Source organism: Amycolatopsis sp. NPDC004378, assembly GCF_053602455.1.
On sequence record NZ_JBSGDR010000001.1, the window covers coordinates 1 to 57,531 of the forward strand.

The 57,531-nt window shown below is 72.7% G+C and carries 48 protein-coding genes (1 of these 48 only partly in view); 15 read left to right on the forward strand and 33 right to left on the reverse strand.

Going from position 1 to position 57,531, the window contains the following annotated elements; genetic code table 11:
- Window positions 1-77: 77 nt before the first annotated feature.
- From ACWEN0_RS00005 to ACWEN0_RS00025, 5 genes are read right to left on the reverse strand one after another with little or no spacing between them, the layout of a single operon-like run.
- Entirely contained in the window at window positions 78-485 is a 408-nt protein-coding gene (locus ACWEN0_RS00005; protein WP_451967437.1) for an ATP-binding protein, read from the reverse strand.
- Between the two features lie 8 nt (window positions 486-493).
- Window positions 494-853, reverse strand: coding sequence for an STAS domain-containing protein (locus tag ACWEN0_RS00010; protein WP_451967438.1), 360 nt, complete (start codon window positions 851-853; stop codon window positions 494-496).
- A gap of 47 nt (window positions 854-900) precedes the next feature.
- Window positions 901-1,341: a response regulator gene (locus ACWEN0_RS00015; RefSeq protein ID WP_451967439.1), complete on the reverse strand. Its 441-nt coding sequence runs from the start codon at window positions 1,339-1,341 to the stop codon at window positions 901-903.
- Window positions 1,338-2,858 (reverse strand): sensor histidine kinase, encoded by a 1,521-nt coding sequence (locus tag ACWEN0_RS00020; RefSeq protein WP_451967440.1) that lies wholly within the window; start codon window positions 2,856-2,858, stop codon window positions 1,338-1,340. Before ACWEN0_RS00020 ends, ACWEN0_RS00015 begins: the two co-directional genes overlap by 4 nt.
- On the reverse strand, window positions 2,855-4,051 hold the full coding sequence (locus tag ACWEN0_RS00025; RefSeq protein WP_451969784.1) for a PP2C family protein-serine/threonine phosphatase: 1,197 nt from the start codon (window positions 4,049-4,051) through the stop codon (window positions 2,855-2,857). The genes ACWEN0_RS00020 and ACWEN0_RS00025 overlap by 4 nt, the downstream gene beginning before the upstream one ends.
- 195 nt (window positions 4,052-4,246) lie before the next feature.
- Here ACWEN0_RS00025 and ACWEN0_RS00030 point away from each other — a divergent pair, with 195 nt between their 5' ends.
- Window positions 4,247-4,585, forward strand: coding sequence for a hypothetical protein (locus tag ACWEN0_RS00030; RefSeq protein WP_451967441.1), 339 nt, complete (start codon window positions 4,247-4,249; stop codon window positions 4,583-4,585).
- Here ACWEN0_RS00030 and ACWEN0_RS00035 read toward each other — a convergent pair.
- The 4 genes from ACWEN0_RS00035 to ACWEN0_RS00050 all read right to left on the reverse strand — a co-directional run bounded on the left by ACWEN0_RS00035 (window position 4,582) and on the right by ACWEN0_RS00050 (window position 8,551).
- Window positions 4,582-5,751 carry an RNA polymerase sigma factor gene (locus ACWEN0_RS00035; RefSeq protein WP_451967443.1) on the reverse strand — a complete coding sequence of 390 codons (1,170 nt, stop codon included), beginning with the start codon at window positions 5,749-5,751 and terminating at the stop codon, window positions 4,582-4,584. The genes ACWEN0_RS00030 and ACWEN0_RS00035 overlap by 4 nt on opposite strands.
- A 50-nt stretch (window positions 5,752-5,801) precedes the next feature.
- Entirely contained in the window at window positions 5,802-6,140 is a 339-nt protein-coding gene (locus tag ACWEN0_RS00040) for a YciI family protein (protein WP_451967444.1), read from the reverse strand.
- A gap of 79 nt (window positions 6,141-6,219) precedes the next feature.
- Entirely contained in the window at window positions 6,220-7,263 is a 1,044-nt protein-coding gene (locus ACWEN0_RS00045; protein ID WP_451967445.1) for a DUF6801 domain-containing protein, read from the reverse strand.
- Between the two features lie 61 nt (window positions 7,264-7,324).
- Complete coding sequence (locus ACWEN0_RS00050) at window positions 7,325-8,551, reverse strand: DUF6801 domain-containing protein (protein ID WP_451967446.1); 1,227 nt, start codon at window positions 8,549-8,551, stop codon at window positions 7,325-7,327.
- Window positions 8,552-8,869: 318 nt separating this feature from the next.
- Here ACWEN0_RS00050 and ACWEN0_RS00055 point away from each other — a divergent pair, with 318 nt between their 5' ends.
- Complete coding sequence (locus tag ACWEN0_RS00055; RefSeq protein WP_451967448.1) at window positions 8,870-9,433, forward strand: hypothetical protein; 564 nt, start codon at window positions 8,870-8,872, stop codon at window positions 9,431-9,433.
- Complete coding sequence (locus ACWEN0_RS00060; RefSeq protein WP_451967449.1) at window positions 9,430-10,614, forward strand: lipase family protein; 1,185 nt, start codon at window positions 9,430-9,432, stop codon at window positions 10,612-10,614. The genes ACWEN0_RS00055 and ACWEN0_RS00060 overlap by 4 nt, the downstream gene beginning before the upstream one ends.
- Here the strand turns inward: ACWEN0_RS00060 and ACWEN0_RS00065 are convergent, their stop codons facing one another.
- Window positions 10,615-11,202: a hypothetical protein gene (locus tag ACWEN0_RS00065; RefSeq protein WP_451967450.1), complete on the reverse strand. Its 588-nt coding sequence runs from the start codon at window positions 11,200-11,202 to the stop codon at window positions 10,615-10,617.
- 40 nt (window positions 11,203-11,242) lie between these two features.
- Between ACWEN0_RS00065 and ACWEN0_RS00070 the strand changes: the two genes are divergently transcribed.
- Window positions 11,243-11,776 carry a GtrA family protein gene (locus tag ACWEN0_RS00070; protein ID WP_451967452.1) on the forward strand — a complete coding sequence of 178 codons (534 nt, stop codon included), beginning with the start codon at window positions 11,243-11,245 and terminating at the stop codon, window positions 11,774-11,776.
- Here the strand turns inward: ACWEN0_RS00070 and ACWEN0_RS00075 are convergent.
- Together ACWEN0_RS00075 and ACWEN0_RS00080 are read right to left on the reverse strand one after the other, a co-directional pair.
- Entirely contained in the window at window positions 11,666-12,370 is a 705-nt protein-coding gene (locus ACWEN0_RS00075; RefSeq protein ID WP_451967454.1) for a GNAT family N-acetyltransferase, read from the reverse strand. The two genes, ACWEN0_RS00070 and ACWEN0_RS00075, sit on opposite strands and share 111 nt — an antisense overlap.
- Before the next feature lie 56 nt (window positions 12,371-12,426).
- Entirely contained in the window at window positions 12,427-13,632 is a 1,206-nt protein-coding gene (locus ACWEN0_RS00080) for a helix-turn-helix domain-containing protein (protein ID WP_451967456.1), read from the reverse strand.
- Window positions 13,633-13,856: 224 nt separating this feature from the next.
- Between ACWEN0_RS00080 and ACWEN0_RS00085 the strand changes: the two genes are divergently transcribed.
- From ACWEN0_RS00085 to ACWEN0_RS00100, 4 genes are all read left to right on the forward strand, one after another.
- A complete protein-coding gene (locus tag ACWEN0_RS00085; protein ID WP_451967458.1) occupies window positions 13,857-15,065 on the forward strand; it encodes a PucR family transcriptional regulator in 1,209 nt (402 codons plus the stop codon).
- A 324-nt stretch (window positions 15,066-15,389) separates the two neighbouring features.
- A complete protein-coding gene (locus ACWEN0_RS00090; RefSeq protein WP_451967460.1) occupies window positions 15,390-16,313 on the forward strand; it encodes an alpha/beta fold hydrolase in 924 nt (307 codons plus the stop codon).
- Between the two features lie 382 nt (window positions 16,314-16,695).
- Window positions 16,696-17,886: a helix-turn-helix domain-containing protein gene (locus ACWEN0_RS00095; RefSeq protein ID WP_451969786.1), complete on the forward strand. Its 1,191-nt coding sequence runs from the start codon at window positions 16,696-16,698 to the stop codon at window positions 17,884-17,886.
- A 24-nt stretch (window positions 17,887-17,910) separates the two neighbouring features.
- Entirely contained in the window at window positions 17,911-19,104 is a 1,194-nt protein-coding gene (locus tag ACWEN0_RS00100; RefSeq protein WP_451967461.1) for a PucR family transcriptional regulator, read from the forward strand.
- Between the two features lie 179 nt (window positions 19,105-19,283).
- On the opposite strand, the gene ACWEN0_RS00105 is transcribed toward ACWEN0_RS00100, so the two are convergent.
- From ACWEN0_RS00105 to ACWEN0_RS00165, 13 genes are all read right to left on the reverse strand, one after another.
- Complete coding sequence (locus ACWEN0_RS00105) at window positions 19,284-23,705, reverse strand: acyltransferase domain-containing protein (RefSeq protein WP_451967463.1); 4,422 nt, start codon at window positions 23,703-23,705, stop codon at window positions 19,284-19,286.
- Window positions 23,702-24,289 carry a hypothetical protein gene (locus ACWEN0_RS00110; RefSeq protein ID WP_451967465.1) on the reverse strand — a complete coding sequence of 196 codons (588 nt, stop codon included), beginning with the start codon at window positions 24,287-24,289 and terminating at the stop codon, window positions 23,702-23,704. The genes ACWEN0_RS00105 and ACWEN0_RS00110 overlap by 4 nt, the downstream gene beginning before the upstream one ends.
- Complete coding sequence (locus ACWEN0_RS00115) at window positions 24,286-24,783, reverse strand: hypothetical protein (protein WP_451967467.1); 498 nt, start codon at window positions 24,781-24,783, stop codon at window positions 24,286-24,288. The genes ACWEN0_RS00110 and ACWEN0_RS00115 overlap by 4 nt, the downstream gene beginning before the upstream one ends.
- Entirely contained in the window at window positions 24,780-25,886 is a 1,107-nt protein-coding gene (locus tag ACWEN0_RS00120) for an MlaD family protein (protein ID WP_451967469.1), read from the reverse strand. Before ACWEN0_RS00120 ends, ACWEN0_RS00115 begins: the two co-directional genes overlap by 4 nt.
- The gene (locus tag ACWEN0_RS00125) at window positions 25,886-26,857 is read right to left on the reverse strand and encodes an MCE family protein (RefSeq protein ID WP_451967471.1); all 972 of its coding nucleotides are present in this window, start codon (window positions 26,855-26,857) and stop codon (window positions 25,886-25,888) included. The genes ACWEN0_RS00120 and ACWEN0_RS00125 overlap by 1 nt, the downstream gene beginning before the upstream one ends.
- Entirely contained in the window at window positions 26,854-27,852 is a 999-nt protein-coding gene (locus ACWEN0_RS00130; RefSeq protein ID WP_451967473.1) for an MCE family protein, read from the reverse strand. Before ACWEN0_RS00130 ends, ACWEN0_RS00125 begins: the two co-directional genes overlap by 4 nt.
- On the reverse strand, window positions 27,852-28,862 hold the full coding sequence (locus tag ACWEN0_RS00135) for an MCE family protein (RefSeq protein WP_451967475.1): 1,011 nt from the start codon (window positions 28,860-28,862) through the stop codon (window positions 27,852-27,854). The genes ACWEN0_RS00130 and ACWEN0_RS00135 overlap by 1 nt, the downstream gene beginning before the upstream one ends.
- Window positions 28,859-29,875, reverse strand: a complete 1,017-nt coding sequence (locus tag ACWEN0_RS00140) for an MCE family protein (RefSeq protein WP_451967477.1) — start codon at window positions 29,873-29,875, stop codon at window positions 28,859-28,861. The genes ACWEN0_RS00135 and ACWEN0_RS00140 overlap by 4 nt, the downstream gene beginning before the upstream one ends.
- Complete coding sequence (locus tag ACWEN0_RS00145) at window positions 29,872-31,068, reverse strand: MCE family protein (protein WP_451967479.1); 1,197 nt, start codon at window positions 31,066-31,068, stop codon at window positions 29,872-29,874. Before ACWEN0_RS00145 ends, ACWEN0_RS00140 begins: the two co-directional genes overlap by 4 nt.
- A complete protein-coding gene (locus ACWEN0_RS00150) occupies window positions 31,065-31,880 on the reverse strand; it encodes an MlaE family ABC transporter permease (protein WP_451967481.1) in 816 nt (271 codons plus the stop codon). The genes ACWEN0_RS00145 and ACWEN0_RS00150 overlap by 4 nt, the downstream gene beginning before the upstream one ends.
- Window positions 31,881-32,666, reverse strand: coding sequence for an MlaE family ABC transporter permease (locus tag ACWEN0_RS00155; RefSeq protein WP_451967483.1), 786 nt, complete (start codon window positions 32,664-32,666; stop codon window positions 31,881-31,883).
- Window positions 32,663-33,382, reverse strand: a complete 720-nt coding sequence (locus ACWEN0_RS00160) for a hypothetical protein (RefSeq protein WP_451967485.1) — start codon at window positions 33,380-33,382, stop codon at window positions 32,663-32,665. The genes ACWEN0_RS00155 and ACWEN0_RS00160 overlap by 4 nt, the downstream gene beginning before the upstream one ends.
- Before the next feature lie 112 nt (window positions 33,383-33,494).
- On the reverse strand, window positions 33,495-35,075 hold the full coding sequence (locus tag ACWEN0_RS00165) for a DUF6801 domain-containing protein (protein WP_451967487.1): 1,581 nt from the start codon (window positions 35,073-35,075) through the stop codon (window positions 33,495-33,497).
- A gap of 245 nt (window positions 35,076-35,320) precedes the next feature.
- Here ACWEN0_RS00165 and ACWEN0_RS00170 point away from each other — a divergent pair, with 245 nt between their 5' ends.
- Both ACWEN0_RS00170 and ACWEN0_RS00175 read left to right on the forward strand, forming a co-directional pair.
- Entirely contained in the window at window positions 35,321-36,250 is a 930-nt protein-coding gene (locus ACWEN0_RS00170) for an ATP-binding cassette domain-containing protein (protein ID WP_451967489.1), read from the forward strand.
- Window positions 36,247-37,086 carry an ABC transporter permease gene (locus ACWEN0_RS00175; protein ID WP_451967491.1) on the forward strand — a complete coding sequence of 280 codons (840 nt, stop codon included), beginning with the start codon at window positions 36,247-36,249 and terminating at the stop codon, window positions 37,084-37,086. Before ACWEN0_RS00170 ends, ACWEN0_RS00175 begins: the two co-directional genes overlap by 4 nt.
- Before the next feature lie 94 nt (window positions 37,087-37,180).
- Here ACWEN0_RS00175 and ACWEN0_RS00180 read toward each other — a convergent pair whose 3' ends face one another.
- Genes ACWEN0_RS00180 through ACWEN0_RS00200 form a run of 5 tightly spaced genes read right to left on the reverse strand, consistent with a single transcriptional unit; the run spans window position 37,181 to window position 48,870 of the window.
- Window positions 37,181-38,275 carry a glycosyltransferase gene (locus ACWEN0_RS00180; RefSeq protein ID WP_451967493.1) on the reverse strand — a complete coding sequence of 365 codons (1,095 nt, stop codon included), beginning with the start codon at window positions 38,273-38,275 and terminating at the stop codon, window positions 37,181-37,183.
- Window positions 38,272-39,048: an alpha/beta fold hydrolase gene (locus ACWEN0_RS00185; protein ID WP_451967495.1), complete on the reverse strand. Its 777-nt coding sequence runs from the start codon at window positions 39,046-39,048 to the stop codon at window positions 38,272-38,274. The genes ACWEN0_RS00180 and ACWEN0_RS00185 overlap by 4 nt, the downstream gene beginning before the upstream one ends.
- Window positions 39,036-39,326 (reverse strand): acyl carrier protein, encoded by a 291-nt coding sequence (locus tag ACWEN0_RS00190; RefSeq protein WP_451967497.1) that lies wholly within the window; start codon window positions 39,324-39,326, stop codon window positions 39,036-39,038. The genes ACWEN0_RS00185 and ACWEN0_RS00190 overlap by 13 nt, the downstream gene beginning before the upstream one ends.
- Window positions 39,323-43,153, reverse strand: a complete 3,831-nt coding sequence (locus ACWEN0_RS00195) for a beta-ketoacyl synthase N-terminal-like domain-containing protein (RefSeq protein ID WP_451967499.1) — start codon at window positions 43,151-43,153, stop codon at window positions 39,323-39,325. The genes ACWEN0_RS00190 and ACWEN0_RS00195 overlap by 4 nt, the downstream gene beginning before the upstream one ends.
- Window positions 43,147-48,870, reverse strand: coding sequence for an SDR family NAD(P)-dependent oxidoreductase (locus ACWEN0_RS00200; protein WP_451967501.1), 5,724 nt, complete (start codon window positions 48,868-48,870; stop codon window positions 43,147-43,149). Before ACWEN0_RS00200 ends, ACWEN0_RS00195 begins: the two co-directional genes overlap by 7 nt.
- Window positions 48,871-49,085: 215 nt before the next feature.
- On the opposite strand from ACWEN0_RS00200, the gene ACWEN0_RS00205 reads away from it, so the two are divergent.
- A complete protein-coding gene (locus ACWEN0_RS00205; protein WP_451967503.1) occupies window positions 49,086-49,874 on the forward strand; it encodes an SDR family oxidoreductase in 789 nt (262 codons plus the stop codon).
- A 2-nt stretch (window positions 49,875-49,876) separates the two neighbouring features.
- On the forward strand, window positions 49,877-50,836 hold the full coding sequence (locus tag ACWEN0_RS00210; RefSeq protein ID WP_451967505.1) for an aldo/keto reductase: 960 nt from the start codon (window positions 49,877-49,879) through the stop codon (window positions 50,834-50,836).
- On the opposite strand, the gene ACWEN0_RS00215 is transcribed toward ACWEN0_RS00210, so the two are convergent.
- The 3 genes from ACWEN0_RS00215 to ACWEN0_RS00225 all read right to left on the reverse strand — a co-directional run bounded on the left by ACWEN0_RS00215 (window position 50,833) and on the right by ACWEN0_RS00225 (window position 55,310).
- Window positions 50,833-53,442 carry a CHAT domain-containing protein gene (locus ACWEN0_RS00215; RefSeq protein ID WP_451967507.1) on the reverse strand — a complete coding sequence of 870 codons (2,610 nt, stop codon included), beginning with the start codon at window positions 53,440-53,442 and terminating at the stop codon, window positions 50,833-50,835. The two genes, ACWEN0_RS00210 and ACWEN0_RS00215, sit on opposite strands and share 4 nt — an antisense overlap.
- Window positions 53,443-53,534: 92 nt before the next feature.
- On the reverse strand, window positions 53,535-53,735 hold the full coding sequence (locus ACWEN0_RS00220; protein WP_451967508.1) for a hypothetical protein: 201 nt from the start codon (window positions 53,733-53,735) through the stop codon (window positions 53,535-53,537).
- Window positions 53,736-54,161: 426 nt separating this feature from the next.
- Complete coding sequence (locus ACWEN0_RS00225; RefSeq protein ID WP_451967509.1) at window positions 54,162-55,310, reverse strand: serine hydrolase domain-containing protein; 1,149 nt, start codon at window positions 55,308-55,310, stop codon at window positions 54,162-54,164.
- 102 nt (window positions 55,311-55,412) lie between these two features.
- Here ACWEN0_RS00225 and ACWEN0_RS00230 point away from each other — a divergent pair, with 102 nt between their 5' ends.
- From ACWEN0_RS00230 to ACWEN0_RS00240, 3 genes are all read left to right on the forward strand, one after another.
- Window positions 55,413-55,835 carry a hypothetical protein gene (locus tag ACWEN0_RS00230; protein ID WP_451967510.1) on the forward strand — a complete coding sequence of 141 codons (423 nt, stop codon included), beginning with the start codon at window positions 55,413-55,415 and terminating at the stop codon, window positions 55,833-55,835.
- Between the two features lie 30 nt (window positions 55,836-55,865).
- Window positions 55,866-56,228 (forward strand): VOC family protein, encoded by a 363-nt coding sequence (locus tag ACWEN0_RS00235; RefSeq protein ID WP_451967512.1) that lies wholly within the window; start codon window positions 55,866-55,868, stop codon window positions 56,226-56,228.
- Between the two features lie 81 nt (window positions 56,229-56,309).
- A protein-coding gene (locus ACWEN0_RS00240; protein ID WP_451967514.1) for a hypothetical protein crosses the window boundary here: on the forward strand, window positions 56,310-57,531 show its 5' portion. Its footprint extends 449 nt past the window's final position; 1,222 of the gene's 1,671 nt are visible here — the first part of the coding sequence; its start codon is at window positions 56,310-56,312; its stop codon lies off the right edge, out of view.

Genomic DNA, 57,531 nt, shown 5'->3' on the forward strand with positions numbered 1-57,531 from the left:
CGGAAGGCCCCAGGCCACGCGGCGGCCGGCGTGGCTGTGTTGTGCGGCGGCGGCCACACCCCCCCCCCCCCCACCCCTCACGACACCGGCGCCAGGTCCCAGGCCAGCGTGACCACGGTCCCGGACTCGCCGGACGAGATGTCCGCCCGGTCGGCACTCGCCCGCAGCAGCAGCAATCCGCGCCCCCGCAACGAAACCGGGCGCGGGTCCACCACCGGGGTCCGCCACGTGCCGTGGTCGCGGATGACGACCTCCACCCGGTCCGGGAACGCCGAAGCGTCCAGGTCGACCACCCCGGGCCCGGCACCGTCGTACGCGTGGTCGGCCACGTTGGCCAACGCTTCGTAGCTCGCCAGGACGATGTCCTGGGCCCGCGCCGCCTCGACGCCCACCGAGACGACCCACGCCATCAGCTCGTGCCGGAGCCGGCGCAGGGCTTCGGGCGAGGCCTGCACCCCGTGGCACGTGAACACCGGTTCCGGCATCGGGGGCGTCACCGGCCGAGCGCTTCGTCGACCGTCGCGTGGACGGTGATCCACGTGTCGAGTCCGGTGGTCTTCAGCGGTCCCGACGTCACCGGCGAGTCGCTCACCACGCGCAGCCCGCGTTCGGGCAGCCGCCGGTGCGCCGCCGCCAGCACCTGCAGGCCCGCCGAGCAGAAGAACGTCACCTCGCGCAGGTCCACCACCAGCGTCTCCGGCCCGCCGGCCAGCACCGCGTCGACGACTTCCTCGAACTCCGGCGCGCTCAGCAGGTCGATCTCCCCCGCCACGCGCAGCACGGCCGCCTTGTCCCGCCGGTCGAGCGTGACCGCCAGCTCGACGGCGGGAAGATCCCGCGATGAAGAGGTCACGGCCTCTTATCGTGCCGCAATCCCCGCCGCCACGCCATCGACGGCGCCTACCGGTACGGCAGCTTGACGACGGTCACCCAGAAGTCGTCGATCTTCCGGACGACCTCGACGAACTTCTCGAAGTCGACCGGCTTGGTGACGTAGGCGTTGGCGTGCAGGTCGTAGCTGCGCACGATGTCCTCCTCCGCCTCGGACGTCGTCAGCACGACCACCGGGATCGTGCGCAGGTCCGGGTCCTGCTTGATGTCCGCGAGCACCTCCCGGCCGTCCTTGCGGGGCAGGTTGAGGTCGAGCAGGATCAGCCCGGGCCGTGGCGCCGCTTCGAAGGGCGCCTCGCGGTTGAGGAACCGGAGGGCCTCCACGCCGTCGCTCGCGACGTGCAGCGCGTTGCGGATCTTGTGGTGCTCGAACGCTTCCCGGGTCATCAGCACGTCGCCGGGATCGTCCTCGACGAGCAGGATGTCGATGGGTTCAGGCGCCTGCGTCATGCGTCCCCACTATCCTCGGCGGCCGGCAGGGTGAAGCGGAACGTGGTGCCCGCGGCCTCGGTGTCGAGCCAGATCCGGCCGCCGTGGTACTCGACGATCCGGCGGCACAGGGCCAGGCCGATCCCGGTGCCCGGGTACGCGCTGCGCGTGTGCAGCCGCTGGAACAGGGCGAAGACCCGTTCGGCGTACTCCGCGTCGATGCCGATCCCGTTGTCCGACACGGAGAACACCCAGTCGTCGCCGTCGCGCTCGGCGGTGACGCGCACCTCCGGCGGGGTCTCGCCCTTGAACTTCAGCGCGTTGCCGATCAGGTTCTGGAACACCGCCGTCATCAGCGCCTGCTCGACGCGCACCTCGGGCAGGTCGCCGCGCTCCACCTTGCCGCCGCTCAGCGAGAGCGCGACCTCGAGGTTCGCGAGCGCGTCGTCGACCAGCCGGCCCGCCTCGACCACGACGTGCTTGCCGGGGTTGCGGCCGACCCGCGAAAACGCCAGGAGGTCGTTGATCAGGACCTGCATCCGTTTCGCGCCGTCGACGGCGTACTCGATGTACTGCTCGCCGCGCTCGTCGAGCAGGCCCGAATAGCGCCGCTGGAGCAGCTGGCAGAAACTCGCCACCTTGCGCAGCGGCTCCTGGAGGTCGTGCGACGCGACGTACGCGAACTGCTCCAGGTCGGCGTTGGACCGCTCCAGCTCGCGCGTGCGCCGGTCCAGCATCGCGTGCGCCCGCTCCAGCTCGGCGACCTCGTCCAGGATCCGCTGCCGCATGGCCTCGACGTCGGTGCCGAGCTGGGCGATCTCGCGCGGCCCGGTCCCGTGCACCGGGCGGTGGACGTCTTCGTCGGCGACCTGCCGGACCTCGCCGGCCAGCCGCAGGATCGGCCGGGTGATGACGTGGCGCAGCCCCAGGAACAGCACCGCGAACAGCAGCAGGATCAGCACGCCGACGGCCACCAGCATCGCGGTCAGGAAGTTCGCCGCGCCGTCCAGGTCGGCCCGGCCCTCGTTGCGCAGCGTCACCAGGTGCGCGGCCTGCGCGTCGAGGGCGCCGCGGACCGCGTCGAACTGGGTCCGGCTGCGGTCGGCCTGCGCCGCGGTGACCGGGGGCGCGCCCGGGGTGATGGTGGGCGCGACCGTGACCTGCCAGGCCTTCGCGGCCTGCTGCACGCGGTCGAGGTCGTCGCCGATCTGCGTGCCCGGCGTGGCCCCGAGCCGCTGCAGCTGGGCGACGGCGTCGGCCTGCGAGCGCACGCCGTCGGTGTACGGGGTCAGGAACTCCGGCTGCCGCCCGAGCTGGTAGCCGCGGACGCCGGTCTCCTGGTTCAGCAGGGCCGTCGACAGCTGGATGGCGGCGAGCCGCTGCCCGCCGATGACGTCGAGCAGGCGGTTGCGGGCGTCGGTGAGGTTGTTCATCGCGATCCCGCCGCCCGCGAGGGCCGCGAGCAGCAGCACCGCCTCGGTCAGCGCGAGCAGGGTGAGCCAGCGGCGGACCGGCCAGCCGCGCTCGTCGGCGGTCATCGCGTGCGCTCCCCCGGGTCGTGGCTGAGCAGGGCGAGTGCGACGTCGTCGTCGAGCGGGCCGGAGTTGAGCCGTTCGGCGCGGGCGATCAGCTCGTCGAGCAGCTCGGTGCCGTCGAGGCCGCTCCGGTGCCGGATTTCGAGCACCAGCGCGGCCATCCGCTCGTGGCCGAGCCGCTCGGACCCGGCGCCGACGCGGCCTTCGAACACGCCGTCGGTGTAGAGCAGCAGGGACCAGCCCGGTTCCAGCGGCACTTCGAGGGACTCCCACTTCGTGCCCTCGACGACGCCGAGCGGGACGCCGAGGAGCGTCCCGGAGAGCAGGTGCCCGTCGCCCGCCGTCAAGAGCAGGGGCGGGAGGTGCCCGGCCAGCGACAGCCGCAGGGATCTTCGGTCCGGCGCGACGACGACCATGCAGACGGTGGCGAACAGCGGCTCGATCCGCTCGTGCACGAGGACCCGCTCGACCATGCTCAGCACGTCCGGCATCGGCAGGCCGGCCATCACGAGGGAACGCCACGCGATCCGCAGCGCGACGCCGAGCGCGGCCTCGTCCGGGCCGTGGCCGCAGACGTCGCCGATCATCATGTGCACGGTGCCGTCGGCGAGCTCGATGGCGTCGTAGAAGTCGCCGCCCAGCAGGGAGCCGTTGCGGCCCGGGCGGTAGCGGGAGGCCAGGTCGAGGTGCGGGTCGCGCAGCAGCGGAACGGGCAGCAGGCCGCGTTCCAACCGCGCGTTCTCCCGCGCCAGCAGCTGCTGCTGCAGGAACTGCTGCTCGACCTGCTCGGCGCGCTTGCGTTCGCGCGCGAAGCGCAGCGCCTTGACCAGCAGCGGCCCGTCGACCTGGTCCTTGACGAGGTAGTCCTGCGCGCCGGCGGCGACCGCGGCGACGCCGGTGGCCTGGTCGTGCCCGCCGGTCAGCACGACGATCGCGACGCCGGGCGCGTGCTGGCCGAGCTTCGTCAGCCCGCTCAGGCCCATCGCGTCGGGCAGCTGGAGGTCGAGCACGACGCAGTCGGCCGTGAGCGGGCCGGCCAGCGCGGCGGCGAGCGTTTCGACGCGCTCGAGCGAGAAGGGCACCGACGTGTCCGCCAGCATCTCCTCGACCAGCAGCGCGTCGCCGTCGTCGTCCTCCACCAGCAGCACGCGCAAGCGGGTGCCGGGATCCCACGATGAGTCGTGCGCGGCGGTCACCGGCGTCTCCCGTTCGGCTGCCTTCGGCCAGCACATCCAGACGATCACCCTAGCGGCACCGGAGGCGGCCGCCTACGGCCGTGAAACCGGTCCCACGGAGGTAGCGTTTTATAGCACTCCGGTGTGACACCGGGCGGGTAACGGTTCGGGTCGTGACCGTGCCGGAACCCGATCGCCCGGACCTAGGCTGCCGCCATGTCCCCGCGCGCCGCTTTCGCCTGGTGGGGCGCCACGGCGTGCTGGTTCGCCGGCTCGCTCCTGGGCGGCCGCCGGACGCCCGTCGAGGCCGCCGTCCCGCTCCCCGTGGCCGTGCTCGTGTACGTCCTCGGCGCCGGGTTGTGGGCGTTGCTCGTCTACGGCCTCCACCGCGGTGTGAAGGGCGCCCGGACGACGCTGGCGGTCGTCGGGGTCCTCGGCATCGCGGACCTGGTCGTGCAACTGGTCGCGGACTTCGCCCTGGGCGCCGGGCTGCACGGCGGGTTCTTCCTGGCCGCGCTGGTCCTTTCGCTCGCCGGGTACGTCCTGATGTTCTAGGCCCCGCCGAGCCGGGCGGCCAGGAACTCCTGCTCGACGGCGTTGCCGGCCAGCGCGAGCGCGGCCCGGTACGCCTCCGCCGCTTCGGCGTCACGGCCGAGGCGGTGCAGGAGGTCGGCCTTGGTGGCGGGCAGGTAGCGGTACCCGGCGAGCCGGCCGCCGTCCTCCAGGCGGGCGATCTCGGCCAGCGCCGCCTCGGGCCCGTCGACCATCGACAACGCGACAGCGCGGTTGAGGGCCACCACCGGCGACGGCCAGAGGTGCAGCAGCACGTCGTAGAGGGCCAGGATCTGCGGCCAGTCCGTGTCGGCGTAGCTCGGGGCCTGGGCGTGCAGGGCGGCGATGGCGGCCTGCACGCCGAACCGCCCGGGCGGCCCGCCCTTCAGCGCCTCGACGACGAGCCGGTCGGCTTCGGCGACCAGCTCGCGGTCCCAGCGGGAGCGGTCCTGGTCCGCCAGGCGCAGCAGCCGCCCGGCGTCGTCGGTCCGGGTGGCGCGCCGGGCCTGCTGGACGAGCAGGAGCGCGAGCAGCCCGGCGACCTCGGTGTCGGCGGGCAGCAGGGTCCGCAGCATCCGCGCGAGGTCCAGCGCGCGCCCGGTCAGCTCGTCGCGCACCAGGTCGCCGCCGGACGGCGCGGTGTGCCCGGCCGAGTAGAGCAGGTGCACCACGGTCAGCACGACGGAGACGCGCGCGGGCAGCTCGCCCGCCGAAGGCACCGCGTACGGGATCCGCGCGGCGGTGATCTTCTTCTTGGCGCGGGTGATCCGGGCGGCCATCGTCGGCTCGGGCACCAGGAAGGCGTGCGCGATGTCGGCGGTCGCGACGCCGCACACCAGCCGCAGCGTCAGCGCGATCTGGGCCTCCTGCGCGAGCGCCGGGTGGCAGCAGGTGAACACGAGCCGCAGCCGGTCGTCCGGGATCGGCCCGGCGGGCTCGGGCGGCTCGGCGACGGCCGGCTCGACGAGCAGCGGCAGCTTGCGCCGCAGCACTTCCCGGTGCCGGACGCCGTTGAGCGCGCTGCGGCGCGCGACCGTGGTCAGCCACGCGCCGGGCCGGTCCGGGACGCCGTCGCTTTCCCAGCGCTCGAGCGCTTGGAGGTAGGCGTCCTGGACGGCCTCTTCGGCCTCGTCGAGGTCGCGCGTCACCCGCACCGTCGCGGCGAGCACGTAGGCCCACTCGCGACGGTGCGCTTCGGCGACGGCGTCGGCGGCGGACGTCAGCCCGGCACCACCTGGAAGTCGATCAGCGGCCGGACTTCGACGCCGCCTTCGACGACCGGTGTGAGCTTCGCGCAGGCCAGCGCGTGGTCGAGGTCGCGGGCTTCGAGCAGGTACACCCCGGCCAGGACCTCCTTGGTCTCCACGAACGGCCCGTCGGTCACCAGGTCGCCGCGGATCGCGGTGGCCGTCTCGTTCGGCTGCAGGGCCAGCCCCGCGGTCACCTTGCCGCCCAGCCCGGCGATCCGGTCCGGCAGGCCGAGGTGCCGGTCCATGATCTCCTTCGGCAGGTCTTCGGCGGGCACTCGCTCGTAGATCAGCACCGCGTACTGCGCCATGGTCGGTCCTCTCGCTCGTGGTCCTTTCCTACCCCGTCACGCGAGGACCGGCGAAATCGACAACAGCGGGGAACTTCCGTCAGCGCGGGGTCAGCGTCAGCACGAACGTGTTGCCGTCACTTTGGACGAGCGAGCTGAGGTACGCGGTGAACGCACCGCAGTCCGCCAGCGCCGGGATCGCGTAGCTGCCGGTCAGCGGCCCGCCGGTGGCCAGGGTGAACCCGCTGCCGGTGCGCAGGTCGACCGGGATGGACGCACTCGCCCGGCAGCCCGCGTCGGCGACCGGCAGCCCGAACAGCGTCACCTGCGGCAACGCCAACGCGAGCTTCGCGTGCGCGACGAACCCGTCGCCGGCCAGCTCGCCGGTCTGCGGGCCGTCCGGGCTGAACCGCAGGTCGGCCGTCCCGGGGACGAACCCGAAGACCTTGAACTCCGCCCGCGTCCGGTCGAACGCCGGGCTGAACCCGGTGAACGACCCGGTGACCGGCGCGCTCGCCCCGAGCGCTTTCAGGGTCGTGGTCCCGGAAACGCCGTAGTCGCGCGCGGACGCGCCGAGGTCGAAGCTCAGCAGCACCGGGTCCTGGCCCGGGTCGAGGGTGCAGTCCGAGGTGAAGGAGCCGAGCCCGGTGAACGAGCCGTCGGCCTTCTTCGGCGTGAGCCGGGCGCTGAAGCCGCCGATCGTCAGGGTCGTCTTGCCCGCGTTCGGCAGCTGCACCGGCGGCACCGAGCCGGACGCGTTCGTGGTGAACGGGCCCGACTGCGGCACCGCCGTCCTGGCCACGGTCAACGGCAGGTTCAACGGCAGCGTCAGCGGCCCGTTGGTCAGCGTCACCCCTGCGGACGCCGTCCCCTCGATGCTCGCCGCGCCGACCAGGGCCAAGCCGCGGGTGGACTTGTCCGGCACGGTCACCGCGACCGCGAGGTCCGAGGTCGTGAACGTGCCGCCCGGCGCGGACGGCACCTCGAACGACGCCTTCACCTCGACGTCCAGCTGCTGCAGGCCGATCAACGGGAACGGGCAGGTGAAGCTCAGCTTCTTGGCGACCGGCGTCGACGCCTGGGCGGGCGTGACGACGGCGAGCGCGAGCACGCAGGCGGCGAGCAGCGACCGGGCGATCCGCACGGGCAGTCCCTTCTCGTGGCACCGGCCCCCGCCGCGGCGCGACGGGGGCCGGCAGTTCGGGTCACTTCTTGGCGAGCACGAGGTCCAGCGTGTTGCCGTCGCTCTTGGCGAAGGCGCTGATGATGTCGTTGAACGAGCCGCAGTTCTGCAGCGCGGACAGCGAGTAGGTGCCCGACAGCTTGCCGCCCTTGAGCAGGTCGAAGTCGGGACCGGTGGTCATCTCGCTGGTCGAAGAGCTGACCGTGCCGCACTTCGGGTCGGTGCTGATCGGGATGCCGAACAGGTTGACCGTGGTGAGGAACGTGTCGAACTTGATGTGCGCCTTGAAGCCGGTGCCCACCAGCTCACCGGTCTGCGGGCCGTTCGGCACGACCTTGACGTCCGAGCTGCCCTGGATGAAGCCGAACAGCTTGAAGTCGGTGTGCGTCGGGTTCAGCTGCAGGGTGCCGGTGAACTTCTTCGCGGCCAGGTCCACGTCGGCGTCGAACGAGCCGGAGATCGGCGCGGTGCTGCCGAGCGACTTCAGCGACGTCGACCCGGTGATGCCGAAGGAGTACTTGATGCCGCCGCCCGGCGGGGTCGTGGTGGGCGGGGTGGTCGTCGGCGGCGTGGTGGTCGGGGGTGTCGTCGTGGGCGGCGTGGTGGTGGGCGGGGTCGTCCCGCCGCCACCGGCGATCGTGATCGTGGCCAGGGTGTTGTTCTGGCCCGCGTCCTGCGTGCAGGGCGCGTCGATCGTGCCGTCCGGCGTGATGCCGGTGACCGAGCCGTCGGCCTTGCGCGGGGTGACCTTGAGCTGCAGGTCGCCGACGGTGATCTTCGCCTGGCCGGCCTGGGTGAACGTCAGCGACGGCGTCTTGCCCGACGCGTTGATGTTCAGCTCGCCCGACGCCGGGATGTTCGTCTTGTCCAGCGTGATCGGGACGTTGACCGGCAGGTTGAGACTCGGCGCGGCCACGGTCGCGGCGGCCGTCGCGGTGCCCTCGATCGTCGTGGCGCCGATCAGGCTCAGGCCCGCGACGGTGTCCGCGTTGATGGTCGACACGGCCTTGATGTCGAACGCGCCGGTCGGCTGGCCGGTGTTCACCGTGGTCGGCAGGTCGGTGTTGATCACCACCTTCAGCGACTGGGACCCCACCAGCGGCAGCGTGCAGTGGTAGTTCAGGGTCAGCGAGATCGGGTCGGCGGCGCTGGCCTGCGCGCCGACGACCAGCGCGGTGGCGACGAGCCCCACCGCGCCCACGGCCGCGGCGGCCGCGACCGTCTTCTTCTTGCCTCTTGGGTGACTCACGATGGTCCTTCCGTGTATCAACAGTGATACGAAACGGCCCGCGCTATTCGAGAATCGCGACCGGACCGTAAGCTAACGAGCGCGGACGGCGCCGATCAAGGGCTTTCAGTGAAAAGGCAACGCCTGCTCCGCAAATTGTCACCCCAGCACGTCACCCGGCCCGGGTTCCTAGCAGGCAGGGGAAGGTTTCCCCAGCACAAAGGCATCGCCGAAGCGCTGACGAGCGTGACAAATCCACACCGCACAATGTTGACGCACGTGCCAACCGGCCATTCTCTTCTTGCTCGCCCGCGACCGCTCCGCGTAGCTTCGAAACTCATGAAAAGAATGCACAGCGCGGTGCTCGCAATGGCGGCGGCCGCACTTCTGTCGTGTGCCGCCTGCGGGTCGGACGCCCCGGCCGACCCGGGCCGGCACGCCGACCCCGCCGCGCTCGCCTGGGTCGACAAGGTGTGCACCGGGGTCGCCGCGGGCTCGGCGAAGCTGTCTCAGCCGCCCGCCGTCGACGACGCCGACCCGGTGAAGACCCGGGACGCGATGGTCGACTTCCTCGGCCGCCTGGGATCGGCCCTCGACGACATGGCGGGCGGCCTGCGCACCGCCGGCGTCCCGCCCGTCCCGGATGGACAGTCCGCTGTGGACAAGGCGACCGGCAACCTGACCGAGACGAAGACCAAGCTCGCCGAGACGAAAACCAGGATGCAGCAGGCGAAGGTGACCGACCAGCCCAGCCTGCGGCAGGTGATTTCCGAGGCCGACACCACCATGGGCCAGCTCAGCGATCCCGAAGGCCCGATCAAGGACCTCAAGGCCAACCCCGAGCTCAACCTGGCCTTCAGCGAGTCCGCGACCTGCAAACGCGTCTACGGGACGGGCTCGTGACGCGCCGCGCGCTCGCCCTGCTCGTGGCGTCGGTGCTGACCGTGGCGCTCGCCGCCCCGGTGGCGGCCGCGGACCCGGCGCCCGGCCCGGCCGACGACTCCTTCTACACGCCGCCGTCGCCGCTGCCCGCGGGCAAGCCGGGCGACGTCCTCCGCTGGCGGCCGTCGAAAGCGGGACCGCGCAAGGACTCCGTCGACGCGTGGCAGGTGATGTACCTGTCCACGAACGCCCTCGGGCAGCCCGACGCCGTCACCGGAACCGTGCTGGTGCCGAAGACCGCGAACCGCGCGACCGCCCCGATCGTCGCGTTCGCGCCCGGCACGCACGGCCCGGCGTTCGGCTGCACGCCGTCGAAGATGATCGACATCGGCGCGTTCTACGAACAGCCGGGCCTCGACGACCTGCTCGACGCGGGCTACGCGGTGACCGTCCCGGACTACGAGGGCTACCAGAGCACGCCGAAGACGACGTACGTCGTGGGCCGGTCGGAAGGCCCGGCGGTGATCGACGCGGTCCGCGCGGCCCAGCGCCTGGCCGCGGCCGGGCTGTCTTCGACGGCCAAGGTCGTCTTCCGCGGCTACTCGCAGGGCGGCGGCGCCGCGGCGTGGGCCGGGGAGCTGCAGCCGGCGTACGCGCCCGAGCTGAACCTCGTCGGGATCGCGGCCGGCGGCGTCCCCGCCGACCTCGTCCAGGTGACGCTGCAGCTCGACGGGAAGTTCGGGTTCGGCGTCTTCGCCTACGCACTCCTCGGCCTCGACCAGGCCTACCCGGAGCTGCAGCTCGACTCGTTCCTCAGCGACAACGGCCGCGCGAAGCTGGCGGAGATGAAGCAGAGCGCGTGCACGTTCGAGCTGCTCACGACGTACGCGAACCAGAAGATCGCGGACTACACGACGAGCCCGGGCTACATCAAGCCCGCGTGGGTCGCCCGGCTCAACGAGAACAAGCTCGGCGGCAGCCCGCCGAAGGTGCCGGTGTTCCTCTACCACGCCACCGGCGACCAGCTGGTGCAGTTCGCGCAGGCCGACAGCCTGCACAAGGCGTACTGCGCGGCCGGGGTGGCCCAGACGTGGAAGACCTACGACACCGACCACATCACGCTGGTCTACACCGGCAATGCGGACGTCTTGGCGTTCGTCAAGGACCGGATCGCCGGGAAGCCGGCGCCGGCGAGCTGCTGATCAGCGGTTCGGCCGGCCGTGCGGGTGCTGCTGCTGCCACGAGCTGATCACCGAGCTGACGTACTGCTGCCACTCGTCCTGGGCCGGCGGCGCCGCCGTCGTGGGGTGCGCGGGTTTGCGCCCCGCGGCGGCGGGCGCGCTCGTGGTCCGGACCGGGGAGTCGCGCACCTGGGCAGTCATCGGCGGCGGCGCGGCGGACGCGCTCATCGTCTCCACCCCCTCGCTCGAGGGCGGCGGCGCGGCCGGGACGCTCGCCCCGGGCGGCGGGACGGCCGACCCGCCGACCTGCTGGGGCTGGAACAGCACGACGGCGGCCAGGCCGAGCGCGACGGCCGCGCCGGCGCCGAAGACGTACGGGTAGGCGCGGCGCGAGCGGTCGGCGGGCGGGGCCTCGCGCGGGCGCTCGTCGGGTTCGGGGGCGGCCGGTTCCGCGTCGAGGATGGCGAGCGGATCGGGCTGGGGTTCGGGCGCGGGTTCCTCGGCGAGCTTCGCGTCGAGTTCGCCGCGGATGACCAGCGGCCTCGTTTCCGAAAGGTTCACCAGCTCGGCGACCGAGGGGATCTCGCCCTCCCCGCCCTTGCGTGCCATCGAAAGACCTCCACCCTGTCGGCGTCACCCCGGAGGAACCATGCCCGAGCCGCGAGAGCTGCTCCGCTTCGCCGTCGTCGGCCTGGCCGCGTACGGGGTCACCCTACTGGGCGACTACAGCCTGAAGCTCACCGTGTTGCGGGAGAAACCGGTAACTGCGCTTTTCCTCGCGACGGTGGCGTCGACGGCGTTCGCGTACCTGCTGTCGCGACGCTGGTCGTTCGCCGGCCGCGGCGGGCACCGGCGGCTGCGCGAGGCCGGACTGTTCTTCGTGGTCAACGCGGGCGCGGTGGCCGTCAACCTGGTGCCGCCGCTCCTCTCGCGGTACGCGCTGGGGCTAGAGACACCGCACGTGACGTACTTCGTCCAGGAGGTCGCAGACTTCGTCGCCGGGATGGTGCTGGGCACTTTGTCCGGTACGGCGTTCCGCTGGTATGGCTACCGGCGGTGGGTGTTCCCGCGGTCAACGCCACCAGTCGGCGTCCCCCAGAGTGGTGAACCCGAGCTTGTCGTAGAGCGGCTTCCCGGACCGGGAAGCGGTCAGCGTGACGGGACGGTCGTCGAAGTGCCGTAGGACGGCGTGCATCAGGGCGCGGCCGACGCCCTGCGAGCGGTACTCGGGCATCGTCGTGACCCAGTAGACGCCGCCGACACCGCCGTGGGCCATGGTGAGGCAAGCACCTTCGTCTCCCCGGCGGAAGAAGGCCTGGGCGGGCAGCCCGGGCGGGAAGACCGTCCCGGGTTCGGCCGGCTGGTACTCCTCGAGCGGGAAGCCGTGGACGATGACGCCCTCGGCCCGCGCCAGCTCGGCGGGCGTCCGCACGCGGGTGACCGTCGGCTCGTCCGGCACGGGCGCGGGCTCGCGCACCATGACGGGCAGCTGCCGCGCGCTCATCCCGAGATCGGTCAGGTCGAGCGTCCGGAACGGATCCTCGACGACGACGGTCCGGCCGTCGAGCCGCCGCAGCCGCGCGAGCTCGGTCAGCTCGTCGACGGCGGCGTCGCCCGGGTTCGCGGACCGCACCATGATCCGGAACCGCCGGCCGTCGATCGCGGTGAAGCCGGGCCGTTCGAGAACGCGGTCACCCCGGGCCCGCCCGAGAGCGGTCCACATTGCGACGGCGTTGTCGGCAGCCTGCCGCAGCCGCTCGGTGAGCAATCCGGTCATGCCGGGCAGCCTAGGACGGCTCTGGCCCTCCCTCCAGAGCCGATCCGGCGGCTTTCTCACTCACGACCGGCCACGGCAGGCAGCGCCCGTTCCGCCAGCAACGCCAGCTCCAGCCGCAGCCGCTCGCCCGGGTCGTCCAAGCGCGCCCCGAACAGCTCGCCCAGTTTCTTCAGCCGGGCCCGGATCGTCTGCGGGTGCAGGTCCAGCAGCCGCCCCAGCTCGGGCGCGCTGCCGCGGGTCTGGACCAGGGCCAGCAACGTCTCGGCCAGCTGCTCCCGCCGCCGGTCCGGAAGGCCGGCCAGCGGCGCGAGAGTCGTCGACGCCAGTTGCTCGACGAGGAACTCGTCCGCCAGCAGGAGCAGCGTCGTCAGGTGGTCGCGGCACCAGACGACCGGGCCCGGGACGTCCAGGAGTCCCCGTGCGGCCAGGTCGACCGCGCGGCGGGCGACGCGGAACGACTCCGGCGCCGAGGCCAGCGGGACCAGGGGCCCGACCGCCGCCGTCCAGCCCGCCGGGAGGGCGGCCAGCTCCGCCAGGTCCACGTCCGGGGCGGACGTCAGCGCGGCCGGCGGGTCGCCCGCCGGGTCGGCCGGGACGTGGTCCGGCAGCAGGCCCGGCGGGAACTCCGGCGCGCCCGGCAGCGCGCGGAACGCCACCGCGGCCACCTGGGCAGGCACGCGCAGCCCGGACGCCGCGACGAGACCGTCCACTTCGGCCGGTGTGCGGCCGCTGAGGAGGGCGTGCAGCAGCCGGCGGTGCCGTTCGCCCGTGCCGGACATCGCCGCCTCGGCCGCGCGGTAACCCTCGGCGACCGCCGCCATCGACGTCTCGACGTCGGCGAACATCCCCTCCGCCGCGCCGTACAGGACGTCGCCGGACAGGCCGGCTTCGCGGGCGATGTCGGCGATCCAGCGCCACGTCACCCGGCTCGACACGCGCACGGCCGCCTGCACCGCTTCGCGGCTCAGACCACTGTGGAACGCCTGGCGCCCGTGCCCGTGGAACTCGGCCAGCCGGTCGGCCTGCCACATCGCGGGCGTGCCGACACGGTCGATGTCCCGCTCGATGCCGCGCCGCGCCTGCTCGATCGCGGCGACACGCTCGGGGCCGGGACCGAAAATCGCGGAATATTCCGGAATCTCGCGGGCGATGCCGTCGATGCAGGCCCGCGCGATCTCCGGGATCCGCGGGCGCACGGCGTCGCCGAGCTCGTGGGGGAGCCTCGCCCACACCGAGCCGTCGGAAGCAGCGGAACCGCGCATGGGGAATTCGGTCCTCCGCCCAGGGAATTGACACCTCGGAAATGGCCCCCACCATCTGCCACGGAGCGTAGAACTCGTACCCGTCCGTGTCAAAAGGATGTGTTCGTGTCACTCTTTCAGGGAACCCCGGGAACTCGTCGTTGATTTTTCAGTGACACATCCGGGTAAGGACACCGCCCGGTTCGGATACGCTCGTCCCCTCCGGGACGTGAGAAGGGGGATTCGTGGTCGAGTACCGCAGCTTCCGCCTGCTGGCCTCGCTGCCGCGCGCGCTCGGCGCCGGCCTGCGCCCGCACGTCGGGCACGCCGCGGCCTCGATGATCCAGGAGGTCCAGCGCACGGTCCCGGCCTACGGCCAGCCGCTCAAGGGCGTGTTCGGCAAGGTCCTGGTCCGCAGCGTCGAGTACGCCGTGCAGCACTGCGTCGACTCGATGGGCGACCCGGCCCTGTCCCACGAGCACTGGGTCGACTTCTACCGCGGGCGCGGCCGCATCGAGTTCGAGGAGGGCCGCACCCTCGACGCGCTGCAGGACAGCGCCACCGTCGGGGCCCGGGTGGCCTGGCGGGCGATGCACCCCGGCGTCGTCGCCGCGGGGGTCGACCCGGCCGTCATCTCGGTCGCCGCCGAGGCCATCTTCGCCTACGTCGACGAGCTGTGCGCCACCGCGATCGAGGGCTACCAACAGGCCCAGGCGGACGCCGAAGGCGCGGTCCCGGTCCGCCGGCGGAGGCTGCTGGAGCTGATCGTGCAGGCCCCCGAAGGCGCCGCGAGCAGCATCGCCGAGCTGGCCGGCGGCGCGGGCTGGCCGCTGCCGGAGACGGCCGCGATGGTCGCCCTCGAACGCGGCCCCGACGCCGCCGACTTCCCGGCCGACCTGCTCGGCGACGGCGTCCTCGCCGACCTCGACGGCCCCGAGCCGCACCTGCTGACCGGCGATCCCGACGCCGACCTGGCGCCCCTGGAGGCCAAGCTCGACGGCTGGCGGGCCGCGGTGTCCCCGACCGTGCCGCTGGCCGACGCGCCGGCCGCGCTGCGCACCGCCCGCCGCGCCCTGCTGCTGTCCGGGCCGGACGTCCCCGGCCCGCTCATCTGGTGCCGCGACCACCTGGCCACGCTCTGGCTGCTCGCGGAGGACTTCCTGGCCGCCGAGCTGGCCCGCCAAAGCCTCGACCCGTTCGCGTCCCTCAGCGAGAAGCAGCGCGAGCGGCTGGGCGAAACGCTGCTGGCCTGGCTGGAGACGCGCGGCGGGGCGCCGGAGATCGCGCAGCGCCTCGGGGTGCACCCGCAGACCGTGCGCAACCGGCTGCGGCAGCTCGAGGAGCTCTTCGGCGACCGCCTCAAGGACGCCGACGACCGGTTGGGGATGCAGCTGGCGCTGCGGGCTCAGCGGCTGATGCGCGCGCACCGGCCGGACGGTGATCGGGAGCGCTGACCAGGCGGTCGAGCGCCCGCACCGGCATCGGCAGCAGGCGCCGCCACGGACGGCGCACGCCGGGCGCTCCGGAGGAGACGGAGAAACTCGCGCGGCAGGACATCAGCGCGTCCGGTGCGTCATTGCGGCCATGTTCGAGGAATACCCGCCCCGCCCGGGGAATGTCGAGAGGCATTACCGATTAATCGCGGAAACCCGCATGCGAGACCGCCTTTCCGGCGGCGTTCTTGTCATGCACGAGCCGAATTGACGCACAGTGGCGTTCGACACAGCGGGTGCGAGCAGTCGGATGCCCTATTTTCAGGTCCGCGAGAAAGGCGGCCGATGACCCTCGAGACACACACCCTGACGCTGCACGGCCGCCGGATCCGGCTGCACGAGCACACGCCGTCGACAGGTGCGGGCGACGAAGCGGTCGTGCTGCTGCACGGGATCGCGGGCAGCGCGGAGACCTGGAAGCCGGTGCTGCGCCGGTGCGACGCGCTCGGCCGGCGCGTGCTGGCCCTGGACCTCCCCGGCCACGGCGAATCCGAGGCGCCGCGCGCGGACTACGGTCTCGGCGCGATGGCGAGCATCGTGCGGGACGTGCTGGCGGTGTCCGGCGTGCGGCACGCGACCGTCGTCGGCCACTCGCTCGGCGGCGGGATCGCGATGCAGTTCGCCTACCAGTTCCCGGAAATGTGCGACCGCCTCGTCCTGGTCGCCAGCGCCGGGCTGGGCCCGGAGGTGAGCGTGGTGCTGCGCGCGACGGCGCTGCCGGGCGCCCGGGCCGTGCTCGCGTGCGCGGTGAACCGCGTGACGCTCGCGATCGCGCGGGCCGCGGCCCGGCTCGGCCGGCGGCTCGGCGGGTCGTTGAACGCTGAAACACAGGAACTGGCCCGGCATTTCGGCTCGCTGGCCGACCCGGCGCGGCGGCGGGCGTTCCTGGCCATCGCGCGCAGCCTGATCGACCTGCGCGGCCAGCGCGCGAGCGCCGTGGAGAAGCTCTACCTGGCCGAAGCCGTGCCGACGCTGCTGGTCTGGGGCGCGCGCGACCCGCTCATCCCGGTGACCCACGGGCGGCGGACGGCCGGGCTGCTGCCGAACGGCCGCTTGACCGTCCGGGAGAACGTGAAACACTTTCCACACGTGGCGGACCCGGACGGTTTCTGCCTGCTGCTGAACGAGTTCGTCCGGGGGACCGAGCCTGCGCGGCTGACGCTCGACGACGTCGTCGCACGCCTGATGACCGCGAATCATGCCCCTTGAAAAAGTTGTCACCCGCACACCATCCCGTCCCGGCGGAAGTGTCACCTGACGTCGCGCCCTTCCACCCGTTCGGGTGTAGACCGGACGGGTTACCGCAAAGTCAGTTGAGAACCCGTTGACAGTGCCGTTCGCGCGAAATTATGTTGCCTGAGCCACAAAATCCGGACCGGCTTCGACGACGAAGAGGCCGGTTTTGTTGCCAGCAAGGATAAAACACATGACCGACGTGGACACCGGGTTCGCCGGCCCCGCCCAGCGCGTGGTCCGGCCCACCCCCGGCGAACGTTCCTCCGGACCGGCCTACCGGCAGCAGTCCGTGTCGGCCGACCGGCCCCGGACCGCCTACCCGCCGGCCCAGCGGACCTCCGGCGAACCCCGGCCCGTGCGCGCTTCCGGCGCCATCGGGCTGTGGGCGTCGCTGCCGCGCGAGCTGGCGATCCGCTTCAAGCCGCGGGTCGACCCGCTGGCCAGGGCCATCCTGCAGGAGGTCCAGCGCGCGGTGCCCGAATACCGCCAGCCGCTCGAAGGCGCGTTCGGGCACATCATCACGCAGGGTGTCCGGCAGGCGATCATCCAGTGCCTCGACAGTGTCGGCACGCCCGGTGCCGTGCCGCTCGAGACGTGGACGACCGTGTTCCGCAACCTCGGCAAGATCGAGTTCAACGAGGGCCGCAGCCTCGACTGCCTGCAGACGGCCTACCGGGTCGGCGGGCGCGTCGCGTGGCGGCACATCTCGGAGTTCGGCCAGGCCGCGGGCCTCGGCGCGGACATGCTGTGCACCAGCGCCGAAGCGATCTTCGCCTACGTCGACGAGATCTCCGCCCTCTCGATCGAGGGCTACACGGCGGCGCAGACCCGCGCCGCGGGCACCCGGGCGCGGCGCCGGAGACGGTTGCTCGAACTGCTCCTCGCCGACCCGCCGTCCGCCCCGCAGACCATCACCGCACAGGCCGCGACCGCGCAGTGGACGCTGCCGTCGGAGGTCACGGTCGTCGCCCTCGAACCCCGCGCCGACCAGCACAGCCTCGCCGCGCCGGACCTGCACTCCGACGTCCTCGTCGACCTCGAAGGCGGCGAGCCGTGCCTGGTCACCGGCGACCCGGAGAAGCACCTGAAGAACCTCACCGAGCGGCTGCAGGGCTGGCGCGCGGTGATCGGCCCGACCGTGCGGCTCGCCGACGCGCCGCGGTCGCTGCTGTGGGCGCGCCGGACGTTGAAGCTCGTCCAGCGCGGCGTCCTGCCGGACGCGGCCCTGACGCGCTGCACCGACCACCTGTCCACGCTGTGGCTGCTCTCGGACGAGTTCCTGGTGCGCGAACTGTGCACGCGCAGCCTGGAGCCGTTCCGCGACCTCACGCCGAAGCAGCGCGCGCGGCTCGGCGAGACACTGCTGATCTGGCTGCAGTCCCGCGGCAGCGCGCCCGAAATCGCGAAGAAGCTCAAGGTGCACCCGCAGACCGTGCGGTACCGGATGCACCAGCTCGTCGACCTGTTCGGCGACCGGCTCAACAACGCCGACGACCGGCTCGACATGGAGATCGCGCTGCGCGCGGAGGCTCTGCTCGGCTCCTGACCCGACTCGACGATGAGGTGGGCGATGACGGGAGCACCCGTCGAAACGGCCTTCGGGCCGATGCTGGGCGGCGACGGCCGGCCGGGCCAGTTGTGGGCCCTGCTCCCCCGCGAGCTGGCCGCGGTGTTCCGGCCGCGGATGCTCGACGTCGCCGACGAGGTGCTGCGCGAGATCCAGCGGACCATCCCGGACTACGCGCGGCCGCTCGACGGCGCGTTCGGCAAGGCGCTGCGGGCGGGCGTGCAGGCGGCGATCCTGCAGTTCATCGACCGGATCGCCGCGTCCGGGCCGATCCCGGACTCGCGGCGGAAGGTGTTCGTCGGGCTGGGGGTCCACGAGCTCGCACAGGGCCGCAACCTCGACGTGCTGCAGGCGGCCTACCGGGTCGGCGCGCGCGTCACGTGGCGGCGGATGGCCGAGGTGGGGACGCGGGCGGGCGTGCCGTCGGCGACCCTGTGCCTGCTGGCCGAGGCCATCTTCGCCTACATCGACGAGCTGTCGGCGTTGTCGATCGAAGGGCACGCGGCCGCGCAGGCCCGGGCCGCGGGCGCGCTGGAACGGCGTCGCCGTCGGCTGCTGGACCTGCTGCTGGCGGACCCGCCGTCCCCGTCCCGGACGGTCCAGGAAGCCGCGACGGCCGCGGACTGGCCGTTGCCGCACCGGGTGGTGGCGGTGGCGCTGGACGGGCCGGCGGACGTCACGGGGCTGGGTGCGCTGGAGGACTTCGAAGACGGGACCCCGCGGCTGCTGCTGCCGGCGCCCGCCGAGCGTTCGTCGCTGGCCACGGCCTTGGCGGGACACCGGGCGGTGGTCGGCCCGCCGGTGCCGCCACGCCAGGCGGCCCGTTCGCTGGCGACGGCGCAGGAAGCGTTGCGCCTGGTGGCCGACGTCCTCCCGGACGAGCCCCTGACCTGGTGCGAAGACCACCTCGCCACGCTCTGGCTGCGCAAGGAGCCGTTCCTGGCGACGGAGGTGTCCCGCCGCCGCCTGGGCCCGCTGACGGCGTTGACCCCGAAGCAGTACAACCGCCTGGCGGGCACGCTGCTGGCCTGGCTGGAGACGTGCGGCAACGTCCGCGAGGTCGCGGACCGCCTGGCGATCCACCCCCAGACCGTCCGGGCCCGGGCCCAAGAGCTGGAAACCCTCTTCGCGGACCACCTCCGTGACCCGGACGACCGCTTCGAGATGATCCTGGCCCTCCGCGCCACCCTGACCTGACCGTGTCGACCCTTCAATCACACGTGATGCCCCTTCAATCACACGTGATGCCTCCCCAATCACGAGTGATGCCCGTTCCCGCACCGCGGGCCGGTGTGCGGCGAGGGGCATCTCACGTGATCAGAGGGGCACCACGTGTGATTGGGAGGGCATCACGTGTGATTGGGAGGGCATCACGGTCAGACCGGGGTGGGGCCGGGGGTGGTGCGGCCGGCGAGTTCGGCCGCGACGTGCCTGGCCAGCACCTCGACGTGCGGTAGGTCCAGCATGGACCGGTGGTCGCCTGGGACGGGCTCGACGTGCAGGTCCGGGCAGGACGACGTCCAGGCCGGGTGGACCGCGGAGGCGGGGAACAGCACGACACGGCCCGCGTACGGCGAGGTGCCGGCCGGGGGGTCCGGGTCGACGAGCAGCACGACGTCGACCCGCTCGCCGAGCGCCGTCAGGCGCTGTGCGGTCTCGAACGCCAGCCGTCCGCCCGACGCCCAGCCGGCCAGCCGGTACGGCCCGGACGGCAACCCCTCACGCAGCAACGGAACGCACGAAGCCGGATCGGCCGCTTCGACGCCGTAGCAAGGGATCCCGCCCAGCAGGTCCAGCAGCGGCCGGTACGTCCCGGGCTCGCCGAACACCACCAGCGGCGCGCCGTCGCCCGAACGCAGGACCCGCAGTGACGGCCCCGTCAGGTCGGCCAGGCGCGCGCCGCGCAGCAGCAACGGCACCGGCAGCACGAGGCCCAGTTCGCGCTCGGCCGCGGCCCGGGCACGCGACGCCGTCAGGGAGTCCAGGCCCAGCTCGATCAACGGCACGTCCGGGGACACCTCGCGGCCGAGCACCTCGGCGAAGATGTCCGCGAGCCGCCGTGGGGGCAGCGCCGAGAAGAACGGCCGGTCCGGGAGGACCGTGACGTCCAGCCGCGCGACGCCGACCGACGGCCGGTCCGCCGCCAGCACCGCGGGCAAGGCGTCCACCACGACGTCCGCGCCCCAGTTCACCGACGTCGCGGGCAGGCCTCGCGAGCGCCGCCACGCGGCGAACGCGTCCAGCCACGCGTTCGCGACGGCGTCGGCCGTCCGCCCGGGCGCGCCGAGCAACGCCGCCGCCGAGGAGTACAACAGCCACCAGTCCGGCAGCACGTCCGAAGTCGCCTCGTGCAGCCGGCGCGCGCCGAGGACCTTGGCGCGCCAGAACGACCCGCTGTCGTCGGCCGCGTGCACGATTCCCCGCAGCGGCAGGCCGTCCGCGGTCGCCGCCGCGACGAGCCGCTCCGCGACGCCGGGCTCGGCGATGTCCCCGGCAACGGACACGACGTCCACTTCGGACAGTTCGACACCACCGCCCAGGAGGACGATCCGCGTCGCGCCGTTGTCCGCCAGCCAGCGCGCGGTGGACAACCCGAGCGCACCGGTGATCACGTACGCACCGGGCCCGGCGGAAACCCCGTCGACGAGCGGGACGCGCTCCAGCCGCGCCGCGTACCGGACGTCGTGGCGCCAAAGGACTTCGTCGTCGGGCGCGTCCGAACGCAGCTCGCGCACGAGAACGTCCACATCGGACCGTGCGTCGCAGTCGACGAGGCTCGCCCGCAGCCCCGGCCGGTCGAAGGCGAGCACCCGCACGAGGCCGCGCAGGAACACCAGCCCCGGCTCGCCGCTCGACTGCGTGACGAGGTGGAACCGGACGCCGGAGCCGAGCCGCGCGACGACCGAAAGCACGGACAGCAACAGGTCCTGGGCGTCCTCGGGGTCGTGGTACGCGTGCGGTGCCCCGGTGAGGAAGACGACGCCGCGGACCGCCCGCCCGGCGAGGAACCCCGGCAGCTCGTCGAGGTCGTCCTGCGGCAGCGAAAGCGCTTCGTCCCCGGCTTCGGCCAGGGCCAGCGCCAGCGCGACGGCCCGGCCGAGCGCGGCCGGGTGTTCGTCGGTGAGCAGCAGCCAAGAACCCGGTTCCCCCGGCGGGACCGGCGGCAGCGGCACCTCGGGCCAGCTCGTCGCGAACCCGGCGAGCGGACCGCCACCGGGGTCCTGAGCACGGACGTCGCCGAAGTCCACGACGACCTCGCCGTCCGCGGCGACGAGCTGCACCGCCCGGACACCGTCCGTCAGGCAGCGCACGCCGAGACGCGGATCGCCGAGCAACCGGACCCGGCCGAACCCCGTCGGTGACCGTCCATTGACGACTCCCAGACAGGCGTCCGCCAGCGCCGGGGGCAACGCATAGCCGGACTCGAAAGGCACTTCGAGCGCAGCCCCCTCAGGCAGCGCGGAAGGCGCGGGATCGGTGTCCGCGGCCACCCAGGCCGTCGCGTGACGCACCCACGCCGCGCCCGCCTTCGCGCGCACAACGGCGGCGCCGTCGGCACGGATCTCCGTGCTGAGCACCGTTTCCCCGGTGACCACCAGGGGCCGGTGCACCTCGAGCCCGTCGACCCGGACGCGGCCGGTGCCCAGCACCTCCCGCGCCCCGGCGAGGACCAGTTCGAGAAACCCGGTCGCCGGGAACACCGGCACGCCGTCCACCCGGTGACACTCGGGCGCGTCCGGCGCGATCGCCGCCTGCCACAGCGACCGGTCTTCCTCCGGCACCTCGACGCGCGTGCCCAGCAGCGGATGGGCGACGGTCCGCCGCGGCGGCCGGAACGTCCGGCGCTCCCACGGCGGGGGTGGCAGGTCGAGCACGGGCGCCTCCGGGTATCGCCGGTCGAGGGCCGCCGGGTGCCCGGCGACGTGCAGCTCGGCGAGCGAGCGTGCGAAAGCGTCTTCTTCACCGTCACGACGGCTGAGCGTGGCCAGCGTCCGGACGCCAGTCCGCTCGGCCACCGGGAGCGCGATCGGGTGCGGCGAGATCTCGACGAACCACCGGTACCCGTCGGCCACCGCCGCGGCGATGGCTTCGGCGAGGGCCGCCGGCCGGTCCGGCGGAAGAATCCGGTAGTCCGCGTCGAAGTCCGGCACCGCACGGGGGTCGTCGAGCCCGCTCGAGTACCAGGCAACTGCGGCCGGCCGGGCGCGGAACGGCGGCGGCTTCGCCCCGACGACGATGTCGAGCCCCGCGCCGACGTCCAGCACGCCCGCGACGACGGCGGCCGCGACCTCCCCCGAGGAGTGGCCGACCACGGCGGCGGGCTCGACGCCGTGCGCACGCCACCACTCCGCCAGCGCGACCTGCAGGCCGAACACCAGCGGCGCCACCACGGCGGGATCGCCGAGCGGCCGGCGCAGCGCGCCCCGCAGCGAAAACCCGGCCTTGGCCAGGAACACCGGCTCCAGCGCGGCCACCGCCGCCCGGAACTCCGGCTCAGCACCCAGCATCCGCCGGCCCATCGCCGGCCACTGCGAGCCGTACCCCGGGAAGACGAAGACCGGGCGCGGCAGCCCGCGCCCGGCCGTACCCCGCACGACGTCCACTGTGGTCCCACCTTCGGCCATCGCCCGCAGACCCGCGATCAGCGCCCCGCGGGACGACGTCACCACTGCGGCCCGCAACGGCAGCTGGTCGCGCCGCCGGGCGAGCGTCGCGGCGAGATCGCCCGGCGCGGTGCCGCGTCCCGGCCCGGCCAGCCAGTCCGCCAGATCGCCGGCGCGGCGGCGCAACGCGGTTTCCGACCGGGCCGACACCGTGAAGATCTGCGGCCGGCCGTTCCACCGCGAGCCGGGCGTGGCGGCGAGGGGCTTCGGCCACCCCTCGAGCACGACGTGCGCGTTCGTGCCGCGGGCGCACGCGATCCCCGGGGGCAGCCGGTCGTGCCAGAGCGACCGCACCACTTCGATCAGGCCCAAGATCTCCTGCGCAGCACCGGATCCGCTCACGTCGATGGAGTCCCGCGGGCCGAGTGCGGCCGAACGGCCGATCGCGCTGTCCCGGACCACGGCGAGCACGCGGTCGCCGTCCCGCCGGGCGTCGGCGAGCCGCTTGAGGACCACCACGCCGCACCCCTCGCCGTCGGATGGTGGCGTGAACATCACGTGCGCCCCGGCGGCCAGCACCAGGTCGGCTTCACCCGCGGCCAGCGCGCGGACGGCCTGGTGCACGGCCGCCAGCGCGGACGCGTCGAGGGTCAGGCTCGGACCGCGCAGGTCGAACCGCTCGGCCACCCCGTCGGCGATGCCCGGCCCGGTCGCGAACCACGCGGGGCCGGCGACGCCCACGAAGACGCCCGTGCGGCTGCCGCGCAGCGTGCCCGGCGGGAGGCCGGCGTGTTCGAGCGCGGCCCACGTCGTCTCCAGGAGGATCCGCAGCCGCGGGTCCATCGCCGCGGCCTCGGCCGGGCCGACCCCGAAGAACTCGGCGTCGAACGCGCCCGGGCCCGCCACTTCGGGGCGGCCGCCGACGCCGAGCACCGCGACCGGCTCCGCGGGCCGGGCGACCGGCGGGGCCAGGGCCGTGACCAGCGCGGTGATCGACGGGTACCGCCCGAGCAGGCCGAGGTCGGGCTCGCGGCCGAGCAGTTCGCCGAGCTCGGCCGCGACGGTCACCGCGTCCCGGGACGACAGGCCCAGCTCGGCGATCGGGACCCCGGCGTCGACGACCTCCGGCGCGACCCCGGCGAGGCCGGCGAGCCGCTCGGTGAGCCACCGCCGGAGCTCCGCGGGGTCGTTCACGCGGCGGACATCCCGGTCACGCGCCACTTCCCGGCGACGCGTTCGGCCGTGACGCTCAGCTGGGCGGCCCCGGTGCTGTGCTGCCCGTCGCCCCTCGTGCCGGTCTGGTCGAGGAACACCAGCAGCGCCGCGCGGTCGCCGTCGAGCAGTTTCACCCCGGACGCGACGGCGCTCGACGTCACCACGAGCTTCTGGTCGGCCGCCAGCTTGCGGACCTGGCCGAAGAGCTGGTCGTACTGCGCGAGCGCGGGGCCCGTGAGCAGGTCCTTCGCGGCCTGTTCGTTCTTCGCCGGCTGGTCGTAGCGGTAGGAGAAGAGCGTGCCGAGGGCCGCGCTGATCTGCTTCCCGGCCTCCGCCGTGCCCGCGACGTCCGAGAGCGCCGTGTTGTGCGCGACGACGGCGTTCGTGGCCCGCGCCTCGAGCGTGAACCACACGGCGAGCCCCGCCATCACCACGACGATCAGCGCGGGCACCCACCGCGCTCGGCGTTTCGGCTTCGCCGGCGGGTCTTCTGCCGGCTCGGGTGCCGGTTCGTGGTGCCGGCCCGCGACCTTCACCAGGCGTTTCTTCGTCGGAACGGTCACGGTGCCTCCCCGGTCGGGACCTGGCCGAGGCCGGTGACGTGCCAGCCGTCCGGCCCGCGCGTCAGGTCGGCCTGGAAGCGGTTGCGCTTGGTCACGGCGTCCCCGCCGTCCGGTGTCACCACGAGCTCGACCGAAGCGATCAGCTTCGCGGTGCCCGCGCCGGTGTCCACTTCGGTCACCGCCGCGTCGGTCACCTTGCCGGTGGTGACGGTCTTCGCCTGCGCGATCCGGTCGAGACTGCCCTGACGGTCCGCGGCCAGCTCGTCGTGCAGGGCGCCACCGGAGAGATCCAGCCAGCGCTGGTACCCCGGCGCCGCCCGGTGGTAGTCCAAAGTGGTCAGACCGGCCACCGCAGTTCGTCCCGCCTGCAGGGCTTCCTCCCGGACGACGGCCCGCGCGACGCCGTCGTCGTGCGCCGCCTGCCACCACGTGAACCCGGACCACCCGGCCGCGGCGGTCGCCACGACCGCGGCCAGCCACGCGACGATTCTCACGGCCGTCCTCCTGGTGCGTTCTGCGAGCCCTTGACGCCCGTCGGGTCACCCTTCGGCAACGCGCAGCGCGCGGCCGTGTTCAGCGGGCGGACCGAGGTGTCGAGGCCGTCGCGGTAGGGCGTCGTGTACCCGGTGGTGCACGGCGGTGGGTCGAAGAAGGTCAGCGACAGCCCGAAGTGCGCGCCGTCCGGCCGCACCACCGCGGTGCCCGCGGCGACCGCCTGCGGCGCGGTGATCAGCAGCTGCCGGAGCCCGTCCTGGCGGGCCTCGAGGACGTCCGCCGTGGTGAGCAGGTTGGCCAGCAGCACGCCCAGCTGCGGGCCGGAGTCGCGGATCAGCGCGCCGACCTCGTTCGCCGCGGCGGGCACGGCGGGGATGAGGGTCCGCAGGTCGCCGTCGGACTGCTTCAGCGTCGAGGCGAGCAGCTTCGCGTTCGCGCCGAAGCTGCGGATCGCGCCGGCCTGCTGCACCTGGGTGTCGAGCACGACGTGCGCGTCGGTGACGAACCGGGTCAGCGGCGCGACGTGCGCGCTCGCGGCCTGCACGAACTCGATGCCGCGGCCGACGAGCTGGTCCAGCGCCGGGCCGGCGTCGGACGTCGCGTTGTACAGCTCGTCGACGACCGTGCGCAGCGCCGGCTTCGGCACCGAGTCGGCGAAGGTGTCCACTGTCGACAAAACGACGTCGACCGGCAACGGGATCTTCGTGTCGGCCTGCGTGATCAGCGACCCGTCGTGCAGCTTCGGCCCGCCGTCGGTACGCGGCCGCAGGTCGACGTACTGCTCGCCGACGGCCGAGCGGTCGGCGACGACGGCTTCGGTGTCGGCCGGGACGGGCGCCGTGCCGGAGTCGATCTCGAGGTCGGCCTCCATCCCGGCGGGGGTCAGCCGCAGCTCGCCGACGCGGCCGATCGGCACCCCGCGGTAGGTCACCTCGGCGTTGGTGAAGATGCCGCCGCCGGTCGGGAACTGGGCCTTCACGGTGTAGCCGCGGTCGAAGAAAACCTTGTCGAGACCCGCGTACGTCGCGCCGACGTACGCGACGCCGACCATGGCGATGACGACGAAGATCGTCACCTGCACGCGCACGAACCGGGTCAGCATCAGTGCCCCACCTTGAGGAAGCCGTTGAGGTAGTCGCCGCGGATGGTGTCGAGCGCGGCGTCCGGGAACGGGAAGGTGAAGATCATCTCCATGGCCTTCGGCAGCTTGTCGCCGGAGTCGGCCAGCCGCCGGAGCAGGGGTTCGAGCGCCTTGAGGTCGGCGACGAGGTCGTCCTTGCTCCGGTTCACCGTGTCGACGGCGACCGACGTCAGGCCGTCGAGCGACTTGAGCATCCCGACCAGGGCTTCCTTCTGCTGGTCGAGGACGCTGATGCCGGGGGTGAGGCCGTTGAGCGTCGTGGTGATCTGGCCGGTGTGCGCGTTCAGCGTCTGCGCCAGCTTGTTGACGCTCTCGATGGCCCGCGTGATCTCCGTGCGGTGCTCGTCGAGCCCCTTCACGAAGGCGTCCAAACTGGACAGCAGGCTGCGGGCCGCGGTTTCGCGGCCGCCGAGGGCGGCGTTGAGCTGGTGGCTGATGTTCTGGACCTGCGCCACCCCACCGCCGTTGAGCAGCAACGAAAGCGCGCCGAAGACTTCCTCGATCTCCGGGGTCAGCGTGGACCGGTCGAGCGGGATGTTCGCGCCGTCGAGCAGCCGGCCCGACGGCGTCGCGTCGTCCGGCGGGGCCAGTTCGACGAACTTCTCGCCGAGGATGCTCGCCTGCCGCAGCCGCGCGACGGCGTTGCCCGGCAGGTCGACGTCGCCGTTGACGAGCAGGTCGACGAGCGCGCTGTGCCCGTCCGGTGCCAGTTCGACCTTGACGACCTGCCCGACCGGGACGTCGTTGACCTTGACCCCGGACTGCGGCACCAGGTCGAGCACGTTGGTGAAGCTCGCGGTGACGTGGATCGGGTGGTCGCCGAGCGCGGCGCCGCCTGGCAGCGGGATGTCGTAGACGCTCACGCCGCGGCCGCAGCCGGTGGTGACCAGCGCGAGGGTCACCACCGCGGCGAGCTTGACCAGGGACTTCATTTCGGCTCCGCGAACTCGAGGAGGTTGCCGCGGCCGTCGATGGTCCCGTTGGCCTGGTCGTAGGCGCCGAGGAGGTTCGTCAGGGCGTTCGGGGCGGCTTGGAGGGCCTCGGAAAGCGAGTCCTTCTGGTCGACCAGCACCTTGGTGACGCCGGCGAGCTTGTCCACATCGGACTGGACCTTGCCGCGGTTGTCCTTGATGAAGCCCTGCACGACGCCCAGCGCCTGGGTCAGCTCGGTCAGCGCGCCGGAGAACTGGTCGCGCTGGTCGGCGAGAACCTTGCTCAGCGACGCGATCTGCGAGATGGCCTGCTTCACCTGCCCGTCGTTCGCGGCGAGCATCGCGGTGAACTTGCTGATGTTGTCGACCGAACTGAACAGGTCGTCCTTCGAGTCGCTTGCCGCCCGGGCGAACTCGCCGAGGTTCTTGATCGCCGTGCCGATGGTCTGCCCGTTGCCGTTCAGGTACTCAGCCGACTTGGTCAGCACCTCGCTGACCGCGCCGTCCTTGTTGGCGCCCTGCGGGCCGAGCGCCGTCATCAGCTGGTTCAGGCTGTGCAGCAGGTCGTCGACCTCGACCGGCGTCGCGGTGCGCTCCCGCGGGATCGACGCGCCGTCGGCCAGCCGCGGCCCACCGCGGTAGACGGGCGTGATCTGCACGTACCGGTCGGCGACCAGGCTCGGGGTGATGACGACGGCCCCGGCGTCGGCCGGGAGCTGGACGTCGGGCCGCAAGGTCATGGTCACCTTGACGTCGGTGCCGTTCGGCTCCACTTCGGACACCGACCCGATGGCGACACCCAGCACCCGGACGTCGGAGTTCGGGTAGATCCCCACGGCGGCGGCGAAGTACGCGGTCAGCGTGCGTTCGGCGGGTGCGGTGACCACGGGCCAAGCGGCCGAGACGACCAGTGCGAGCAGTACGCCGAGGGTGAGGGCCCGCATCCGCGTGCGCCGTCGTGCCCGGGCTCCCAGGTCGATGAGCTGGTGCGCCATCAGCGTCCCCCGTTCTTGGGCGGCAGGCAGCTGCCCGGCGTGGTGCCGGTGGGGATGAGCCCGCAGATGTAGGTGTCGATCCACCGGCCGTTGCCGACGGCGTTGCCGAGCAGCCGGTAGAACGGGCCGGCCAGGCGCAGGCTGTCCTCCAGCTTCCCCTGGTTCTGCTGCAGCACGGTGGCGACGCGGTCGAGCTGGTCGAGCGCCGGGCCGAGCGTCTTCTGGTTGTCGGCGACGAGCCCGCGCAGCTGGATCGCCAGGTCCTTGATGCCGGTGAACAGCTTCGCGATGGCGTCCTTGCGGGCGTTGAGTTCGGTGAGCAGCGTGTTCCCGTCGCGGATCAGCGCCTGGATCTGGCCGGAGCGTTCGCCGAGCGTCTTGGACACTTGGTTGGTGTTCTGGAACAGCTTCACGAGCTCGTCGTCCCGGGACGCAAGCGTTTGCGACAAGGCGGCGATGCCGTCGAAGGCGGTGCGCACGTCCTGCGGCGCCGACGCGCCGAGCGTGTCCGACAGCACCCGGAACGCCTGCGCGAGCTGGTTCGTGTCGATCGCCCCGACCGTGCTGGCCAGGTCGTTGAACACCTCGGTGACGTCGTAGGGCGAGCTCGTCCGCTCGACCGGGATCGGCTGGTCCGGGTTCAGCTCGGCGTTGCCGACCGGGTCGAGCACGAGGTTCTTCTGGCCGAGCAGCGTCTTGATCTTGATCGCCGCCGTCGTCCGGTTGCCGACCCAGGTGTCCTTGACCCGGAACAGCACCTCGACGTGGTCACCGGCCAGCCGGACGTCGTTGACCTCGCCGACCTTCACTCCGGCGACGCGGACTTCGTCGTTCGGCTTGAGGCCGGCGGCCTCGTGGAACTCCGCCCTGTACGTCGTGCCGCCGCCGATGATCGGCAGGTCGTCGGAGAAGAACGTCGCGCTGCCGACGAGCGCCATGACCAGCGCCGTCACCGCCCCGACGGCGATCGGGTTGCGGCTGCGGAACGGCTTGATGCGGGGCGGTTTCACCGGCACCTCGCAGCCGTGACGGGGATGCCCGGCGGCGGGCCGCCCGGCGCCGGTTTCGCGTCGGTGTCGACCGAGCACAGGTAGAAGTTGGCCCACGAGCCGTAGGAGAAGAGCGTGCCGATGCGGTCGAGCTTCTTCGGCAGGTTGTCGATGAACTGCTGGAACACCGGGGTGTTGTCGGCCAGGTTCTTCGACAGGTCGCCGAGCGCGGTGATGCTGTCCTTGAGCGGCTGACGCCCGTCCTGCAGCAGACCGGCCGTCGCCGTGGTCAGCTCGCCCAGGCCACCGATCGCCTGTCCGATCGGCTTCGCGTCCGCGGCCAGGCCGGTGACCAGCTGCGACGTCGTGTCGACGAGCGCGTCGAACTGGTCGCCCTGGGCGTTCACGGTGTCGAGGACGGTGTTGAGGTTGCCGATCACCTGGCCGATCACGGCGTCCTTGCCGGCCAATGTGGACGTCAGCGAAGCCGTGTGCTGCAACAGGCTTTCGATCGTGCTGCCCTCGCCCTGCAGGACCTGGATGATCTCGAACGACAGCTGGTTGACGTCGGTGGGCGACAGCGCCTGGAAGAGCGGCTTGAAGCCGTTGAACAACGCGGTGAGGTCGAGCGCCGGCTTGGTCCGTTCCAAGGGGATCTGCGCCCCCTCGGCGAGGGTCGGCGACGTGTCGGTGGCGCCCGGGTCGACCGAGAGGTACCGCTGCCCGACGAGGTTGCGGTAGCGGATGGTGACCGAGGCCGACGCCGTCAGCCGGTGCGTGCGGTCGACGGAGAACGCGACGTCGGCCAGCCGGTGTTCCACGACGTGCACGTCGTCGACCTGGCCGATCCGGACGCCGGCCATGCGAACCTCGTCGCCGGGGTTGACGGACGTCGCGTCGGTGAAGCGGGCTGTGTACCCGATGGTCGCGCCGACGCTCGAGTTGGCGATCGTGATCGCCAGGACCCCGGTGGCGACGGCCGTGACCACGAAGAAGATCAGCCCCTTGATCGCGGGGCCCGCGACGCTCCTCATCGGACGGTCACCTCCGTTCCGCGCAACGCCGGTCCGATCAGGACACTGCTCCAGTCCGGCACGTCCCCGAGCGTCGGCTTCAGCACCTCGGCGACGAGCTGCCGTTCCCCCGGTGAGTTCGCCGGGCCGAGGTCGCCGTCGGTCGCCCCCGGTGCCGCCGCTCCGCCGCCGTAGCACTTGGGGCCGCCGGTGGCGTCGTACCGCGGGTTGTCGCGGCCGGGCACGTACTTGGCGCGCGGGTCCTGCACGGTGAGCGTCACGTGCAGGCCCGGCTCGTTCGTGCCCTTGCCGAGGGCCTTCTCCATCAGCGGCTTGAGCCGGTTCACCGCGTCGAACAGGCACGGGAACTCCGGCGAGTACTTCGCCAGCAGCTCCAGCGACGGACGGCTTTCGACGGAGACGCCGATGATGTTGTCCTTGTTCTTGCGGAGGAAGTCGTTCAGGTGCCCGGTGGCACTCGTGACACTCGTGTAGAGGTTGTCGAGGTCCGCCCGGGTGTCCACAATGGTCTTCGCCGTGGTCGACAGGTCGGTCAGCGCCTGCAGGATGTCCGGCGCGGCGGTCGTGTAGACGTCGGCCGCGTTCGCCAGGCCGGTGATGTCCGCTTTGAACTGCGGCATCAGCGGGTTCACCTGGGCCAGCAGGTCCTGCAGCTTGACGATGCTGTCGCCGATCGGCTCGCCGCGGTTGTCGAGGGCCTGCGAAATCGCGCCGAGCGAGCTGTTCAGCTTCTGCGGCTGTACCGCGCGCAGCAGGGGCAGCAGGTCGCCGAGGACGCGTTCCAGCTCGATCGCGTTCGCCGAGCGGTCCTGCCCGATCACGTCCCCGGCCCGGAGCGTCCCCTGTGGACGGTCCGGCAGCACGAGGTTGACGTACCGTTCGCCGAACACCGTCTTCGGCAGCAGCCGCGCGGAGACGTTCTCGGGCAGCATCCCGATCTTCGCCGGGTCGAGGGCCAGGTCGATCTCGGCACCCGTGCCCGAGCTGCGCACCGCCCGCACCTCCCCGAACGGCACGCCCTTGACCTTGACCTCGGCGGTCGGCGCGAGCTGGTTGCCGACCCGGTCCGCCCGCAGCGTCACCAGCTCGGAGTCGTCGAAGTCCTTGTCGTAGATCGCCACGGCGAGGTAGCCGAGCAGCACCAGCACGCCGAGGAACGCGACCCCGGCGAGCTGTGTCCGCAGCCGGCTCATCCGGACACCTTCACCGTCGTCGTGGCACCCCAGATGGCCAGCGACAGGAACAGGTCGAGCACGCTGATCAGCACGATCGACGTCCGCACGGCCCGGCCGACCGCGACCCCGACGCCTGCCGGACCGCCGGACGCGCGGTAGCCGTAGAAGCAGTGCGTCAGGATCACGCCGACGCTGAAGACGAGCACCTTGCCGAACGACCACAGGACGTCACCCGGCGGCAGGAACAGCGTGAAGTAGTGGTCGTAGGTGCCGCCGGACTGTCCGAAGAAGACGACCGTGGTCAGCCGCGAGCCGAGGTAGGAGATCAGCAACCCGATGACGTACAACGGGATGATCGCGATGAACCCGGCGACGATCCGCGTGGTGACCAGGTACGGCATGCTCCGCACGGCCATGACTTCGAGCGCGTCGATCTCTTCGGAGATCCGCATCGCGCCGAGCTGCGCGGTGAACCCACTGCCCACAGTGGACGAAAGGGCGAGCCCGGCGACGAGCGGCGCGATCTCGCGCGTGTTGAAGTACGCGGTGAGGAAGCCCGTCATGGCCGAGATGTTGATCTGGTTCAGCGCGCTGAAGCCCTGCAGGCCCACGGTGACGCCGGTGAACACGCACAGCCCGACCATCACGCCGATGGTGCCGCCGATCACCGCGAGCGCGCCGCTGCCGAACGTCACCTCGGCCAGCAGCCGCACCACCTCGCGGAAGTAGCGGGTCACCGCCAGCGGGATCGCCGCGAGCGCGCGGACGTAGAAGAGCAGCTGGTCGCCGAGGTCGAACAGCCGGTCGCCGGGTTTGCCGAGGATGGCCACTCAGGTTCCCTTCGCGGGGACGAGCTGCAGGTACAGCGCGGTCAGCACGGTGTTGACGAAGAACAGCAGCAGGAAGGTGATGACGACGGACTGGTTGACGACGTCGCCGACGCCCTTCGGCCCGCCCTTGGGGTTGAGGCCGCGGTAGGAGGCGACTACCCCGGCGAGGTAGCCGAAGATCACCGCCTTCACCGAGCTGACGACGAGGTCGGGCAGCTGCGCGAGCGCGTTGAAGCTGGCCAGGTACGCACCCGGCGTCCCACCCTGGATGATCACGTTGAAGAAGTAGCCGCCGAGCACGCCGACCACGCTGACCAGGCCGTTCAGCAGCACGGACACGCCGATGGCGGCCTGCACACGGGGCACGATCAGCCGGTGGATCGGCGAGACGCCGAGCACCTCCATCGCGTCGATCTCCTCGCGGATGCTGCGTGCGCCGAGGTCGGCGCAGATCGCGCTGCCGCCGGCGCCCGCGATGATCAGCGTCGTCACGATCGGGCTCGCCTGCTGCACGACGGCCAGCACGCTCGCCGCGCCGTTGAACTGCTGCGCGCCGATCTGGCTGGTGAGCGAGCCGAGCTGCAGCGAAATCACCGCGCCGAACGGGATCGAGACGAGGATCGCGGGCGTGATGGACACGCTGGCGATGAACCAGAACTGCTGGACGAACTCGCGCACCTGGTACGGGCGGCGGGCCATCGCGAGGACGATGTCGAGGCCCATGGCGCACATGCGGCCGAATTCGCGGAGGCCGTTCGCGGCCCGCTGCTGCACCTGGACCGTCATGCCGTGCACCCGCTGCTGAAGCACCGCAGGGTGAGGTTCGAAACGAACGTGTTGCCCGGCCCCGAAACGAGCCCGGTCAGCAGCCGGCTGACGTCTTCGTGACCGACGCACCCGGCGAACGACGGCGTGGTGAAGGTGGAGGTCACCTTCACCGGCGGGGCCGGCAGCGAAATCGGCACCAGGGCCTTGATGGTCACCGCGGCGGGCTGCGCCGTTCGGCAGTCGCTTCCGACGTCCAGGGCCTTGCCGTCCACTGCGACGTCCGACAGCTTGATGAACACCTTCGCGGTGACGTCGGTGTCGGCGCAGATGTTCGTCTGCGTGGCCTTGCAGTTGGTGTCCTTGCCGGTCTTCACCGTGGCCGTGCCCGTCGCGTCGCCGTCCGGGACGATCTCGACCCGGCCCGTGGTGGCCATGAACCGGAACGCGACGAAGTAGCCGTCGGCCGGCGGGATGGCCAGCTTCCCCTTGATGGGCACGGTGCTGGTGAGCCCGCCGAGGGTGCCGTCGAAGGTGCCCGGCGGGAAGGCGATGTCGGAACCGAGCTTGGCGACGTGACTCGTGGTCGGCTGCTGGGCGTCGCCGAGGGTGAAGCCGAAGGGGATCTCCGTCGCCGCGGCGGGCTGGGACGGCGTCTCGCCGGGCGCGGCTTGCGCCGCCCCCAGCGAGAACGCCGCGAGCACCAGCACGAGGGGCAACGAGAACCGGGTCAGCATCCGAAATACCTCATCGAGGGAGCGGTCCTTTCCGAAGCTACTGACGATTCTCGTTGCGCCACAAGGCTTTTCGTATTCTTGTCACGCGGGTCTGCGTTTCCGCGTGACGAGTTCACTTCTTGGTGAGGGTCACCTCCAGCTTGTTGCCCGGACCGGAGGTGAGGCCGGTGATGAGCCCGGTCAGGAAGCCGCAGCCGGTGAACCGCGGGATGTCGTAGGTCGCGGTCAGCTTGCCGCCCTTGAGCGGGTCGAACCCGGCCGCCGAGACCAGCGGGACGGCCGCGGGCCTGACCGTGTGGCACGAGTTCGACGTCAGGATCGGGAAGCCGAACACGCGGACCTTGGTGAGCTGGACGTCCATCTGCGCGTTCGCCTTGACCGCGCCGCCGGTCAGCGTGCCGTCGATCGCGCCGACCTGGTCGAGCTTCACGGTCGCCGACGCCGGGATGAAGCCGAGCACGCGGAAGTTCACGTCCGACTTAGGCAGGGCGAGCTGGGCGCCGAACCTGCCGGACGCGGCGTCGAGCTTCGCATCGAGCGTGCCGGGGCCGAGCGGGAGCGTGGCGTGCAGCTGCTTGAGCGCCGACTTGCCCTTGACCGAGTACTTGACCTCGATGCCGCCCGGCGGCGTGGTCGGCTGGGTCGTCGGCGTGGTCGGTTCGGTGGTGGGCGTCGTCGGGGTGGTCGGCTCCGTCGTCGGCGTGGTCGGCGTCGTGGGCTCGGTGGTCGGAGTGGTCGGCTCGGTCGTCGGCTCCGTGGTCGGGGTGGTGGGCTCCGTCGTGGGAGTCGTCGGAGTCGTGGGTTCCGTCGTCGGGGTCGTCGGCTCCGTGGTCGGGGTCGTCGGCTCCGTCGTGGGAGTCGTCGGAGTCGTCGGCTCCGTGGTCGGAGTGGTGGGTTCCGTTGTCGGCGTGGTCGGCGTCGTCGGCTCCGTGGTCGGAGTCGTGGGTTCCGTCGTTGGGGTCGTGGGCTCGGTCGTGGGAGTCGTCGGCGTGGTCGGGGTCGTCGGCGTGGTGGGGGTCGTCGGCGTGGTGGGGGTCGTCGGCGTGGTGGGGGTCGTCGGCGTCGTCGTGCCGCCCGCCGGCTTGATCTCGAACGTGCCCAGCTGCTGGTTCTGGCCCGGGACCGCGACGCAGTCCGAGGTGAACGTGCCGAGGTCGGTCGGCTGGCCGGCCGCGGTGCGCGGGGTCATCGTGGTGCTGAAGTTCCCGACCGTCACCGACGCGGTGCCGGGGCTCGGGAACGTCACGGCCGGCGCCTTGCCGCTGCTCTTGACGTGGAACGCGCCCGAGGGCGGCACCGGCGTCGAGGCGATGGTCAACGGCAGGTTCAGGTTCAGCGTCTTGTCGACCGGGTACTTGAGCTGGGCCGCGGCCTTGGCCGAACCGTCCAAAGAGGTCGCTCCGACGAGCGCCAGGCCCTCGGTCGCGGTCTCCGGCACGGTGACGTCGACGTCGAAGGTGATCGGGGTCGACGACGCGCCCGCGACGGCGTCGTCGGGCAGGTTGGTGTCGATCTTGACCGTCAGGACCTGGTCGCCGATCAGCGGGAACGGGCAGTTGTAGTTCAGCGTCAGGCTCACCGGCGCGGCCTGGGTCGGCCCCGCCCCGACCAGCGCCACGGTCGCCGCCACACCCGCGACCGTCGCGGCGGCCAGGCCGTAGGCGGGCTTTCTCGACTTCCACGAAAATCTCACGGCTCGTCACCTCGGGGAATGGGGGAATTTCTGCGAAAAGTACCTCCGTGTTTCCACACGGACAAGCGGCCGTGAATTCTTTGTCACGCACGAGGGATCGCCCTCACCAGGAAAGTTGACGCAGGTCAGCCTTTATCACGCGCGTGCGGTCCCGCTTCGCGAAAATTGTCACGCGCACGGCGGACGGCGGCGATCTTCTTGCTCTTTCCGGCCGCCTCCCGATACCTTTTTCCACGGAGGGAACCATGAACCAGCCGGTCATCGCCGTGACGGATCTCGCGAAAACCTACGGTGAAGTCACCGCGCTCGCCGGGATCAGCCTCAGCGTCGCCCGCGGCACCGTGCTGGCCGTCCTCGGCCACAACGGCGCCGGGAAGACCACCCTGATCGACATCCTCAGCACGCGCGTCCGGCCGAGTGCCGGCAGCGCCCGCGTCTGCGGCTACGACGTCGTGCAGCGCGGGCGCGCGGTCCGGCGGCGGATCGGCGTCACCGGGCAGTTCGCCGCGGTCGACGACGCCCTGTCCGGGCGCGGGAACCTCGTCCTGATCGCCCGGCTGCTGGGCGCGAAGCCGCGTCAAGCGCAGGCCCGGGCCGCGGAGCTGATCGCGGCGTTCGGGCTCGAGGACGCGGCCGACCGGCCCGCCGGCACCTACTCCGGCGGCATGCGGCGGCGGCTGGACCTGGCCGCGGGGCTCGTCGGCGCGCCGCAGGTGCTGTTCCTCGACGAGCCGACCACCGGCCTCGACCCGGTGAGCCGCGCCGGGCTGTGGACGGTCGTCGAAGGGCTCGCGGCCCGCGGCACGACGGTCGTGCTGACGACGCAGTACCTCGAAGAGGCCGACCGGCTGGCCGACCACGTCGTCGTCCTCGGCCTCGGGCACATCACGACGTCGGGGACGCCGGCGCAGCTCAAGGCCCGCCTCGGCAACCGGACGGCGACGCTGGCCTTCGGCACCGAACTCGCGTTGCGGCGCGCGGCGAGCGCGTTGACCCACCTCGGGCTCGTGGCGGCCCGTGCCGGGCTGGTGCTCTCGGTGCCGTTGAGCGGCCCGGGCGACATCCCGGTGGTGGTGCGCGCGCTCGACGCGGCCGGCGCCCCGCTGCGGGACCTCACCGTGACCGAGCCGACGCTCGACGACGTCTACCTCTCCCTGCACCGGACGGCGTCGTGACGCAGGCCCGGCACCGTGCGGCCGTGAGCGCGCTCGCCGATCCCGCGGCGTGGCCGGAATCGGGGTTCTGGACGCAGGTCCGCGTGCTGGCGGCCCGGTCCCTGCGGACGGCGTTCGGCGACCGGCGGCTGGTCTTCTTCGGACTGGCGCAGCCGGTGGTGCTGCTTTTGCTGTTCAGCCAGGTGTTCAGCGGCGTCGGGGCGCTGCCGGGGGTCGCGGCGTACCAGGGTTACGTGAACTTCCTGGTGCCGGCGACTCTGGTCAACATCGCGATGACGACGGCGATGAGCTCGGGCGCGGGCCTGCTGGCGGAGATCTACGGCGGCTTCACCGGACGGCTGCGCTGCCTGCCGATCTCGCTGTTCTCGGTGCTGGTGGCCCGGACGCTGGCCGACTCGGCCCGCCTGGGCGTCCAGCTGGTCGTGACGGCGCTGGCGAGCGTGGTCTTCCTGGGTTTCCGCCCGGCCGGCGGGGTGCTCGGCCTGGGTCTGGCGCTGGTCTTGACGCTGGTGGTCGGCTGGTGCCTGAGCTGGGTGTTCGTCGCGATCACGACGTGGCTGCGCAAAGCCGAGACACTGCAGGCGGCGTCGTTCATCGTGATGTTCCTGCTGATGTTCTCCTCGAGCGCGTACATGCCCCTGGACACGATGCCGGCGTGGGTCCGCGCGGTCTCGGCGGTGAACCCCCTGACGTACGCGATCGACGCGACCCGCGCCCTGGCGCTGGCCCGTCCGATCGGCTGGTCCCTGGCCGCGGCCCTGCTGATCGCGGCCGCGGCCGCCGTCGCGGGCTCAGCCCTGGCGGCCCACACCTTCCGCAACGGGCATCACACGTGATTGAGCAGGCATCACACGTGATTGGAGGGGCATCACCGTGATGCCCCTCCAAACACACGTGATGCCCCTCCAGACACACGTGATGCCTCTCTGGTCACAGGGCCAGGGACTCCAGGTGGGTTGCGGCCTCCTCGGGGCCTCCGGCCGCGGCGAACGACTCGCGGATCCGGGCCGCGCCGTCGCGGCACTCGGCCGCTGACTCGATCGCCTTGCGGATGTCCGCCGCCTTCGCGCGGTCGAAGCGGATTCGCACGCCCGCCGACGCCGTGGTCACCTGCTGGGCCAGCATCGACTGGTCGTCCCGGATCGGGGCCACCACCAGCGGGACGCCGGCCGACAACGCTTCGCACACCGTGTTGTGGCCGCCGTGGCAGACGACCACCGAGGCGTGCGCGAACGCCGCCACCTGCGGGATCCGCCGAGCCAGCGCGACGCTCTCGCTGACCAGCCCGCCGGACGGGTCCACGACGAGCCCCTGCACGGACGGCATGCCCGCCAGCGCGTCCACGCTCTCGGCCAGGAACCGGCCACCCGCCGACGCGTTCGACGTCCCCAGGGTGACCACCACCAGCGGCCGGTCGTCCGCGGGAGCCCACTCACCCGACGACTCGGGCAGCGACGGCCCGACGTAGGACACCGGCACCGCCAGCCGGGACTCGCCGGCGAGCGCCCGCGTCGTGAACGCCAGCACCAGGTGCGGGGAAAACCGCAGGTCACCCAGCAGGACGCCGTGCCGGGCCCGCAGCCCGGCCTGGAGGCCGGACACCCACGCGGCGATCTTCGGCAGTGAGCCCAAGGGATCGGCCAGCTCGGTCGACGTCGACGCCGACGTCGCCCACGGCAGCCCGCACCGCGCCGCCACCAGCGCCCCCGCCATCGCCTGCTGGTCCGCGACGACCACGTCGGGGGCGAACGAGGAGACCGCCGAGGCCACCCCCGGCACCATCGCGTCGGCCAGCGGGACCAGGTAGGACTCCCACAGGTACTTCAGCGCGGCGAACCCGCGCAGCTCCGGCGGCCGCGGCACCGGCGAAAACGGCCCCGAGGAGAACACCGGACCGGAGACCAAAGTGGACAGCTCCGGCCCGCACCAGGCCACGGAATGCCCCCGCCGCGCCAGCACGGCAGCCACCCGGCGCAACGGCGCGACGTGCCCGGTCAGCGGCGGCACGACCAGCAGGAACCTCACGCCGCGTGCCGTTCGATCCAGCGCAGCACCAGCTCGCGCACCTCCCGGTGCTGCTCCACCAGCACCGAGTGCCCCTGGCCTTCGAACACGTGCAGCTCGCCGTGCGGCAGCACCGACGTCAGCGCTTCGAGGTCGTCCGCCTGGTAGCCGTGACTGCCCAAAATGGACAGTACGGGACAGCCGATCGCCGCCACCTGCTCCCAGGTGAGCAACGGCCCGAGCGGGACCTCCTCGGCCATCTTCGTCGACGTGATCCGCTCGGCCGCCATCCGCGCGAGCCGCCGGTGGTGGGCGCTGAAGTTCGCCTCGATCCAGTCGAAGCTCTCCTCCACCTGCAGGAACTTCACGGTGTGCGCGAGGATTTCGCTCATCTTCCCCGCCCACACCTCGGTCGCGGGCTCCGACTCGATGCACACGATGCTGCGCACGCGCGACGGCTGGGCCACGGCGTAGCTGTAGGCCAGCGTCCCGCCGAAGCTGTTGCCCACCAGGTGCACCGGCCGGTCGACGCCGAGCTGCCGCAGCAGGTCGTCGAGGTCGGCGACGAAGTCCCCGAGCGTGTACCCGCGCACCGGCCGCTCGGTCTTGCCGTGGCCGCGCAGGTCGTAGCTGATCACGTCGATACCGGCGGCCGCGACCGGCGGCGCGAGCGTCAGGTAGAAGCTCGCGAGGCTGTCGGTCCCCATGCCGTGCAGGAACACCACGGTCTCGGTGCCGCCTGCGGGCACGAGCTGCACGTTGGTGCGCAGCCCGTTCACGGTCATCGTGGGCACGTGCGCTCCCCCACGAACCGGGCGATGTCACCGACGGTCAGCCCGATGACGTCGTCGAGGTCCTGCTCGGCCAGGTACTCCGCGAGGTTGACGTCCGCGCCGAAGTGCTCGGCGAGGATGCTCGCGAAGGTCACCAGGTCGATGCTCTCCAGCTGCAGGTCTTCGTGGAACGTCGTGTCGGGCGTGATCTCGATGCCGAGCACCTCGGCGTCGCCGGTGAGCTGGGTCAGCAGCTCGGCGACGACGTCGAAGACGGCGGAGGCGTGGTCGAGGGTCATGACATGCTCCTGAGGTGGGCGGTGGCAGTGTCCCCGGTCAGCTCGACCGTGACGGCGAAGTCCGGCAGCACGCGGTGCCGGCCGGACACCGTGCCGTCGTCGTGCACCCGGATCTCCGCCGGGTAGACGGGCTCGGCGAGCCGGGCGCGGACGGCGTCCTTCGCGGCGATGCGCTTCAGCAGCCAGCCGCGCTGCTCGCGCGGCGGGACGGCGGCGAACTCGGCGCGCTCCCCGGCGGCGAGGTAGACGCCGGCGTAGATGTCGCGGGCGGCGACCGTCGGCCAGCGGTCGGTGACCGCGACCGAGCCGTCGTCCCGCCGGTCCGCCAGCAGGTGCCGGTCGGGGAAGGCGTAGACGCGGTGGGCGGCGCGGTCGCACGGGAACCGGACGTCCCGCCAGCGTTCGACGGTCGCGAGCACCCGGCCGTCCCGGACGAGTTCCGCGTCCATCTCGAGGACGTCCGGCCGGGGCAGCCGGACGCGCACCAGGCACTCGACGCGGGTGCCCGGCTCGGGTTCCGGCCCGTGCCACGTCAGCCGGCCGAGCGAGCGCGGGAACGCGAGCAGCCCGTCGGGCCGGGTGGCCATCAGCCAGCAGCCGAGCAGCTGCCCGACGTTGTCGAGCAGCCCGCCGGGTGCGGACGGCACGATCAGCTCGCCCCGGATGTGCTGCTCGCCGAGGCCGGTCAGACGCGCCAGGCCCCGGTAGGCCGGGCCGTGGAACATCTCGCGCTGCTCGTAGATCTCGGACGCGCTCAGCGGCGGGGTCGTCTCCGGACCGGGCACCCCGGTGCGCGACGGCGGTGGGGCGTACGTCCCCAGCTCGACGTTCACCAGCGCGTACGGTCCGATCTCGACGGTCACGCAGTCACCCTCGCGGCTCATCACCAGCGGCACCCGCTGCGCCGGGGAAGCGATCAGCCACCGCGAGAACACGGCGTCGCGGACCTCGACGGCCCTGGTGCCCGGCCAGGTGCGTTCGGCGGCCCGGCAGGCGAGGTCCACCAGCGTCGTCGCCGGGACCACCGGCCGGAAGTCGGACTCGTCGGGCCAGTCGTCGCGCTGCCGGAAGAACCGGTGGTCGCGCAGGTACGGCATCGCCGTGAGCGAGACGTCCACAGTGGACTCGACGCGGCGGCGGGCGGCCGCCGCGACGACGTCCGCGGCGGCCCGGCGGGTGTCGGTGAGCAGCGCGGTGAACTCGGCGACGATCGCGTCCGGCACCCCGGCGGGCAGCACCTCGTCCTCGAGCAGACCGCGCGCCGACTCTCCCAGCGACAGCAAGGGATTTCCGGTGTTCAGCCGGATCCGGCGGGGTTCGAGGACCTCGAAGTCCGGGTTACCGCCTTCGGTCCACAACGCGGTCGCGGCGCGACGCAGCTGAGCGAGCCCGGACCGCGTTCCGGACGCGGCGGCGACGACCAGGTGCCGCCGCTCGCCGAGCGTGTCGGTGACGAACGAGCCGAGCTGACCGGCTCCGACCTGCACGAACGCGCGGAACCCGGCGTCGTGCAGGGCCTCGGTCAGCGCCCGGAACCGGACCGGGCGCACGAGGTGGACCAGGTACAGCTCGCGAATCGCTTCCAGCGCGGCCGGGTACGGCGCCGCGGTCGTCGCCGACCACACCGGCAGCGCCGGCTCGCGCAGGTCGAGCTCGGTGACGAGCCGGGCGAACGGCGCGAGGTGCGCCCGCATCAACGGCGTGTGGAACCCGGACCGGAACGGCAGCGTCCGGGCCACGATCCCCTGGCCGCGGCAGGTCTCGGCGAACTCGGCGACGGCCTCGGGCGGCCCGCAGACGATCGTCTGCTTGACCGCGTTCTCGTGGGAGATCACCAGGTCGCCGGGCAGCAGCCCGGCCACCCGCGCGGCCGGGCAGCCCAGCACCAGGTAGTCCGCTTCGGGCAGCTCGAACCCGTCGGGCCAGTAGCGGTCGAGGACGCCCGGGTCGGCCCGGTACATCCCGGCGGCCTGCATCGCCGTCCACTCGCCCACGCTGTGGCCGGCGAGCGCGTCGGGCCGGATCGCCAGCCGCCGGAGGACTTCGCCGAGCATCAGCCCGGTGGCCGACACGCTCGCGGCGCGGTCGAGCACGCTGGCGGTCGACCACTGTGGACGGTCGAGGCCGAAGTGCGCGGCCACGTCGCCGATCCGCGGCTCGGCGCCGTCTTCCAGTCCCGGGTGGACGAACGCGATCCTGCCGCCGGGCAGCAGCGGGTCGACCGAGCACCAGACGTCGCCGCCGCCGTGCCACGCCTTGCCCGTCGCGGCCACCTTGGCCAGCACCTTGCGGGCCGTGGCCAGCTTGCGCTCGTCCGGGCCGACGATCCCGATCCGGCACGGCCCGTCACGTTCGTCGCCGGGCCGGTCGAGGCGCTCCAGCAGCTCTTCCGGTGTGCCCGCGGCCAGCCGCAGCACGCGTTCCGGCTCGTCGACGCGCACCCGCCGCTTCGGCGCCGGATCGCCCCCTTCCAGCACGATGTGCGCGTTGACGCCGCCGAAGCCGAACGCGTTGACCGCACCCGCGCGCGGCAGCTCGCCCCACGGCTCGGCCTCGGCCAGCACACGGAAACGCGTCTTGTCCAGCAGCGGGTTCGGGTCGGCGCAGTTGAGCGTCGGCGGCAACACCCCGTGGTGCAGCGCGAGCGCCACCTTGACCAATCCGGCGACTCCGGCCGTCGGCAGCGTGTGCCCGATCATCGACTTCACCGAGCCGATCACCGAGCGCGGCCCGCCGGCCTGGCCGAAGACGTCGGCGACGGTCGTCAGCTCGGCGGCGTCCCCGGCCGGCGTCGCCGTGCCGTGTGCCTCCAGCAGGCCGATTTCCGCCGGATCGAGCCCGTCCCAAGCCCGGCGCAGCGCCAGGGTCTGCCCGGCGACGGACGGGCTGAGCAGGCTCGCGCCGCGCCCGTCGCTCGACGTGCCGCTGCCGCGGATCACGGCGTACACGCGGTCGCCGTCGCGCCGGGCGTCGGCCAGCCGCTTGAGCACGACGAGCGCGGTGCCCTCGCCGATGAGCATGCCGTCGGCTTCGCGCGAGAGCGGGCTGATCCGCTGGCTCGGCGAAAGGGCGCCGAGCTGGGTGAACAGCGACCAGAGCGTGTCGTCGTGCGTCTGGTGCGCACCGCCCGCCAGCACGACGTCACAGCGGTGCCGGGTCAGCTCGCCGATCGCCTGGTCGACCGCGACCAGCGAAGACGCACACGCGGCGTCCACTGTGTACGCCGGACCGCCGAGGTCGAGCCGGTTGGCGACGCGGGCCGCGGCGAGGTTGGGCACCAGTCCGGCGGCGGTCTCCGGCCGGAACTCGCCGAGCGGTGCCAGCAGTGCCGTCCGCAGCCGGTCGAGGACGTCGGGGCCGGCCGAGGGCATCAGCTCGCCGACCGTGCGGGTGATCTGCCGGACGGTGCGGACGCGCTGGTCGAAGCCCCGCAACCCGGGCGAGAGGTAGCCGCCGCGGCCGAGCACGACGCCGACGCGCTCGGGGTCGCCGAGCCGGCCGAGGCCACCGGCGTCCTCGACGGCGGCGACCGCGACGGCCAGCGCCGTCAGCTGGTCCGGTTCCGTGCCCTCCAGGGACGTCGACGGCACGCCGTGGGCCACCGGGTCGAACTCGAGGGTGTCGGGGGCGAAGCCGCCGCGACGGCCGTGCGTCCGGTCCGGCCCGGTGCCGTCGTGGCCGTGGAACGCCGGGTCGCGGCGGTGCGGCGGGACCTCGGTGACGGCGTCGATGCCGTCGACGAGGTTCCGCCAATATTGGTCCACCGTGGACGCGCCGGGCAGGAACACGCCCATGCCGACGATCGCGACCGGCTCCTGGCTCACCACAGCGACGCCGTGTACAGCACCGCACGGTCCGAGCCGTAGGCGAGTTCGCGCAGCAGGGCCGCGGTCGCTTCGGCCGGGTCGAGCAGGGCGACGTCCCGGCGCTCGTACTCGCGCGCGAGCTCCGGCGACACCATGCCGCGGTGGTCGGCCGCGGGCGCCCACGGTCCCCAGTGGACGGTCACGGCCCGGCCGGGCCAATCGCGGCCCAGAGCCTCCAGGGCGTCGTTCGCCGCGGCGTAGTCGGTCTGGCCGCGGTTACCGAGCACGGCCGCGATGCTGCCGAAGAACGCGACGAAGCCGGGTCCGACGTCGAGCGCGTCGAGCAGCGCGCGAGCACCCTCCGCTTTGGTCTCGTAGACATTCCGGAACGACAGTTCGTCTTTGTCCGCCATGAGCTTGTCGTCGATCACCCCTGCCGCGAAGACGACGCCGTCGACCCGGCCGAGGTCCTTCACCAGGCGCCGGACCGCTTCCGGGTCACGCACGTCCAGCGTCCGGTAGGCCGGGTCGCCACCCGCGGCCCGGACTTCGTCGAGCGTGCGGCCGATTTCCCGCTGGGCCAGCACGGTCCGCACCCGCCGTTCGATCCCGGCCACCGATCCGCCCCGGCCGGCCAGCACCGCCCGCATCGCGGCCGGGTCCTCGGGCAGGTCGTCCGGCTCCCCCGGCCACGGCGTCCGTCCGGCCAGTTCGATCCGGCAGCCGGCCGCGGCGAACGCGGTCGCGGCGTGCGCCGTGATCCCCCGCGCGCCGCCGACCAGCAGCACCACCGAGTCCGGGCCGAGGCCCAGCGCGGCCAGTTCGCCGCCACCGGGACCGGCGCCGGAGTAGGCGATCGACGGGAGGTCCGCGGGCCGCGGCTCGATCGTGAAGCGGCCGCTCTCGTCGTGGCACACGACCGAAGGGCCGTCGCTGAGGGCCTCGTCGACCAGGACCTTGGCGACGTCGTGGGTGACTTCGACGAGCCGGGTGCCGCCGTCGCGTTCCAGCGCGGCGGCGCGGGCCAGGCCGCGGAGGCCGGCCGTCCCCGGCTCCGCCGCCAGCAGCACCGTGCCCTTCACCGTCTTGAGGAGCTTGAACACCTCCGGGACGCTGCGACCGGCCGCCAGGACGACCGTGATGTCCGCGTCCGCCGGGACGAGCTCGGCACCGGCCGCGGCGAACGCGGCCCGCACGGACTCGTCGTCGCCCAGCACGGCCACGGACCGCCCGCGCAACCGCGCGGGATCCGGATCGAGCGGCACGGGCACCTTGACCAGGCCGTACCGGCGCGGCGCCCGCGCTTCCGGCGCCGGGGCCAGCCAGTTCTCCAGGTGCGCGGTGAGGGCGCCGGCCGTGCGGTCGCGGCTGAGCTGGTCGGTGCGGTCGTCGGCGGGCAGCCCCAGCCGGGCCAGGAGCGTGCCCGCGATCTCGGTCCGTTTGATCGAGTCGATCGACAGGTCCGCCTCGAGGTCGAGGTCGCCGGCGATCATCTCGGCCGGGTAGCCGGTGCGTTCGCTGATCACGCCGATCACCGTGGTGAAGACGTCGGCCGGGGCGGCTTCGACCACCACCGGCTCCGGCTCCGGAAGCGGTTCCTCGACGACGGGCGCCGCGACGGGGACGGGGGCGGGAGTGCTGCCCAGGTAGCCGAGCATGACCTCCCGCTGGGCCGCGACGAGCTCACGGGTGGTGCGCAGGAAGTCGACGATCGCCTGGTCGCGGCCGGGTGCGGACGGGGTCATGGCGGTACTCCGGATTCGTCGGGCCGGGGGCAGGGCGGGTGCCTCGGCGCCGGGCGCGCGGACGGACCGCCCGTCGACGGCCCAGGCGGTCGGGGACGGTGCGGGACGCCGCGGCCGGGTCAGCCGCTCGGTGCGGACGCCGACGCCGGCGTCGGCGAGTGTCCGCAACGCGGTCAGGAACGCTTCGAGATCGGGTCCGCAGGCGACGACGGTGTGCGGGCGCTCGCCGAGGATCTCCCCGACCAGCCGGGTGAGCACACGGCCCGGTCCCACCTCGACGAACGTCCGCGCCCCGGCCGCGTACATCGCTTCGATCTGGTCGAGGAACCGCACGGGCGCACCGATCTGCGCGGCCAGTTCGGCTCGGACATCGCCCTCGTACGGCTTCGCGGTGCGGTTCGACCACACCATCCACTGTGGATCCCGCAGGGACTCACCGGCGAGCTCGGCCGCGAAGACGGCTCCCGCCCCGGCGACGAGCGGGCTGTGGAACGCGCAGGCTACGGGGATCCGCTGGGCCGTGACGCCGGTTTCCCGCAGCCGCCGGATCGCGCGTTCGATCGCCGCCACCGGGCCCGAAAGGACAACCTGCTCGGGGGCGTTGTGGTTGGCGACCACGACGTCCGGGCCGATCAGGGTGGGCGTGAGGAGGTCCCGCGGCGCCTTGACGGCGGCCATCGTGCCGGGCCGCGCGACGTCGGCGATCGCCTTCGCCCGCGCGTGGCTGAGCCGCAGCAGGGTCTCGGTGTCGAACGCGCCCGCGACCGACAACGCGACCAGTTCGCCGTAGCTGTGCCCGGCGAGGAAGTCCGGGCGGACGCCGACCTGGTCCAGGAGCCGCGCCACCGCCGTCTCGACCAGGCCGAGCGCCGGTTGCGCGACGCGGGTGTCGGTAAGGGCTCGTTCCTGGTCCTGGACCGCGTCGGCATCGAAAGCCTTTGCCGGAAACGCTTTCACGGCGACGTCGGGAGCGAGCTTGAGCACGTCGGCCAGCTCCGGGAAGTGCACGAACAGCTCGGCGAGCATGCCGGGTCGCTGGCTGCCCTGGCCCGGGAAGAGGAACGCGACCTTTCCGGGATCGGCGTCGCTCCGGCGGATGCCGGCGAGGATCTCCTCGGCCTCGGGAGCCCAGTCGCGCAGGCCGTGCCGCCGGTCGGGGCTCACCGGGCCCGCGCCGAGCACGGCGTGGAAGTTGGTGCCGCCGAAGCCGAACGCGCTCACCCCCGCGAGCCGGGCCGGGTCCGCCCACGGCCGCGCGGCCGTCGTGAACGTGAACGGGCTGGTGGTGGCGTCCCACGCCGCGTTGGGCCGGGTCAGCTGCAGCGTCGGCGGGACGACCTCGTGCCACAGCGCGAGTACGGCCTTGATCAGCCCGGCCAGCCCGGCCGCGCACTTCGTGTGGCCGATCTGGCTCTTCACCGAACCGAGCACGCAGCTGCCCGGCCCGGCGCCGGCGTCGGTGAAGAACCCGGTCAGCGTGCGGAGTTCCGTGGCGTCGCCGACGACCGTGCCGGTACCGTGCGCTTCGACCAGCCCGACGTCCACAGGGGACACTCCGGCGTCGCGGTAGGCCCGGTCCAGCGCGCGGTGCTGGCCTTCCGGCCGCGGCGCCGTCAGGCCGAGCGCCTTGCCGTCGCTCGCCGCGCCGACGCCCTTGACCACCGCGTAGATCCGGTCGCCGTCGCGCTCGGCGTCGGAAAGCCGTTTCAGCACCAGGCAAGCGACGCCCTCGCCGAGCGCGATGCCGTCGGCGGCCGCGTCGAACGGGCGGCAGCGCCCGGTCGGCGAGAGCGCGCCGGCCGAGGTGAACATCAGGTAGTCGTGGATGCCGTTGTGCAGGTCGACCGCACCGCACAGCACCAGCTCGCTCGTGCCCGCCCGCAGTTCCTTGGCGGCCAGGTCCAGCGCGGCCAGGGAAGACCCGCACGCGGCGTCGACGGTGTAGTTCGCGCCGCCGAGGTCGAGCCGGTTGGCGATCCGGCCGGAGATGACGTTGGCGAGCGTGCCCGGGAAGGTGTCCTCGGTGGGTTCGGGCAGCTGCTCCAGCAGCTCGGGCGGGACTTCGTCGAGGTAACCGTCGAGCAGCGACCGCAGCGTGCCCGCGTTGGCGAGGTCGCCGCCCGCCTCCGCGCCGAACACGACACTGGTGTGCTCGCGGTCGAAGTCGCGCTCGGCGTACCCGGCGTCGGCGAGCGCCCGGCGCGCGGTCTCGAGCGAAACCAGCTGGGCCGGATCGATGCTGGTCATCGCCGACGGCGGGATGCCGTGGTCGAGCGGGTCGACGGCCAGGGCAGGCAGGAAGCCGCCCCACTTCGAAGTGGACTGTCCGAAGTAGACGTCCGGGTCCCAGCGCCCGGGTGGCACCTCGGTGACCGCGTCCTCGCCGCGCAGGATCGCGGACCAGAACGCGTCGAGGTCCGGCGCGCCGGGGAACGTGCAGGCCATACCAATGACGGCGATGTCCCGGGTCGCGCCGACCGGCTTCGGTTCCACGTGGCGGGTGAACGTCCGGCCCGACGTGACCTCGCGGTGCAGCTCGACGATCGTCGTCCGGCGGTCGCGCAGCACCGCGACCTCGCCCGCCATGTACATGCCCTCGGCGAACTGGGTGGCCTCGTCGATGCGCTCGCCGTCACGCCGCACGCCCTTGCTCGCGACGCGCAGCCGTCCGGTGTTCAGCTCCTCCAGGCGCTGCCACGCTTCGGCACTCCCGGTCAGGCTCGCCTTGACCTGCTCGAACTCCGCCGTGTACGGGCTGGGCAGGCAGCGCGTCCGGTGCCCCGGCGCGGTCTCGAGGGTGACGGTCGCGCCGGCGGCGAGCGCGCGGTCCTGGAACAGGCCGGTGATCGCGCCGTGCGTCACCGCTTCCTCGGTGAACAAGTAGGCGGTGCCCATCAGGACACCGAACGCGTCGAGCGGCGCGGCCATCGCGGCGACCATCGCGGCCGACCGGGCGTCGTGGATTCCGCCCGCGAAGAGCACCTCGACGTCCTCGGCCCCCTCGAGCACGGCCAGCTGTTGTTCCCACAGCTCGAAACTCGTCCGCGGCCCGACGTGTCCGCCGCACTCGGCGCCCTCGAAGACGAACCGGCGGACCCCGGCGTCGAGGTACTGGCGGAGCAGGATCGGCGACGGCACGTGCACGAACGTCGCGATCCCGTCGGCCTCCAACGCCTTGACCTGCCCCGGTTTCCCGCCCGCGACGAGCACGCACCGCGGCCGCGCCGCGCGGATCGCGGCGAGCTGCTCGACGCGCAGGGCGTCGGGTACGAAGCCGAGGATGCCCGCGCCCCAGGGCCGGTCGACGAGCCGCTCGGCGGTGCGCGTGAGCAGGTCCGTGGTGCGCGCGCCGTTCGCCGTGGCCACCGCGACGAACGGGAACCCGCCCGCATCGGCGACGGCCGCCGCGAAGCCGGGCTGGTCGCTCACCCGCGTCATCGGGCCCTGGACGACCGGCAGTTCGCTGCCCAGCGTCCGGCAGAGCCGGCCGGACGGCGCCGGCGTGGGCACTTCGGCACCGACGATCCGCCGCACGTCCACTGTGGATGACACGACGACACCCGCCGCGCCACCGGCCAGCGCACCCACCGCCGTCCTCGGCCCCGAGACACTGCCCCACACCGGAACGTCGAAGGCGGTCAAGAGTTGTTGCAGCAGAACGAAGTCGCTCAGTTCGCCGCCGCGGGCGACGAGCCCGAGCGCGCCGCCGCGGACGGCCTCGGCGGCCGTGGTGGCGTCCGGGACCTCGGCGAGCGCGCCGGCCCACGGCGCGGCCGTCCGGACGGCGAAGGCCGCGCCCTCGGGCAGCACGCCGTTCGTGCGCACCCCGAAGGGCACCCGGACCCGGGCCGCGACCAGCCGCAGGGCGGCCGGATCGGCGCCGTCGAGCACGCCGAGCCCGCCGTCGCGAGCGACGGCGGCGACGACGTCGGGATCGCCGACGCCCAGGCACCGCAGCCGTCGAGCGTGCGACGGCGGGACGAGCTCGGCCATCGGCGAACCTCCTGTGCGGGGTGGGGTGATCTTCACCGGACCGATCCCAGGAATAACGCACCGGGCCCGGGAAACGCAATACTCGTGCTAAAGTACGAAACTGTGGAACGCGGCACGATCAACGCTCTGACCAGCACTTTTATCACCTGTATCGCAACCGCGGAATACATTTCTCGCACCTTCGTGACACTGTGAATTCGAATACGGGAGGCCGTGTGGAACTGAGCGGACGGGTCGTCGTGCTGACCGGCGCGGCCCACGGGATCGGCGCGGCCATGGCCCGCCGCTTCGCCGCCGAGGGCGCGGCCGGGGTCGTCGTGTCCGACGTCGACACCGCGGGGGCCGAGCGGGTGGCGGAGGAGATCGCGGCCGCGGGCGGCCGGGCCGTCGCGGTCGCCGCCGACGCGACGTCCAAAAAGGACCTGGCGGCACTGGTCGCGACGGCGAAGGCCGCGTTCGGCCCGGTGGACCTGTTCTGCGCCAACGCGGGCGCGGCGTTCGGCACCGGCGTGCACGCGGCGGACGAGCAGTGGGCGAAGTCGTGGGAGATCAACGTGCTGCAGCACGTCCACGCCGCGCAGGTCGTGCTGCCCGCGATGCTCGCGCGCGGCGAGGGCTACCTGCTGATCACGGCGTCGGCGGCCGGGCTGCTCGGCACCCCGGGCGACGCGCCGTACTCGGTCACCAAGCACGCGGCCGTCGGCCTCGCCGAATGGCTGGCGATCACCTACCGGCCGCGCGGGGTGCGGGTCAGCGCGCTGTGCCCGCTCGGCGTCCGGACGGCGCTGCTCGAGCCCGGCATCGCGGCGGGCCACCCGGCCGCGCTGGCCATCGCCGCGGCCGCGCCGCTGCTCGAACCCGAAGACGTCGCCGAGGCGGTCGTGCACGGGCTCGGCAAGGAGGAGTTCCTGATCCTGCCGCACGAATCCGTGCGGGAGTCGTTCGCGCGCAAGGCGGGCGCGGTCGACGCGTGGATCGACGAGATGGCCGTCCAGGGAGGCTGAAAGTGGAGTACCGGAGGCTCGGCGCGAGCGGGCTCGCGGTGAGCGAGATCGCGTACGGCAACTGGCTGACGCACGACGCGCCCGGCTGCGTCGCGGCGGCGCTGGACGCGGGCGTCACGACGTTCCACACCGCGGCGGCGTGGCACGACGGCGCCGCCGAAGAGGCCTACGGGGCCGCGTTTTCCGCCGTCCGCCGCGACGAGCTCGTCCTGTGCACCGGGGTGTTCTGGCCGGAAGGGCCGGGGCCGAACGACGCCGGGCTGAGCCGCAAGCACGTGATCGCGTCACTGGAGGGCTCCCTGCGGCGGCTGCGCACCGACCACGTCGACGTCTACCAGCTGCTGCGCTTCGACTACCGGACGCCGGTCGCGGAGACGTTCCTCGCGCTCTCGGACCTGGTGCGGCAGGGGAAGGTCCGGTACGTGGGCACGTCGGAGTGGACGGCCGAGCAGCTGCTGCAGGCGCACGAGGCGGCTTCGCGGTACGACGTGCCGTTCATCGCCAACCAGCCGCACTACTCGATGCTGTGGCGGGTCGCCGAGGCACAGGTGATGCCGGTGGGCGAGCGGATCGGCGTCGGGCAGTTCGCGTCGGTGCCGCTCGCGCAGGGCGTGCTGACCGGCAAGTACCGGGACGGCCGCATCCCGGCGGGCTCGCGCGCGGCCGGGAAGGCGTCCGCGCGGCCGTTGCTGATGCCGGAGCTGCTGGAGCGGGTGGAGCTGCTGCGCGGCGTCGCGGACGACGCCGGCCTGACGATGGCGCAGCTCGCGCTGGCGTGGACGCTGCAGCACGAGACGGTCGCCTCGGCCGTGGTCGGCGCGAGCACCCCGGAGCAGGTCACGGAAAACGCGAAGGCCGCCGGCGTCCGCCTCGACCTCGACGTGCTGACGCGCATCGACCAGCTGCTCGGCAGCTTCGTCCAGACCGACCCGCGGCTGGTGTGGTCGCCCCCGGCCGCCTAGCCGGCGCCGAGGCAGACGAACGGGCGGCGGAACGGGTCGACGGCGATCGCGTCGGCCAGCGCCAGCGCCGGGCTGTCCCGGACCGCGAGCGCGCGGTAGTAGTCGTCCATCGCGGCCGCCGAGGCCAGGTCGCCGACGCGGGACAGCGGCGCGATCACCGTCCGCGAGCCGCTGGCCAGCAGGGCGCTGGCGAAGCCGAGGGCTTCGTCGCCCGGCCGGATCCGGTTGAGCGCCAGCTCGCACGCGGCGAACACGACCTGCCGCGGCGGTTGCCGCAGCCCGGCCATCTCGTGCCCGAAGAGCGCGCCGTCGGCGAGCTCGAGCCGGGAGAACAGCGCGTTCTCGGGCTCGTGCGCGCCGTGGGCGGCGAAGTGCGCCAGCTTGGCGCCGTCCATCGCGCGCAGCACGGATTTCACGGTCGCCTTGGCGCCGGTCATGGTCGTCGCGGCGCGGTAGTGGGTGGTCAGCTTCTCCAGCTCACCGCGCGCCCCGGCGAGCCCCGGCCCGCGCACGAGCACGATCTTGCGCGCCCGCGGCGACTTCGTCAGCTCCGCGGCGAGCCACGCGGTCGCGGACGGCGCGACGACGGTCGGGCGCCCGCGCAGCCCCGGCAGGACGCCCCACGGCACGGCGTAGAGCGGCCCGGTGGGGACGATGACCAGCTCGCGGTCACCGAAGAGCTCGGCGAGCGGCTGGATCAGCTGCGCGTCGAGCTTGTCGGCCTGCTTGCGCGCGGAGGCCATGACGACCTCGGCGAGCCGCTCGGGCAGGTTGTCGGGCGCGAGGGCGTCGAGGTCGACGTTGAGCACGCGCGCGGACTCGGCGGCGGCCTCGGCGGACCCGAGCCGCACGAGCCGGCACTCGCCCCCGGCCACGACGACGGCGACGAGCTCGTCCCCGGAGGCGGCGAAACTGACCATGGCCCGGCGGCCGAGCTGCGCGAAGACCTCGTCGAGCCCGGCCACCGGCCGTGGCCGCCCCCACCGCCCGGTGTGCCACCCGAGCCGCTGGGCCTCGCGAAGCCGTTCGTTGTACTTGGCGCGCAGCCCGGCGACGGGATGACCGTCGTGCTGCGCTTCCTGGATGGCCTGCCCCAGCCCGCGCACCTCGGCCACGCGCGCGGCGAGCTCGGGATCGGTCCCGGCCGAGAGCGGTTCGTAGCGGTAGGTCTGCGCCCGCGTCCGTTCGAGCCAGACGAACAGCCGCCGGGCGTCGTTGCGTTCGAGCACGAGCTTCACGGCGAGGTCGGCGAGCTCCTGACCGTGGAGCGCGGTCCCGGAGACGAGATCGAGCCCGCCCATCCGATCCCGCACGGCATCGAGCTCGGTGAGCCCGGACCGGATTTCGGTGAGCGCCTTGGCCCGGTTCCCCTGCGCGACGGCGAGTTCGGCCCGGCAGAGCCGGCGCAGCATCCGGTAGTCGATGGGGGTGAGCTGCCCGGGACGCGGCACCTTCCGGAGGGTCTCACCGGCGCGCTTGAGGTTGCCCCGCCGGATGTCCAACCGGACGGCGAGCATCCGCGCGGTGGCCGCCTGCTCGGTGAGCCGCGGTACGGGCAGCGTCTCGGCGGTCCGGATGGCCCGGTGCGGCAGGGACGCCGGGATCTCCCCCGAGCGCAGCGCTTCCCGCACGTCGGCCTGCAGTCCGATGATCTTCGCGTTCCCGGCGCAGGTCTGGCACCCCACCTTGAGCATCCGCCGGCGGGACGACCCGGCCATCTGCCTGGCCAGGTCCAGGTCGTCCGCCCTCAGCGCGGCTTCGGCCCGGTGCAGCTCGATGTAGGCCAGCTCGCGCGTGACGCTCGGCAGCGAACGCATCGACTCCATCAGGTCGTCGAGGTGCTCGCCCGCCTCGCCGGCCAGCCCCGCGGCCAGCAGCGCCTCGGCCTGTTCCAGCCTCAGCTGGGACGGCACGTCGAGGTCCAGCGCCCGGTACGAACGCTCGCTGACCTCGTAGAGGCGAAGGGCCTCGGGCACGTCTCCGGTCCGCAGCGCCAGCGTTCCGAGGAAGCGCCGGCCGTCCGCCGCGTCGGCGCGCAGCTCGTACTTCTCGGCGAGTTCGATGGCGCGGCTGAGGTCCTCGCGAGCACGGCCGACGTTGCCGAGCTTCGTGTGCACCCAGCCCCGGGCGGCCAGCGTCTGCACGAGGCCGACCATCCGGGGTTCGGGTTCCGTGGTGTGGTCGAGCCAGAAGCGCCGGTGCTCCATCGAGGTCCCGAAGTAGCCGAGGCTGTCTTCGTTCCGGCCGACGCTCATGAGCCGCGCGCCGTAGTTGTGCTCGAGCGCCGCGCTCAGCTCGGCGCGCACGACCTCGTCCTCGACCCCGGTGATCAGCCGGCGGACGTCGTCCAGCCCGGCGAGCCCGGCCTTGATGTCGCCGGAGATCTCCGAGTTCAGCGCGACCAGTGTGCTGGAGAGCCGAATCCGCGTGACCATCCAGTCGGTGCGGTGCGCGGGGCCGACCGGATACATCGAGTCCAGCAGGCCCATGCCCTTGCGCAGGAGACGCACGCCCTCGTGGAAGCGCCCGAGGCACGAAACGTCCGAAGCGGTCTGCTGGAGTTTGCGGACCCTGTCGATGACTTCGGACGGGTCCAGCTTTGTCACAGGCACTCTCCTATGACAGCACAGGCGTAAGCAGAACGGAGCCCGCCTACCGGTCGAAGATCGGCAGGCGGGCGGTCACAGCTTGGTCAAGTTCAGCGGGCCACCTGGTAGCAGGGCGGCGCGCAGTTCGGCGTCACGACCGGACCGCCGCTCTGGTCCTTCGCGGGGACCAGCGGGTCGTGGTCGATGTGCACCCAGCCGAACTCGTCGGGCTCGGGGTGCGGGACCACCGGGCCCGCCTTCTCGGTCGGCTCCGGGGTCTCTTCCGGCTTGGTGTCCGTGGGCGTCGACATGGTCGATCTCCTCTCCCCTGGGGATCTGCATGGGGACGCGGCCGTAACGGTGTGTCCCCGTCGCGAGGCCCTCTCCCCGCGAACGGACCAATAGTTTCACAACGGAGCAATGATCGGGAGGGTTTTCGCTACGGAAAGTCAGACCGAGTGCCGTGATCAGGCCAAACGCCCCGGCCGGAACGTCCTAACGAGTGAACTCTGTAACGGTGTCCACTGCGGACGTGCACCGCCGCCGGGTGGGTGAGCGGACGGCGGGGCCGTCCGGTGGGGCGTGATGCGCCGGGCACGGACCGCGACCGGCCGGTCGCCCACGGCACGGACGGCTGCCCGATCGCGCAGTTCCCGTGCCGCAGCTTCGAGTCTCGGGCGCGCGTCACCCTGGCCGGACGACAGCGCCGTCCGGCCGGGAGTGTCCTTTGTGGACAGCTACGCTCGCCTGGCGATCACCGCCTTGTGGACGGTGCGGACCAGCCGCGCGTTTTCCGGGGCCGCTCCGCCCGGGAACGCGAAGCGGCGACGGTTGTAGCCGTACGCGAGGCCGCTGCGCGGGTCCGCGAAAGCCTGGGAGCCCGCCGCGCCGCTGTGGCCGAACGCGCCCTGGCCCAGCTCCGGGTAGTCGTCCGAGACGACGGCGAAGCCGAGGCCGAAGGCGTTGCGGTTGCGGGTCGCCAGGTCGTCGCCGATCGAATGGATCTGGGCGAACTCCGCCGCCGTCTCCGGGCTCAGGAGCCGGCCGGGGCCGCTGACCGCCGCCGCGTACATGCCCGCCAGGCCGCGGGCCGAGCCCACGCCGCCGACCGAGGCCGGGCTCAGACGGCGGACCGCCTCGATGTTCGGGAGGTCCCAGAGCTCCGGCGCCTTCGGGTGGTTGCGGTTGAAGGCGATCGCGGTGATGCTGTCCGGCCCGGTCGCCCCGGCCTCCAGCTCGGCCAGCTGCTCCGGCGTGGGCAGCATCGGCTGCGTCGTCAGGAAGCGCGGCTCGAGCTCCTCCGGCAGGCCGAGGTAGAAGTCCAGGCCGAACGGCTTCCGGACGCGCTCCTCGTAGTGCTCCTGGATGCTGCGTCCGGTCACCCGCCGGACGACCTCGCCGGTCAGCGCGCCGATCACCAGCGCGTGGTAGCCGAACTGGGTGCCGGGCCGCCAGTACGGCCGCTGCGGGGCGATGCGCGCGGCGATCACCCGGTCGTCCGCGATCTCGGCGGCCGTGAACCCGTCGTCGGCGCCGACGACGCCGGCGCGGTGCGCTAGCAGCTCCCGCAGCGTGATCGCCGCCTTGCCGGCGGCGCCGAACTCCGGCCAGTAGTGGCTGACCCGCTCGTCGAGGTCGAGCACGCCGTCCTGGACCAGCAGCGCGACCACCAGGTGCGCGGCGCCCTTGGTCGAGGAGAACACGCCCGTCAGCGAATCGGCGGTGATCTCGGGCCCGGTCCACAGGTCGACGACGCGTTCGCCGTCGACGTGCGCGACGAGCTGGGCGGCGTAGTCGCCCCCTTCGGCGGCCGCTACGGCCGCGAACTCCTCGCGGACGGACTCGAACCCGTCGGCGACGGTCCCCTGGACGAACTCGGACGACATGGTGGCTCCCTCGGTGATCCCTGCGGCTGCGCCTGGAGTCAACCCGCGCGGCGCCGGGGTATTCCGCGTAACGCGAAGCGGCCCGGCCGGGATGTTCCCGGCATGGGGGAACCTGACTTCGAAACCGAGCCGTCGGAAACCACCCGGCCGGGCCGCGGCCTGGGGATCGCTTCGCTCGCGGTCGGCGCGCCCGCGCTGACGCTCGCGGTCGCGACGTGGGCGGCGTGGCTGATCGTCCGGCCGCCGGTGGTGACCGCCTGGGCGAACTCGTGGGTCACGCAGGCGTTCGTGCTGGTGCTCGGCGCGCTGTGGTTCGCGCTGCTGCCGATCAGCGTGCTGGCGCTCGTCTTCGGGGTCCACGCCGGCGCGCGCACCGAGCCCGGCCCGGGCCGGATCGGCGCCACGCTCGCCGTCCTCACCGCGCTGCTCGCGCTCTCGGGGGCCGCGGTGTTCGCGACGACGTCGTGGCGGCACGTCGGGCCGCCCGTCGCGTACTTCGACATCCAGACCGGGCAGAGCCGGTAGAACTCCCGGCGCGGCGGGTACCACCGGCTCATGAAGCTGACCTCCACCGTGCTCGGCGCGGCGGACCCACGGGCGCTCGCCGCGTTCTACTCGAAGTTGCTCGGCTGGCCGATCCGGACCGACGAGCCGGAGTGGGTGACGCTGCGCCCGGACGATGGCGGCGCCGGTCTGTCGTTCCAGCTCGAGACCGGCCACGTGCCGCCGGTGTGGCCGCCCGCCGACGGCGCCCCGCAGATGCAGCTGCACCTCGACATCGAGGTCGACGACCTCGAAGCGGCGACGGCGGCCGCGACCGCCGCGGGCGCCGTGGTCGCGCGGTTCCAGCCGCAGCCGCACGTCCGCGTCTGCCTCGATCCGGCCGGGCATCCCTTCTGCCTCTGGACGCGTGAATGAGGTGACGCCCCGCGTTCGAACGGTCACAGGATCCGCTATGTTCGCCTGAGGTCCTGTTTCCGGCGAACGGAGTTGAGTCCTGTGGGGGTGCACCGGATCTGGCACCACGGACTGGTCCCCACCGAGGGGAAACGCCCCCTGGACGCCTTGCGCGGCAGGCTGATCGCCCGCCAGCGGCAGCACGACGACTACACGGTCGCCGATCTCGGCTCGTCCGACGACGGCGGATCGCGCCGCTGCGACCTGAAGTTCGGGTGGAGCGACGGCGAAGGCCGCTACTCCGTTCAGGTATTGCTTTCGCTGTGCTACCACGCGGGCGAGGACCGCGTGACGTGGCTGCTGGCCGCCGCGTGCACGCGCCCGTGGCGCAACTGCCACGTCGCGCCCGCACAACGGATCGGGCTGGAAGAGCTCGGCGCGAGCGGCAACGACGAGATCCCCATCGAGGCGCCCGTTCTCGCCATGCGCGGCTGGTCTCGCAAGGAGTGCGACCGCGTCGCGGAACTGCTGGGCGAGGCGCTGGTGGCGCAGTGGCGGACGTCGGCGGTGCTGGTGCTCACCGAACCGCCGACGGTGCCGGTCGACGGCTGGCCCGGTCTGGTCAACGTCTTCGACGTCGACGACCGCTTCCGCCGCACGCTCAACCGGAATGTGCCCTTGGGCTACGAAGTACCGCAGGGCGCGCGGCTGTACGCGCCGCTGTGCGACCAGCTGCCGGACTTCGTCGAGACGGGCGGCCCGGTGCCCGCCGAAGCGCTCCAGGGTGCGATCACGCGGCTGCTCCAGGCGCGCGGCCGGACCCCGCTGCCCGAAGAGTGGGCCGAGGTGCCGAGCGTGCAGGCCTGGTACACCTCCGATCCCTTCGCCGCGCCGGACCGGGAGCCGGACGCCGGACTGGCGGAGAAGCTGGCCCGCGCCGAGCGGGAACTGGCCGAGGCGCGGGGCGTGATCACCATCCTGCGCAAGAAGTCGAAGGCCGACGCCGAGGAACGGGACCGGCACGCCGGCGAGGTGAAGGTGCTCCGCCGCCGGCTCGACGACCTCTCCGCGATCGACGTCGCGTGCCTGCGGACGCAGCTCGCGCAGTTGCAGGAGGAGGTGGACGACTACGCGCGCGCGTTCGAGGAGACGGAGGCCGAGCGCGACGAGCTCAGACGCGTGAACGGCCTGCTGGCGGGGACCCTGGCCCGCTACCACGGCGCCGACGACGAGGTCGCGGCCGCCGAGTGCCCGCCGGAAGAGTTCCCCAGCTTCGCCGAGCTGATCGGCGCCGCGACGGCTTCGCTCAGGCACCTCGCGATCA

Bases quoted from the DNA above. Each gene is read 5' to 3' on its own strand.
- ACWEN0_RS00015 (WP_451967439.1), bottom strand. From the start codon at position 1,341: ATGACGCAGGCGCCTGAACCCATCGACATCCTGCTCGTCGAGGACGAT.
- ACWEN0_RS00170 (WP_451967489.1), top strand. From the start codon at position 35,321: ATGAACCAGCCGGTCATCGCCGTGACGGATCTCGCGAAAACCTACGGT.
- ACWEN0_RS00100 (WP_451967461.1), top strand. From the start codon at position 17,911: ATGACGGGAGCACCCGTCGAAACGGCCTTCGGGCCGATGCTGGGCGGC.
- ACWEN0_RS00235 (WP_451967512.1), top strand. From the start codon at position 55,866: ATGAAGCTGACCTCCACCGTGCTCGGCGCGGCGGACCCACGGGCGCTC.
- ACWEN0_RS00220 (WP_451967508.1), bottom strand. From the start codon at position 53,735: ATGTCGACGCCCACGGACACCAAGCCGGAAGAGACCCCGGAGCCGACC.
- ACWEN0_RS00065 (WP_451967450.1), bottom strand. From the start codon at position 11,202: ATGGCACGCAAGGGCGGGGAGGGCGAGATCCCCTCGGTCGCCGAGCTG.
- ACWEN0_RS00055 (WP_451967448.1), top strand. From the start codon at position 8,870: ATGAAAAGAATGCACAGCGCGGTGCTCGCAATGGCGGCGGCCGCACTT.
- ACWEN0_RS00075 (WP_451967454.1), bottom strand. From the start codon at position 12,370: ATGACCGGATTGCTCACCGAGCGGCTGCGGCAGGCTGCCGACAACGCC.
- ACWEN0_RS00090 (WP_451967460.1), top strand. From the start codon at position 15,390: ATGACCCTCGAGACACACACCCTGACGCTGCACGGCCGCCGGATCCGG.
- ACWEN0_RS00070 (WP_451967452.1), top strand. From the start codon at position 11,243: ATGCCCGAGCCGCGAGAGCTGCTCCGCTTCGCCGTCGTCGGCCTGGCC.
- ACWEN0_RS00125 (WP_451967471.1), bottom strand. From the start codon at position 26,857: ATGAAGTCCCTGGTCAAGCTCGCCGCGGTGGTGACCCTCGCGCTGGTC.
- ACWEN0_RS00200 (WP_451967501.1), bottom strand. From the start codon at position 48,870: ATGGCCGAGCTCGTCCCGCCGTCGCACGCTCGACGGCTGCGGTGCCTG.
- ACWEN0_RS00030 (WP_451967441.1), top strand. From the start codon at position 4,247: ATGTCCCCGCGCGCCGCTTTCGCCTGGTGGGGCGCCACGGCGTGCTGG.
- ACWEN0_RS00080 (WP_451967456.1), bottom strand. From the start codon at position 13,632: ATGCGCGGTTCCGCTGCTTCCGACGGCTCGGTGTGGGCGAGGCTCCCC.
- ACWEN0_RS00020 (WP_451967440.1), bottom strand. From the start codon at position 2,858: ATGACCGCCGACGAGCGCGGCTGGCCGGTCCGCCGCTGGCTCACCCTG.
- ACWEN0_RS00230 (WP_451967510.1), top strand. From the start codon at position 55,413: ATGGGGGAACCTGACTTCGAAACCGAGCCGTCGGAAACCACCCGGCCG.
- ACWEN0_RS00005 (WP_451967437.1), bottom strand. From the start codon at position 485: ATGCCGGAACCGGTGTTCACGTGCCACGGGGTGCAGGCCTCGCCCGAA.
- ACWEN0_RS00140 (WP_451967477.1), bottom strand. From the start codon at position 29,875: ATGAGGAGCGTCGCGGGCCCCGCGATCAAGGGGCTGATCTTCTTCGTG.
- ACWEN0_RS00190 (WP_451967497.1), bottom strand. From the start codon at position 39,326: ATGACCCTCGACCACGCCTCCGCCGTCTTCGACGTCGTCGCCGAGCTG.
- ACWEN0_RS00225 (WP_451967509.1), bottom strand. From the start codon at position 55,310: ATGTCGTCCGAGTTCGTCCAGGGGACCGTCGCCGACGGGTTCGAGTCC.
- ACWEN0_RS00120 (WP_451967469.1), bottom strand. From the start codon at position 25,886: ATGCTGACCCGGTTCGTGCGCGTGCAGGTGACGATCTTCGTCGTCATC.
- ACWEN0_RS00040 (WP_451967444.1), bottom strand. From the start codon at position 6,140: ATGGCGCAGTACGCGGTGCTGATCTACGAGCGAGTGCCCGCCGAAGAC.
- ACWEN0_RS00145 (WP_451967479.1), bottom strand. From the start codon at position 31,068: ATGAGCCGGCTGCGGACACAGCTCGCCGGGGTCGCGTTCCTCGGCGTG.
- ACWEN0_RS00160 (WP_451967485.1), bottom strand. From the start codon at position 33,382: ATGCTGACCCGGTTCTCGTTGCCCCTCGTGCTGGTGCTCGCGGCGTTC.
- ACWEN0_RS00130 (WP_451967473.1), bottom strand. From the start codon at position 27,852: ATGGCGCACCAGCTCATCGACCTGGGAGCCCGGGCACGACGGCGCACG.
- ACWEN0_RS00155 (WP_451967483.1), bottom strand. From the start codon at position 32,666: ATGACGGTCCAGGTGCAGCAGCGGGCCGCGAACGGCCTCCGCGAATTC.